The sequence below is a fragment of the Mitsuokella jalaludinii DSM 13811 genome, assembly GCF_000702905.1.
GTDB classification, from domain to species: Bacteria; Bacillota; Negativicutes; order Selenomonadales; family Selenomonadaceae; genus Mitsuokella; species Mitsuokella jalaludinii.
Map to the genome: position 1 here is coordinate 1 of NZ_JNKR01000009.1, position 56,705 is coordinate 56,705.

Below are 56,705 nucleotides of genomic sequence, written 5' to 3' on the forward strand. Positions count from 1 at the left end.
AGTAAAGAAATTGCCGATTGCTTATGTTCATAATCAATCGATGTTTTAAAAACATCTGGCTTGAATCACAAATGATTCATGTTGCATTGTTTAGTTTTCAAAGAACAACTTTGTCTTTTCAGAATGGTTTGTTTTTCCGTTCCTTATGACATCTATTATTTTATCGCAGCCCGTTCAGTTTGTTAAGAGATTTTTAAAATTTCTTTTTTGTCTGAACTCGAAACTCTTCGCTTTCAGATGCTTGCCAGTCAAGGCTTCTCATCTGTCCGCTCCCGTGTCTCTCGCAGCGACTTGTATTATATTACACGCTTCACCCCTGCTTGTCAACACCTTTTTTGAAAAAATGATAAAAGAAGACGAGCAGCTGTGGGATGAACAGCTGCTCGTCTTCTTTGGGAAAGAATCATTTATCTTAGAGAGAAATGGAGGAAGTGGGATTCACTTCACGTCTTGTAGAGAAGCCCTTGGGGATATCGGCTTTCCCTATCGACAATTGCATTGTAACAGGGCAATCTGAAAAACATCTCAACTTATCTGAAAAATACCTGATTCCTGCAATTTTTTTCGACAGTCATTGCCTGAGCTGGATGCTGCTGATGATCTTGTCGGCAAGTTTTCCCTGATTGTCCTCGTGTTCTTTCGGATAGGCGAAGGCAACGAACCAGTACTCCTCAGGCAATGGCAGGAAGACGACCTTGATGACTTCGTTCTCGCCGCGCATCTTGCACTGAACGGTCGTGACACTCGCATCCTTGCCTGATATCGTGATGCTCTTGGTGTCGCGCGAACTCTCACGGGCCTTAGCATTCTGCTCAAAGGCAGTCAGATAGCCGTCGAGCGCTTTCTGCTCAAACGTTGCCTTGCTTGCCGCATCGTTCTTCAGCTTATCGGCATTCATGACGTACGTCGTGAACTGCATCAGGTGGAAGTCCATGCCCTTGGCCTGCGTGATGCGGCTGTCTGTGATGGACTTGACATAGTCGTTCGACTTCGCTGTCTCTTCCTTCGGCTGCTGCTCGAGCGTGAACGGCAGGTCCATCTGCAAGCTCGTCACGCCGCCCTTGACTTCCTGCGATGTCAGCTTTGCCTGACCGCAGCCGAGCAGCAGTGCTGCCATGGCAACGACTAACAGGCTCACGGCAATGATTTTCTTCATGCTATTCCTCTTTTCTTCAATCGACTGATACAGATTGATGCTTTTGATACCAAGGATATTATAGCATGATTACGGCAGTCTGAGACAGCTCCACCGACAAAAGTGCTGCTGCGTGCTAAAAAGTGCGAAATGCGCGTTACCTCATCAGGTAGTCCTCGAAGTTCTGTGCCTTGCGATAATCGTAGACGACACCGTATTGGAGCCAACTGTCGATCGAGGCGATGACGATGTTCATGATGGTATGGGCACTCAGGGCGAAGTTGCTGATCTCGCAGATCTTGATGGCCTCGCCCGTCCGGACGTGCTCGAACATGATGGTGATCTCATAGGCACTGCAGGTCAAAAGGTAGAGGTTGCCCGTGCTCTTCTCCTTCAAGGACATGTAGTGCGCGTCCTCTCCATCGCGCGGCACAAAACCGAACTGCTGGAAGCGCTCGATGAGCTGCGGCTCCGTCTCGCGGTGGAACTTTGCATTGACGGCATCACGTTTGGCTTCAAGCTCGGTGAATAATGGAAAACTGATCATAAGGCATCCTCCTCGCATATACACGGCGTGAAATGGATTGAGCTACTGCATCATGTGGAGATAATGAAAAAGACACGCAGGGAGCGTAGCCGCTTCGTTGCGTGTCTTTATATTTTGCATTATATCACAGGCGAGCGATATCATCAAGACAGTATACAGCATATTGCCTGGATTCTTCGTCATTGGTCCGCTTTATCGGATACGGCATCCATCCGTTCATCGGGAACGAGGATCACATAGAAGATGCGCCCGTAGAAATCGCTCTGGACGAGGCGGCCGCGATCGATGACCCAGCGCACTCTGCCATGCTTCGTGACGATGCGGTAGTTTACGGCATCGTTGGCCTTCTCCCGCTTGTTCAGGTTGCAGGCGTAGACCTGCTGCCAGATGCTCGTGTCCACCTGCTCATAGTCATCAGGATGGACGATGCCGCGGAATCTGCGCTTCGTGTAAGCGAGGAAGTCATCGAGATCGTCACACTCGAACAGGGAGATGAGTTCCTGATTGGCAAAGAGGATTTCCTCGCTCTCTGCATCGTAGATCAGGATGGAAGCTGGCAGATTGAAGACGACATCGCGCAGCGAGAAGCCCATCTGCACGCGGCGCGTCGCCGCCATGCCCTGTGCATAACGGCAGCAGCCGTTCTTGCCGCGCAGCTTGACCATATAGAGGGCCGTATCGGCATCGCGCAGCACGTCGAGCGGGGACTTACCATCTGCCTGATTGGCGGCATAGACAGCATATCCCATCGAGATGGTGTACTGATAGACCATCTGCTTGTAGTTGAACTCCTTCTTGAGGCTGACAAAGTCGCGCACCATGCGCTCAGCCGCTGGTATGGTGCGCGTCGGCAGCACGATGATGAATTCATCACCACCGTTGCGGGCTAAGACGGCTTCGCGCGGAAAGAATACGCGCATGATAACAGCGAGGTGACGCAGCGCTTTATCGCCGATCCTGTGGCCGAAGATATCGTTGATGAGCTTGAAGTCATCGATGTCAAGCTGCACAAAGATTGCCTGATCCATCTTATCCTGATTGAGTCTCTCCTGGATCACAGACTCGAGGCCGTGGCGGTTGAGCAGCCCCGTGAGCTGATCTGTCATGGCCAGACGGCGCAGACGTTTCTCCCTATCGCGCATGTAGAGCAGAACGTATGTCAGCACCGTCAGCATGATCAAGGTCAGGAAGCCGAGAGTGACAGCCGTGCTCAGGGGGCCCATGACTTGCCAGCCGTCTTTCGGGGCGACCTGCATGTGCCACTGGCAGCCGCCGTAAGAAAAGGTGTAGCTGACGGGGTCAGTCGGCGGTACATCAGACTCCAATATGGTCACATAACCATCATGGCTGACCCCCGTCTTCTCGAGTCGATAGGCCAAGCCAGATTGATCCAGATTAGCAACTGTCTTGGCGAAGATGTCCGGCACCTTGACGAGGACATTTGCAAATCCCCACAATGATTCCTTGTCACCCGCCGTATGCAGGAATACTGGATTTACGATAGCCATGACCGTCCCGCCGCCTGTCGTCTCTATCGGCCCTATCACGGCAAAAGCATGCGCCTGCAGGCTGTACTGCATTGCCATCTTGCGCTTGGGTTCAGCAAAGATATCGTACCCAAGTGCACTGCTCCGCGAATCAGGATAGACAGCCGCAACTACGCCATTCGGCGCGAGCAGTATACTGTCAAGGGGGATATCTGTGCGGCTAGCGACAATCTCCATCACATGTCCGAGGCCCTCTGCCGATTGATTCTGGCTGTTGCCGATGGTCAGTGCCAGCGCCTTGACGATAGACTCTCCCTCCGAGAAGTCCTGCTGGAGTTCATCGGCAAAAACGACGGCGTCGAGGCGGCAATGCTCGCGCAGGGACAAGATGCGCTTTGTGTAGAGATCCTGTAGCATGACCCCCCAGCACAGGAGTCCAATCAGGAATACGCAGGCCGTGATGATGATGTTCTTGGACTGCTGCCTGCTCTCACTTAGCTTCATGCATCGTTCCTCCCTTTGTCCCGGATGATGATTCTTCTGCTGGCATCTGGCGCTGCCCGTCCTCCTGCACAGAAACGATCCGCGTCTCCAGCGCAAATCCCTATCCAGCCTCTCTGACGTCATTTGCACTGTCGGACCAGCCAGATAATACGATCTGTTCTTGCATTCATTATAAGTGTATATATACGACAAGAGCGGGGCTCTATCCTTCTAGAGGCCCGCTCTTTTTCGCAAATCCGGCTCAATGCTCTCCCATGCTGCGTACATCACCAGGGCTGCGGTGTCATCGGTGTGATGACGCCGAAGGTATAACCCTTCGCCTTGAGGATGCGGATGATCTCTGGCAGTGCCTTGACGGTCTCCTCATGGCCCTCGGAGCAGTGCATGAGGATGATGGCCGCATGCGCTGCCACCGGCTTGTCGGTCTGACTGTCGATGTTGTCGATGAAGTCCTGCGCGACCGGATGGTTCGGCGCTGCATCGGCCGAGCTGACGTTCCAGTCATGCTCGACGTAACCGCTCGCCTTGAGTGCCGGATCGTATGCCTTCGTGAAGTGACCGATAACGCCGCCCGGCGCGCGCAGGATCAGAGGGCGAACACCGAGGATGCCGTGGATGATTTCGTCGGTGCGTTCCATCTCAGAGAGGAATGTCTCCGGCGAGACGTAGAGTTTCTTGTAATCGTGATCGTAGCTGTGATTGCCGATGGCATGGTGCTCTGCATAGATGCGCTGCAGGACATCGGGATGGAGCTCTGCATGCTGGCCCGTCACATAGAAGGTCGCCTGGACGCCGTTCTCCTTGAGGATGTCGAGGATGGCAGGCGTGTTCTTCTCGTCGGGGCCGTCGTCAAACGTCAGGTAGACGACCTTGCCCTCTTTATACGGCGTGAGATCTGGCATGGTCGTCGTCAAGCCTTTCGCACGGCGCTCCGAGAGCGTGTACTTGTCGTAGACAGGTATCGTCGGGTCCGTCATCTGCAGGTTCGAGAAAGCATCGTCAACAATGACGCAGGAGGATCCTGCACGGGATGATGACTCAGCAACATCTGCAGAAGAAGATGATTCCGGGCTCTCCGCCTGCTGCCGGCCGCAGCCCGCGAGCAGCGATATGCTCGCCAGCAAGACGATGCTCCCCAGCATCAGCCGCCTGACAAGACCGGTTGCCCCGCCAATCCTGTCCATGGTTTTTTCCTTTCTCATCTGCGCTCTGCTCTCCATGATCCTCATGCTCTTTCACCCTCCTTTCCTGCTGGATTTCCGGATGCCTCTTTCACGGCTGCATCTTCCGCTTCTTCCTTTTCCCTTTGCACAGGCTGAACCTTTCCACTGCCTGCTCCAGATACGCCATAAGAAGCCTCCATCTTGGCCATATACTTGGCCATGTACTTCTCCTGCAGGGACTCGATGCGCGCGGCATATTCGGCCTTGACCGCGAGCACGGCCGACTGGCGCTCATTCTCTGCCTTGAGGAGCAGCATGTGCTTCTCCTGTGTGTACTGTGCTTCAAGCGCGTCGGTGCGCGCCTTCATCTGCTGCTCTCTGTCATCGAGAGCTGCGCGGAGCTCTGCCACCTGCTTCTCGGCCTGCTCCTTCGCATGCTCTGCTGCCATGAGGCTGCGCTGCAGTCCATCCGCCTTTTCCTGGATTTCCTTTGCAGCCGCTGCCGCATCGCGGCAGGCCTCAACTTCCTGTTTCAGGGCCGCGAGCTGCTGGGCCTGCAAGGCATTGAGCCGCTCCTTATCGGCCAGTGAGTCTGCCTGCGCCTTGGCCGCGAGACGCGCCTCCTCCTTGACATGGCCAAGTTCCCGCGTGAGCTTCTCCAGCTCTTCGCGCAGCGTCTTTGCCTGTCCCTGTTGCTCCTGGGCGCGCAACTCTGCCTCTTTTGCCCTCTTGGCGGCCATCTCGGCACGCGTCTTCTCGGCCGCGAGGTCCTGCTGCTGCGCCGCGAATTTCTTGGTGAATTCCTGGCGGATGCGCTCTTCCGCATCCGCATTGACCGTCAGCGCATATGTGAACGCCTCTGAGACGCGGTTGAGCAGGCTCTGGAACTCCTTGACTTCCATGCCGCGCTCCGGCAGCGCTCCGATGGCTTTCTGCTGCATGTAGAGATTGGCGAGCGTCTGGAAGGTCCCATCCCAGGTCAGGTTGAGCTCCTCACAGATTTTCTGGAGCTTCTCGCTCGTCTCCGGCTCCATCTTATATGTCTTGACATTTGCCATACAATCACCCCGCAAGATTTATCTGCCCCTCTAGTATATCGCTTTCGCGCAGAATCTGCAAAGAGACCTGCCGCAGTGCAGCAGGTCTCTTCCGTCTCGATATAAAAGCAAGGCTCAGTCCCAGCCGAGCTTCTGGCGCTGTGCCTCGATGTCTGCGACGATCTCCTTGCCGAGAGCGATCGGGTCGACATTGACGTGCATGACAGAGCCGAGCAGCTCTCTCGTATCACGCTTGAGGAAATTCTCCACATTCGTCGAGCCCTGGACAGGCGGCTCGACACAGTGGTAGGAGTCGACGCCGAACAGGCGGAACGCCAGCGAAGCATCCAGTCCCTTTTCATTCGACCACTCCGGGCTCGAGAAGGCGTATGGCATATCCTTGATTGCCTTGCCCGCAACGGCTGCAATACCGCCGAAGATGGCAGACGAACGCGTGTTGTCGACGCATTCGCCAACATGCCAGACAGGAGGCAGATCGTATTCCTTGAGGAAGGCCTTCAGCGAGGCGCCGGCCTCCTCTGCCCCGTCCTTGCTGCAGAGTCCCATCTTGAGCAGCGGGAACGAGGCGCAGCCATTCGTCAGGATCAGGATATTGTTCTGGATCAGCGTGCGCGCGACATCGAGCGTAGCGCGCTCGTAGACGACGCGCGGATTCGAGCAGCCGACGATGTTGCAGATGCCGCGGATGCGGCCGTCCTTGAGCGCTTCGTAGAGGCCCTTGAAGCCATCGAACTGCTCGGCGACGTTCTCCGCCGTGAAGCCAACCTCAGCCGTGACCTCGTACTTCGGGATGTGCACGGGGATGTCGCGGCGCTCCGCGAAGCTCTCGATGGCGCGTGTGACAATCTTGCGCGCAATCTTCTCGGTATCCTCGACGTTCGAATGATGATGGTCGTAGGCATAGTGCTCCGCGCCCGGCAGGCGGGCATTCTCCGACGTCGTGACGACAGTCGTCTTGAAGCAGCGGGCCACATCCATGATGGCCGGGTAGACATCCTGGACGTCGGCGCACCAGAGGTCAAGTGCACCCGTGCCGAGCACGAGCTCAGCGCCGACAGCATTCGAGAGTGGGATGACGCCCTCGTAGCGGTACATGGCCGCAAGGCAGGAGCAGCAGACGCCGTAGAACTGGATGCCCTCTGCGCCATGCGCCTTGGCAAGCTCGATCATCTCCGGCGTGCGGCCGACGCGGACAATCTCGCTGACGAGTGTAGGCAGATGGCCGTGCACGGCGATGTTGACCCAGCCCTCCTTGAGCGCGCCGATGTTGACCTTCGAGGTCGCGCGGTGGCCATTGCCGAAGAGCACATCCGTGCCGATGTTCGCCGCGACGACACCCGTGAAGCAGAAGGCGAGGCCGCAGCGCAGGAATTCCTGCATGAGGCTCTCCCAGTCACCGTCCGTGCCGACAGCCGTGCGGTGATAGGCGTCAAAGACCTCGTTGTAGGCGCTGATGGGGATGATGTCGAGCTTGTCCCAGACATCCTGGCGCTCTTTCGGCGCCATCGCGCGGATGGTCTTGTAGTCATCAGGAACAGCGCGGCTCAGGTCCTCGAGCAGGATGTCGGCGAGCTCGCCCGTGAGCTCGCGGGCCGACTTCCCTTCCGTCTCGAGGCCGAATGCCTTCGATACCGTGCGGAGCTTCTTCTCGCCGAGGATTGGCAGCTTGAGGCGCCCCTCTGCGACGAACTTCATCGAGAGCAGGAGCTCGCGGGCATGTGCGCCGTGCTGGGCGACGCCTGCGGCCGCACTGCGCAGCAGGTTGCGGGCCACGATGACATCGGCATCCGCACCGCAGACGCCGCGCGGACTCTTCTTCGTGATTTTGCAAGGCCCCATATTGCAGTTCTTGCAGCAGACGCCGGCGAGGCCGAACGTACACTGCGGCTTCTGCTGGTCGAAGCGATCGAAGATTGTCTCGTGGCCGAGCTGCCCGAGGTACTTGATCATCTCGCGCACAGCCGGGTCCGGTGTCTGCTCGAGGACATCCTCTTTCGAGGCAAACGTCTTGCGATAGGCGGCGACAGCCGTCATGTAGTCGTTGACGCCGATCTCGTGATGCTCGCCCGGCGCATGGACGTGCGTGCGCCAGTCCGGATGCTCACCCGGTTTCAGCGGGCTTTCCTCGTGGTGATGGTGATGATGGTGATGACCGTGCTCATGGTCATGCTCGTGATGATGCGTGTGTTTCTCTTCCGCCATAATACCCTCCTGTATCCTGCTCTCCAGATTAATATCAGTAAAACATATATAAATGGTATATTTTCTTATTTCCTATCATACTGGCTCCTCGCGCTTTTGTCAAGCCGCGGCATGGAAACGCGCGGCCGCACTGGTGATGCCGAAACGCTGCAATACGAGCGCGATGATGAAGTTCAGCACGAAACAGCCTGCGAAGAAGAGCAGCGGGACGGTGTAGCCGCCCGTCTGGGCGCGCAGCCACGAGACGAGCATCGGGCCGACGATGCCCGCTGCTGCCCAGGCCGTCAGCATGCGGCCGTGCACAGCGCCCAGGAGGCGCGTGCCGAAAAGGTCCGTCAGGTAGGCCGGCATGACGGAGAAACCGCCGCCCGAGCAGCTCGTAATCAGGAAGATCATCGCCTGGAACAGGAAGGCGTCGCGCGTATTGCCGAGCTGCCAGAAGGCGATGATCTCCATGAGGAAGAACAGCGCGTACATGCGGCCACGGCCAATGTAATCCGAGACAGTCGACCAGATGAAGCGGCCACCGCCATTGAAGAGGCCGATGAGCCCGACCATCGCCGCCGCTGCGCCCGGCTCCATGCCGATGACATCCTGCGCCATCGGCGCTGCGAGCGCAAAGAGGGCGATGCCGCAGGCGATGTTGACGAAGAAGACCCACCAGAGCGAGGCAAACTGCCATGTCTTGAACGCATCAGCAGCCGTCGGCCCCGTCTCGACCAGTGTCTTCGCATGCGTGCAGGCCATGCTGTCCGCAGGCGGCTTGAGGTACAGCGAGGCCGCCAGCATGATGGCCACGTAGAGCGTGCCCATGATCAGGAAGTTCTCGGCGATGCCGAAGGTCGCCGTGACCTGCTGCATCGTCGGCCCGGCGAACAGCGTCGCAAAGCCAAAGCCCATGATGGCCAGTCCCGTCGCGAGGCCGCGGTTGTGTGGGAAGTAGCGGATGAGCGTCGACACAGGCGCCATATAGCCGATGCCGATGCCCACGCCGCCGAGCACGCCGTAGAAGAGATAGACGAGCGGCAGGGTGTGCCAGGAAATCGCCAGATACGTGCCGAACATCGCCAGAGCGAAGAACGCCGTTGAAAGAAGGCCGCTCTTCTTCGGCCCGATCTTCTCGACAAAATTGCCGAGGAAGCACGTCGTGATGCCGAGGAAGAGGATGGCCGTCGAGAAGACGCCCGTCGTCTCCGAGAGCGTGATGCCCATCTCCGCCATGATGGGACGCGTCAAGACGCTCCAGGCATAGACGCTGCCGATTGAGATGTGGATGCCGATAGCCGCCAACGCGATGAGCCAGCGATTTCGCATAAAAACTCCTCCTGTTCCTTCTCTTTGCTTTCTCTTTGCTTTTCTGCATACTTCATTCTCTGTTTAGTTGAAAAAACATATTAATTATATATGTTTTAACTCACGCTTCTATCATAGCAAATGTAAACATATCACGTCAATAGGTTTACAGGTAAAAAAATACCGCTCCTCATCGGAGCGGTATGAATGTCCATTCCATATGGATGGCCCATGAATACACTTGATTGTCAATGGAGCGAGATATGGTGCAATCAGGCCTGCGACTCAGCGGCAGCCGATTCTTTCTCCTCTGCCGCCTCAATCTTGGCTTCACCGCGGAAGTAGAGGCCGATGGCGAGGAAGCAGAAGAGATTGACAATGAAGGAGAACTGCATCGAGCCCGTGACATCCGAGACAAAGCCCTGGATGGCCGGCACGAAGGCGCCGCCGACGATTGACATGACAACGATGGCGCCAGCCGTTTCCGTGTACTTCTTCTCGACGGCTTCGAGCGTCTTGGCATAGATCGTTGCCCAGCACGGTCCGAAGAGCAGGCTGACCGAGACAGCAGCCCAGAGCGCTGTCATATCCGGTACAAACGAGGTGTAGAGCAGGACGAGGCAGCCGATGATGGAGTAGACCACGAGGACCTTGTTGGCCGAGAAGCGCGTCATGAGGAAGTTCGCGATGAACTTGCCGACAAAGAAGCAGATGAAGCTGTAGACCATGAAGTCAGCGGCCATGCGCTCATTGAAGCTCGGATTGAGATGGAGTGCAAGGCGAATCGTGAAGGACCAGACGGCAACCTGCATGCCGACGTAGAGGAACTGTGCGACGATGCCCTTCTTGAAGCGGCTATTCTTCGCGAGGTACGAGAGCGTCTCGCCCATGCCCGGCACCTTCTCGGCAGCCGACTTGACCTTGCATTTCGGGAATTTCGTGATGGCGAACAGCGCGAAGACGGCGAGCAGGATGTAAATCATGACGTGGTACGGCTCCAGCGTGTGCTGCAGCATCTCCATCTTGAAGGCAGCGGCCTGGACGGCATCCATCGAGGCGAGCTGCGAATGCATGCTCTCACCTTCCTGGAAGATCAGGTACTTGCCGAGCAGAATGCCGCTGACAGCGCCGATTGGCTGGAACGTCTGGCTGATGTTGAGGCGCAGCGTCGCGTTCTTCTCCGGTCCGAGCATCGTGCTGTAGGTGTTGGCCGACGTCTCGAGGAAGCCGAGGCCGATGGCGATGGCGAAGATCGCAACAAGGAACATCGTGTACGTCGCCATGTGCGAAGCCGGGAAGAACAGGCAGCAGCCGGCGATATAGAAGCCGAGGCCCGTGAGGATGGCCGTCTTATAGGTCGTCTTGCGGATGACGATGGAAGCCGGGATGGAGATCAGGAAGTACCCGCTGTAGAAGGCGCTCTGCACAAGGGCACTCGCGAAGTCGCTGAGCGCGAAGACGCTCTTGAACTGCGTGATCAGGACATCGTTGAGGCTCGCGGCCGCCGCCCAAAGCGGGAAGAGACACGAGAGCAGGATAAACTGGAAAATCGGTGTCTTGCTGATATAACCGTTGTCATACTGGATGATTTCTTGTTTTTCCATGAAAAATTTCCTCCTGAACCGATTGGGATGCAGACGTCAAGCGTCAAGGAATGCGGCAAACTCTTTGGCATCGGCGTACGAATCCTGCGTGCCCTTGCGCGTGACGCTGAGCGCCGCGTAGCGGGAAGCGCGCTGCATCGAGCCGAGCACATCCTCGGTCCGCGCATACGTATCGACGAAGCAGCCGATGAAGGCATCGCCCGCGCCCGTACTGTCGACCGCATCGACCTTGAGCGACGGCACGAGCTGCGTTTCCTCTGACGTGACGAGCAGCGAGCCGCGGCTGCCCATCGTGACGATGACATTCGTCAGGCCGCGCTCGACGAGGCTCTCTGCCGCCTCGCGGACCTGCTCAACCGTATCGACCGGCTTGTCGACGAGGATGGAGAGCTCCGTCTCATTCGGCACGAAGAAATCGCACTGGCAGGCCATGTCGAGCGAGAGATCGCGGCTGGCCGGTGCCGGATTCAGCAGGACCTTGATGCCGTGTGCCTTGGCAAAGCGGATGGCCGCATAGACCGTCTCGAGCGGGACCTCGAGCTGCAGGACGAAGAGGCCGCACGTCGAGAGTTCATCGCCAGCCGCCTCGATGTCTGCGGGACTGAGTTTCTCGTTGGCTCCCGGATTGATGAGGATGCGATTCTGGCCCGTGGCATCGACGACAATCGTCGCGATACCGTTCGACGTTCCCTCTGCCGTCTTGACGAGGCTCATGTCGATATGATGATCCTGGAAATTCCTGCGTGACTGCTCGCCGAACATGTCATCGCCGACCGCGGTCATCATCACGACATCTGCGCCGAGCTTGGCCGCGGCGATGGCCTGGTTGGCCCCCTTGCCGCCGCTGGCAATGTGGAAGCCGCTGACGCGGCGCGTCTCGCCGGCCTGCGGCATCTCATCTGTGTACGAGACGATGTCCATCATCGTCGACCCAATCACTGCAATCTTCATGGAAAAATCCTCCTATACTCTATATCGCATCACTCGGCGCGCGGCCGGGCGACACTCCCTCTTTCGATCAGCTTGTTGTAAACCTGGATGCGCATCTTCGCCTGTCCCGGTTCGCGGATGAGTTCGAGCAGGCGGCGCACAGCCGCCTGTCCGAGCTCTTTCTTGTAGACATGAATGGTCGTGAGCCCCGGCGCGCAGACCTCACTGAACGCGATGTCATCAAACCCGATGATGGAGATATCCTCCGGCACGCGGTACTTGTGGTTCTGCAGGGCCTGCATGGCGCCGAGCGCGATCATGTCGTTGTCGGCAAACAGAGCCGTCGGCATCTCCCGCCCCTCGTCGAGAAGATGGCCAAACGCCTCGTAGGCGCCCGTGATCGAGACCGGCATCTCGAACTGGAACGAATCGGCAATCGGCAGATCCTGCTCAAGCAGCGCCCGGCGGTAACCGTTGGCACGGCAGGTGAAATTTCGCGTGCGGACACTGCCGTAGAGATAGCCGATCTTCGTGTGGCCCTGCGCGATGAGGTAGCGCACCGCTTCTGCCACGGCGTTCTCGTTCTCCATGAGCACGCACTGGAACGGCAGGTTCTCGAAGGCACAGTCGAGCAGCACAAGCGGCACCTGTGCCGTCAGGAACACCTTGGCGTCCTTCTCACTGAGCTCCGTACCGACCAGCAGGATGGCCGAGGATGTATCCCCCAACAGGTCCTCGACCTGCTGCTCGTAATCCGCCTCGCGGCGGTAAAGGTTCACGAGCTTTGTCTCATAGCCGTTGCGGCGGCTCTCGTTCTCGATACTCTCGATGAGATCCGAGAAGAACGGCGCGTCCGAAAAGACCTCGCCACTGTCGCGGTACGTCACGAGTCGGATGCTCTGGATGCGGCTCGCGGGCACATAGCCGTACTCTCTGGCCAACGCCAGGATCTGCTGTGCCGTCTCATGATTGACGCCGCGCTTGCCATTCAGGGCATTCGATACGGTCGCTGCCGAGAACCCCGACAGCTCACTCAGTTTCTTGATATTGATTTTCACGGTTCCAGCCTCCTTCTTTCTCCTATTCATTCTAAACGAAGCAGGCGGAACGCGCAACGACAGCGGGTAGCTTTGCTCAGAAGACGACACCGGCCCGCAGGATCACATTGGGATACGGCGAGAACTCCCCGGTCCGTATCGCGAATTTGGCCTTGGCCGACAATGCCTTGAGTTCGTCATGCGGCATGTACTCGGCCGGCACATCTTTTAGCTTCTGCTGCAGATAGGCATGAAGCTCTTCATTATTGGTCCGGATTTCGTCAGCCAGGTAATAGCCCTCGACCTCGGCCTCCGTGAGCACCGCATCGAGTACCTGACGGAATGTCGGCACACCAGCCGTCACAGCCAGGTCAATGATTTCGACACCTGGAGGAATCGGCATGCCTGCGTCACCGATCATGAACAGATCTTTGTGACCCAGCGCCGCAATGCAGCGCGAAAGCTCTGCATGAAGCACACCGCGTTTCTTCATCACAATCTCTCCTTTTCTCTATCGTTTGCGTTTCTTTTCGTTGACAAGGTCATTATACACCATGGAATAAAATAAATCAATAAAAATTTAGATATTATTTTACATGATTTTAGAGAAAACTATCTTATTTCGTTGTGAAATCGAGACTTTTCGCGGATTATAGCCTTTTTGCAGCGTGATATTGCCATTATTTTCTCGCCTTATTGCAGCTTACAGCATATTTGGCTATAGTTTTATGTAAATATTTATATGAAATTTTACATAAACAGCCTAGAAAAAAGCGGCCAGCATCTGGCCGCTCAATCTCGACGAAGAAAACCTTCTTGATTTATTTCATTTTATTTCGACTGGGCGAAGCGGCGGATGGCCTGCTTGCTGATGCGCCGCACACCCTCGAAGGGCTCGCCCCCCACTTCGGCCATGCACTGCGCGACGATCTCCGTCGAGATGGGAGCCATGCTCTTGAAGAGGCCGATGGCATTGAGCGCCTGGAGGGCCTTGACAGAAATCGTCTCGAGCGGCCGCTTCGCGTGCTTGCGGATGAGAAAGGGAGGCTGCACGATGGTCAGGCCCGCAAAGCCGAGCGCCTCCACGTCCCTCTCGATGACGCCCTTGAGCTTCATGTAGAAGAACGAAGAGCCTGTATCGGCACCAGCTGACGAGACGAGCACCATGTGGCGGACGCCGTTCTGCTTCGCGAAGGTCGCGAACATCAGCTGGTAGTCGTGGTCGATGTGATACTGCGCCTCCTTCGAGCCCGCCTGCTTCTTCGAGGTGCCGAGCGCCGAGAAGATGACATCCCCCTGCACGAGATCATGCCAGCCTTCCGTGCGCTCAAAATCAACGACGTACGGCCGCAGCTTCGGGTCATCGACACCGAGTTCGCGGCGCGTGAAGGTGCGCACCTCTGTATAGCGCGGGTCGGCGCAGAGCGCCTCCACGAGGTCGCGCCCGACGGCACCTGTCGCACCGACAACAATCGCTCTCATATCGTCATCCTTCCTCTACCATACCAACAGTCAATAATCAAAATAACGCTTTGCCATCCCCTGCAAGATGCCCCTCGCACGGAAATCGGCTAGGACGAGATTGACCACCCTGACCATATCGGCACGCTTCCGGCTCATCACGATGCAGAATGCCTCACGCGTGAAGGGATGCGCCAGGAGCGGTGCGGCCAGAGCTGGCACCTGCCGCGTGTAGAAGGCTGCCTCCACCGTCTCCGTGATCATGACATCCGCCTTGCCCGCTGCGATGCAGTCCGGGATAGCGGCATTCCTGGCAAAGACACGGCAGTCGGCATGATGAAGATGCGTTTTGACGAAATCCTCATTCGTGCCGCCAGGATTATACAAAACGCGGACCCCCGGGCGATCAACATCGGCCAGACTGCCGAAGCGCGCCGCGTCGGCCTCGCGGCAGAGGATTGTCTTGCCCGTCTCAAGGTAGCTGTCTGACAGGATCAGCTCTTCTTTGCGCTGCGGCGTGCGGGATATGCCGCCGATTGCCATGTCAAAAGCATCCGTCTTGGCCTCGTGGGCTAGCATATCCCAGGAAATCTCCTTGAACACCACCTCGTAGCCGAGCTCCGCAGCGATGCGCCAGGCTAGTTCGATATCAAACCCGCGGTACGAGTCCGTGAACGGCTCATGATAGGCCATCGGCCGGTAATCGCCTGGCGTGCCTAACAGCAGACTTTTCTCAGTGGATTCCATAGCTTGCATTGAACCGGCGATTGATATCGCGGATTTCTTCCTTTCCTTCGATATACGGCTGATACATCTTGAACGGGTCTCCGACCCCCAGGGCACAGCCGGAGCAGTTCTCGCAACCCGATTCACAGGAGAGCGACCGCCGCACGATCTCCTCGCGCTCCTCTCGCGTCGTATCCTTTATGAGTACACTCTTGTATCCTTTCATGACACATCATTTCCCCTATCTGTCCAGTCTCATCGTAATATAGCGTTTCCTCTATTATAAGACTATTGTTCCTGATTTGCCACAGGCAAATTACTGCTGCAAGAACCTTCCCTTTTTCTTTTATCTCATCTGTGCTATCATCAAGAAAGTATCTCTTGTGATTCACTTTGGCGCGCATGACGTGCCAAGAAAGGAGCGACAACATGACAGAGAATCATGCAACTATACCAATCAAAGAAGAGATGGCGATGCGCGGACGCATCATCGTGCGCACGAGTGTTATCGGCATCATCGTCAACATCCTGCTCGCGGCCTTCAAGGCGGCCGTCGGCATCACGGCGAATTCCATTGCTGTGCTGCTCGACGCGGTCAACAATCTGTCAGATGCCCTGTCGTCCGTCATCACGGTCGTCGGTGCCAAGCTCGCGGGGCGCAAACCAGACAAGGAGCATCCATTCGGCCATGGCCGCATCGAGTACCTGAGCGCCATGATCATCGCGGCCATCGTCTTCTACGCGGGCCTGACCTCGCTCTGGGAATCGGGCAAGAAGATCATCGAGCCAGAAGCGGCCGACTACAGTGCCCTGTCGCTCGTGATCATCGCCGTGGCCGTCATCGTCAAGATCGTGCTCGGCCGCTATTTCAAACGCCAGGGCCAGGCCGCTGAATCAGGCGCACTCGAGGCCTCCGGGGCCGATGCCCTGTTTGACGCCATCCTGTCCTTCTCGGTCCTCATCTCGGCACTCATCTATCTCGGCACGGGCATCTCACTCGAGGCATACGTCGGCGTCGTCATCGCGGCTTTCATCATCAAGTCCGGCATCGACATGATGCGCGAGACGCTCAAATCCGCGGTGCTTACGACCTCATGATGAACAACTACGGCCCCGGACGCAACTACGCCTCCGTTCACATCGAGCTGCCCGACACCATGAGCGTTGAAGAAGCCGACCGCCTGACCCGTCGCATCCACGACAAGATTTTCGAGGCCACCGGCGTGCGCCTCATGGGCGTCAGCGTCTACTCCTACAACGCAAAAGACCAGGGCGCCACCCCCATCCGCAAGGCCATCTACAAGATCGTCATGGCACATCCCTACGCCCTGCAGGTCCACGGCTTCTACGTCGACCGGGCCAAGAAAGAGATGCGCTTCGACGTCGTCGTGCGCTTCGGCAACGACCTGCAGACCATCCTCAAAGAACTGCACGAAGAAGTCCAGGCCGCCTACCCCGACTACCACATCCTCATCGACCCCGACATGGATATCTCCGCCATCGGCCAAGGCCGACATGCATGATGCGACGCGTACGCCACAGGATCAAAGCTGCCCCTGCTCCGTCAGGAACTTCCTCGCCCACGCCTCATCCACCACAGGCTCCGCCTTCCGGATATCGCCGAGCTTCTTTGCGTACTCCGCGTGGATCTGGTTGTAGATCTTGCGCGGGAAATCCGCGAGCCCTAGCGTCTCTTTGCCGCGCACGAGCTGGATGCGGTGATGGCCTTTCGAGTCTGTGTAGAAGTAGGCGTGCTCCCCGCCCTGCGCCTTGCCAGCCGCCGCGTACTGGTAGCAGACCATGAACTTGTAGATCTCGACGAGGCGGTCGTCGAGTCCTGCATCAAAGATGAAGAGCTTCTCGCGGAAGGCCAGGCGGTCGTCAACGGCGCGCAGCACGTAGGGGCGCGTCGTCTTTTCCATCTCCGTCGCCCAGTCCTTGAGCGCGACGCCCTTGCCGCGCAGCATCTCGAGCGCCTTGGCACCATCCTCAAGCTTGCCGTAGTTGATCATGTAGTGATCCTCCGGCTGATGGTAGAGGAAGGGATAGTCAACCGTCGTCTTCATCCCGCACTGCGGGCAGACGAACTGGAAGAGCGAACCATCGCGCACCTTCGCCTTGAGCGCCGGGCTCTCCTTCGTGTTGATGCTCTTGTAGACCGTAAAATCACCCTGTGCATGGCAGCTGGGGCAGGTAACACGGACATGTCTCGTACTGGTCATCGTATACAATCCTTTCTGCATTGCTTATAGCCAACTATTGCCTATGATAACACACTTTCCGCCGCTCTGCCGCCTCCTCTCCTGCAAAATCTTCACATTTTCTTCACAATCTCGCCATATCTTCTGCACAGTCTTTGCATATACTGGTTGCATCAGATGGTTATGAACAATCGTGCTAGAAACGAAAGGAAGGTTTTCTCTATGATGATGACGAATTACATGGAAGTGCTCATGAGCAACCAGCCCTGGAACCTCATCGCCTTCATGGTGCTGCCCGTCGCAATGGCGGAGCTCCTGACAGCGGCAGAGCTCTTCATTCTCGCAAGGCCGGAGCAGAGCGCGGGCTGGAAACGGCTCAGTCACGGCCTCGGCATCGCCCTCGGGCTCTACTTTCTCGGCGTGTTCCTCTACTTCGTCCTGCACATCCTCCCGGGCATCTCGCTGCGCGGCTGGATTGACGAGCTCGCCATTGCCGCGTATCTCGCCGGTGTTCTGCCGCTCGGCGCGATTGCCCTGCAGGAGCTCGGCCTCTTCGGTGGACCGTCGGCCAAGCGCCAGTGGCACCACATCCTGCTGCTCATCAGCTTCCTCGTCGTCAGCCACATTGCGATGATCTTCGGCATGGTCGACCCGACACTCTCGGGCTGGCAGCCGCCAATGCCGCAGACGGAGATGCAGCACATGGGACACATGCATCACATGGACCAGACAGGCATGGGCAGCAGCATGCACCACGATTCCATGCATATGGACCACAATTGATTGCCAAGGGAGAGCTTTGCTCTCCCTATCGTCACGCAAAGGCAGGAACAGACGGAGTTTCAAACCGCTTCCAGATACCCTATTGCAGAAAGGATGGAACACATGCAACGAAGTGTCTTGATTGTCGATGATGACGCACAGCTTAGGCGCGTGCTCGTCGACTTCCTCCAGAAGGAGAACTGGCAGACGCATGAAGCAGCAGACGGCATCGAGGCACTGAAGGCCGTCACGAGATGCCACCCCTCCATCATCATCCTCGACCTCACGATGCCGCACCTCGACGGCATGGAGGTCTGCCGCCGCGTGCGCCAGACCTCGCAGATCCCGATCCTCATGCTGACGGCCCGTGACGACGAAGTCGATAAACTTCTCGGGCTCGAGCTCGGCGCTGACGATTACCTCGTCAAACCCTTCAGCATGCGCGAGCTCGCCGCCCGCATGAAGGCCATCTTGAGGCGCACCCAGCAAGATCCTGGCAGCACGCAGGAAGATTCTCTGCTCCACTGCCAGAACCTCGTTCTCGATATCCGCCGCCATACGGCATCCATCGGCGGAAGCAAGCTTTCCCTGACACCGATCGAGTTCTCAATGCTCGAGCTCTTCCTGCGCCATCCCGAGCAGGTCTTCAACCGCCTGCAGCTGCTCGAGGCCACGCACGGCTTTGCCTTCGAGGGCTACGAGCGGACCGTCGATGCTCACATCCGCAACCTGCGCCGCAAGATGGAAGCTGCAGCTCCCGGGACAAAGTACATCCAGACGGTGTACGGCATCGGCTACAAACTGGGAGGAAACATCGATGTTTGACCGCCACAGCATCCAGCTCAAGCTCGCCGGCAGCACTTTTCTGCTCCTGGCCTTCACCGTCTGCAGCCTGATTGTCCTGACAAACGCGCAGATGGAGACGGCCTTCGGCGATTACATCGCCCTGCATCTCGCCGTCATGGACCACGGGCCGGCCGAGACGATGTTCATCCACTCCGTCCACCAGTCGCTCTGGTGGGTTGGCCTCTTCTTCATCCTGATGGGGCTCATCATCACCTCTGTCCTTGCCGCAGGCATCACGAGGCCGCTGCGCCGCCTCACGAAAGCCGCTGCGGCTGTGGAGCGCGGCCACTTCAACCAGCGCGTCCCTGTCGGCTCGCGCGATGAGGTTGGCCAATTGGCCACCGTCTTTAACCGAATGGCCGCGAAGCTCTCGCAGAACGAACAGGCACAGCGCGACTTCTTCGCGAGCATCACGCACGAACTGCGCACGCCGCTCGCCGTCCTGCAGGGCACCCTCGAGAACATGACGACCGGTGTCACCGAGCCGACGCCAGAACGCCTCTTTGCCATGCAGGAAGAAGTCATGCGGCTCAACCGCCTCGTGACCGACCTGCGCGACCTCTCGCTAGCCGCTGTCCATGAACTCCGCCTGCACCTGCGATTGACCGACCTCGGCCAACTCGCGCGCCAGAGCGCCATGCTCATCCAGCCGCTCTTAGACGAGAGAGCACAGCAGCTCCAATGCCAGATTCCTGCACATCTGACCATGCTGCCACTCGATGCGGACCGCATGCGGCAGGTCATCGGCAATCTGCTCGTCAACGCCAGCCGCCACTCAGGTGACGGCAGTCACATCTGCCTGACGGTCAACGAGCAGCCCGACTGCATCGAGCTCTGCGTCGCCAATGACGGCCCGTGCATTCCCGCCGAAGAGCTGCCACACATCTTCGAGAAGTTCTACCAAAGCCAATCTGCCCAAGGTGCAGCCGATTCCCAGCGCGGCTCCGGCCTCGGCCTTGCACTCGCCCAGCAGTATGTAGCGATCCACCACGGCACGATCTCTGCCACATCTACACCAGAAGATGGCACAGCCTTCACGGTTCGCCTGCCCAAATCATAAAAAAGCGGCACCCATGCGGTGCCGCTTTTCTCTTGCTTCATTCTGTTCACTTCTGCAGGCTGGCGCGGAAGGCGGCAATGCCGCGGATATCGTCCGGCGTCGTGCGGCAGCAGCCGCCAATGAGGCGTGCGCCCGCTTCGTACCACTGACGCACAAAGTCGCGATACGGCGTAGGGCTGCCGTGCCACGTCTTTGTCACCGCATCATACGTCTCGCCTGTATTCGGGTAGACGACGACGGGCTTCGTGGTGTGCACGCGGATATTGCGGATGAGGTCGGCCACGTACTGCGGTGCCGTGCAGTTGACGCCGATGGCTGTGACCTGGCGCTCCTTGTCGAGCAGCCGCGCGCAGTCTGCGATGGCATCGCCACCGCAGGTGTGCGCCTCATCCTTGCACGAGAACGAGATCCAGGCCCCCATGTCTGGGTAGTGGTGCAAGTCCGCGAGGATGGCCAGCGCTTCATCGAGCAGAGGCATCGTCTCGCAGGCCAGGATGTCCGGCTCAGCCGCGACGAGGATGTCGAGGCGCTCCGCATGGAAATCTGCAAGCTCTGCGCGGCTCGCCCTGTAGTCGCCGCGGTACTCCGAGCCGTCAGCGAGATAGGCGCCATACGGGCCGACCGAGGCGGCTGCTAGCGGCTGCGGGCGGCCTGCACGCTTCGCCTTTTGCTGCCAGAACGCATCGCGCGCCTGCTGCACGAGGCGGACTGAGCGCACGATGAGCTCTTTTGCCTGCTCGCGCGTGAAGCCCTTCTTCTCGAAGCCCTCAACCGTCGCCTGATAGCTCGCACTCGTCGAGACATCTGCACCGGCCTCGTAGTAGTCACGGTGAACAGCCTCGACGAGCTCCGGCTTCTCGAAGAGTGCCTTGGCCGACCAGAGTTCATCATTCGTGTCAAAACCGCGCCGCGCGAGCTCCGTGCCAAAGGCACCGTCGAGCACGAGCAGCGGGTATCTCTCTAGATTGCGTGCAACCGTATCCATAAATCTCCGTCCCCTTCTGTCTTTTCCATTGTCTTTTCCATTACTGCAGCAATTCCTGCGGCGGCTGCTTGCCGAACCACTTCTCGTAGATCTCCGCGAACTTGCCGTTCGCCTTGATCTTCGCGAGACCGTCATCGATCTTCGTCAGGAGCTCGGTATTCCCCTTGAGCACGGCGATGCCGAGGTCTTCCTTCGTCAAGGCCACCTCTGCCGAGCGGACTTTCTTATTGCCTGCATGGCTCACATAGTACTCATTCGTCGGGATGTCGTTGACAACAGCATCGACGCCGCCGTTCTGTACCTCGAGAAACGCCTCATTGATGGCATTGAATACGCGCACATTGGCGCCGGGGATCTTGCGCGCGGCCTCCTCGCCTGTCGAGCCGATCGAGACGCCGAGCGTCTTGCCCTGCAGATCCTCTGCTGTGTGAATCGTGTCATTGTCCGCCCGCGTGACGACACCGAGGCCTGCGATGTAGTACGGCTTCGAGAAATCCACCGACTGCTTGCGGTCATCCGTGATTGTGATGTCGTTGATCGCGACATCAATTTCCTTAGCCTGCAAAGCCGGGATCAGGCCGTCAAAGGAGCGGTTGCTGATCTCTACGTCAAAGCCTTCTGCCTCACCGATGGCTCGGATGATATCGACATCGAAGCCCTCATAGTCCTTCGTCTCCTGATTCTGTGAGCCGAACGGCGGATAGCTCGCATCCATGCCGACGCGCAGCACACGCTGCCCGGAACTCTTCGTATCCGAAGAGCCAGTCTGGCCGCAGCCAGCCATAAGAGTTGCCGCTCCGAGCAGGCAAACAGCCAATAGCAATGAGAACACTTTCTTCATATCATGAACACCCCACAGAACTATACAGAATTATATTGTAACGTTGTTATAATCATACATTAGTATACATAGCATGTCAATATGTTTTTTTGATCATCTCACACTATGACGACAATCTGATTTTTCTATGAAGATATGGCTAGCTATTTCCCATAAATTGATTGACTTTTCTCACCGTTTTGTTTTACACTGGCAGGGAAAGGAGTGGTTCATCATGAACAAAAAGCAACGCAATGCCTTGATCACCATCGCGATTGGTGCTGCGATCTGGTTTGCACCAGTACCAGCAGGCGTCACGGTCGTGGCCTGGCACCTGGCGGCGGTCTTCATCGCCACGGTCGTCGGATTTATCCTGCAGCCGCTGCCCATTGGCGCCGTCGCCTTCATCGCCATCACCTTCTCGACCCTCAGCGGCCTGCTCAAGGTCAGCGATGCATTGAGCGGCTACGGCAATTCCACCATTTGGCTGATTGTCTGCGCCTTCCTCTACTCGCGCGGCTTCATCAAGAGCGGCCTCGGCAAGCGCATCGCCTTTGGCATCATCAAGGCTATCGGCAAGAGCGCCCTGTCCCTCGGCTACGCAATTGCCTTCAGTGAACTCATCATCTCCCCCGCCACGCCATCGGCAACAGCTCGCGGCGGCGGCATCATGTACCCGATTGTCCGCTCTCTCGCCGGTGCACTCGGATCTGAACCGAACGAAACGGCTAAGAAGATTGGCACGTATCTCATGCAGGTCGGCTATCACTGCGACGCCGTCACCTGCACGATGTTCGTGACATCCATGGCAGGCAACCCGCTCTGCGTAGCACTCGCGGCCAAGACGCTCGGCGTCGAGATCACTTGGATGGGCTGGGCCAGCGCGGCCATCGTGCCGGGCCTCTTGAGTCTATTGCTCGTGCCGCTCGTCATGCTCAAATTGACGAAACCGGAGCTCGTCAGCATCCCAGATGCCAAGCACCTCGCACAGAAAGAGCTCGACGCCATGGGACCGATGTCGCGCAGTGAGAAATACCTGACGGTCGTCTTTCTCGGCTCGCTCTTCTTCTGGGCAACATCCGGCCTCACGCATATCGGCGCGACGCCAGTCGCCATGGCAGCCGTCTGCGTCATGATCATCGTCGACGTCATCAACTGGAAAGATGTCCTCAGCGAGAAGGGCGCCTGGGATGCCATGTTCTGGATGGGCTCCCTGATGACGCTCGCCTCGGCTCTCGCAAAGTCCGGCATCATCAAATGGATGGCGAACTCCGCCGGTGCCGCCATCTCCTCGCTCGGACTCGGCTGGGTCGCTTCAGCGCTCATCCTGCTGCTCTTCTACACCTACATCCACTACTGCTTCGCCAGCGTTACGGCGCGCATCAGTGCTCTTTACGCGGCCTTCATCGCCGTCAGCGTCGCCGTCGGCGCGCCGCCGCTCATGACGGCCATCATCTTCGGCATCTTCGCCGACGTGCCGATTTCCCTGACGCATTACGGCAATGGCTGCGCCCCGATCTACTACGGCGCAGGCTACGTCTCACAGAGCGAATGGTGGAAGAACGGCTTTGTCATGACGACCATCACCACCGTCATCTACCTGACCATCGGTGCCGCCTGGTGGAAAGTCATCGGACTCTGGTAATCCTGAAACTTCATGCAGGTATTATAAAAACGAATTACAAAAAAGCGCTGTCTCGCAAACGATATGCGAGACAGCGCTTTTTTCATTCATTAATCTATACCATGGAAATCCCGCACGGCTGCCGGGGGCTCCTCATGCTTGCCGAGCATCTTCTCCATCCAGGCGACGTCGTACCAGCGTCCGAACTTGTAGCCACTCTGATGGAAGATGCCGGCCATCTGGTAGCCGAGGCGTTTGTGAAAAGCGAGGCTACCGACGGTCAGGTACGGGTCATCGGCTGCGCGCGGCACGGCAATGCAGGCATTGATATTGAGCACCCCCATCCCGCGCAGCGCGTCCTCCAAAGCTGCATAAAGCTTGCGGCCAAGCCCCTGTCCCCTAGCGTCACTCGCGACGTAGATGCTCGCTTCGACCGACCAAGCGTAGGCCGCCCGCCCGTAAAACTCATGCGCATAGACGTAGCCGAGCACACGGCCTTCCTGCTCTGCGACGAGATACGGGTAATGCTCGAATATCTTTTTGCGCCTCGTCTCCATCTCCGCCGCATCCGGCACCTCGTACTCAAAAGTGATAGCTGTCTTCTCTACATAATAAGCGTAGATGCGTGCCAGAGCCTCCGCATCCTGAGCCCGCGCCACGCGGATCTTGATGTTTTTCTCCACTGGATCAGCCCTTGAGCTTCAGGCCATCGTGGAATGCCTTGCCGACGACGGGACCGATGACGCGGTACGTCATGGTCGCGATGTCAAAGATGATGGGCTGGAGTTTGTCGTAGTCGACTTTGCCATCCGTCAGAACGGCTTCATCGGCCTGCTCGGCGACGATCTTGCCGATGAGGATGCCCGTCTCATCGTCGTAGCTCTTCATCTCGCACTCGAGCGTCACGGGGAATTCTTCGATGATTGGTGCATTGACGTGCGCGCTCTTGTGCGTGTGGCAGCCAGCCTTCTCGATCTTGTTGACCTTACGGCCTGTCTCGACACCGAAGTAGTCGGCAATCTCGACGGTGTCCTTCGTCGCAAACGCCACGGTGAATGCCTTCGTCTTCTTGACATTGTCCGTTGTCTTATGCGGTGCGAGGAAGAGCGTGATCTCGCCGTAGTCCGACTGCGCGCCCCAGGCTGCATTCATCGCATTCGGCACACCGTTCTCGTCGTACGTGCCGATGATGAAGACGCCCTCCGGCGCAATGCATGCCTTCTGCCCCGAAAATTCCTTGCTCATATTCATGACTTCCTTTCATTTCATGATGCTTTACTGATGTATATTTCGCTTTCATTGAGCAAAATCCTGCTTCGTCACACGATATCGTCGCATGCGCGCAAACAAAAAACCTGCCGCAAAAAGCGACAGGCTCTATTGCTAAAGGCAATCTCATTCACTGCAGGACGGCTGGCAGCCAGGTGGCGAGATCTGGTGCGAGGCACAAGAGGACAATCTCGAGTGCCATGATGATGGCGAACGGCACGGAGCCCTGGATGATCTGGCCGATCGTGCTGTCGGGGCTGATGCCCTTGATGACGAAGAGGTTCATGCCGACTGGCGGCGTGATGAGGGCCAGCTCCATGTTGATGAGCATGACGACATTGAACCAGATGAGATCGAAGCCGAGCGACTTGACGATCGGATAGAGCATCGGCAGCGTGATGAGGATGATGGAGACCGTCTCGAGCACACAGCCAAGTGCCAGGAGGACGATGTTGATGCCGATGAAGATGAGCCAGCGGCTGACCTGAGCATTCGTCACGAGCGACATGAGGGCCTGCGGTGCCTGCAGCGCCGTCAGGATAAAGCCAAAGAGCATCGCGCCGATCATGATGGCGAAAATCATCGCAGTCGTCTTGACCGTATCCTCTAAGATGCCGCTCATATCGCGCAGCGTCACCGTGCGGTAGACGAAGAATGCGATGATAATGCTGTAGAACGTGCCGACGGCTGCGGCCTCAGTCGGCGTGAAAAGGCCTGTGTAGATGCCGCCGACGACGAGGATCGGCAAGAAGAGGCCCCAGATGTTTTCTTTGAGGATGCTCCAGCGCTCCTGCCAGCTTGCAGGAGCCTGGCGCTCCATATGGCGGCAGCGGAAGACGAGATAGCAGATGAAGAAGGCTGTCATGAGGACACCCGGCACGATGCCGGAGAGGAAGAGTTTGCCGACCGACTCGCCCGTGATGGAGCCGTAGAGGATCATCGGGATGCTCGGCGGGATCAGGATGCCGAGTGTGCCGCCCGCGGCAACAGCACCGAGGACTGTCGTGCGCTCATAGCCGCGCTTGAGCATCTCCGGGATGGCCATGGCGCCGATCGTCACAGCTGTCGCCACACTCGACCCCGATATCGCGGCAAAGATCGCACAGGCGAAGATTGTCGCAACGCCGATGCCGCCTGGCAGATGGCCGAGCCACTTGCTGCCGAGCTCGAAGAGGCCGTTGCCGACCCTGCCCTTGAGCAGGATCTCGCTCATCAGGATGTAGAGCGGCACGGCAACGAGCACGAAATCGTCGAGTGTCTTATAGGCAATGACCGGGATCTGCGTGAACGCCGCAGGGCCGCCGAGGAAGAAGAGCATGCCGAGCACGCCGCCGAGCAGTAGAACAAACGCCACAGGCATGCCGAGAGCGAACAAAGCTAAGATGATGATGGTATAGACAGCAGGCATTCAACGCACCTTCCCTTCCGGATGTTCATTGCGATCCTGATCCAGCGGCAAGCGCAGCAGCTCGAAGAGGAAACGGCGGGCAATCTCGCCGAGCAGCAAAAGAGAGCCAAAGACGAGCGCGAACTGCGGGATAAAAAGTGGGAAGCGCAGGATGGACGGCGATAATTTATGGTAGACATACGACGAGGTCACGAGGTCCATGCTCTCCGTCATGAAGATCAGGAAGAGCAGGAACGAGATCACATTGATGACCATGTCGAGCTTGCGCTTTGTCTCAGGGGCAAGGCGTCCCGCGAAGATGTCGACGCGCACATGGGCGTTGTCGCGGAAGGCGACGGCCAGCCCGAGGAAGCCCGCGATGAGGATGGCATACGTCGAAACCTCAAGCACCCACTCTGTCGGCGAATGGAAGAAATCGCGCACAACGATCTCGTAACAGATAATCAAGGCCGTAATGAGCAGCAGGCAGCCGGCCAGGACAGCGGCAGCGCGCGTGACCTTGCCGAGTATGCGGTCATAGAGCAGTACGATATCTTTGAATGTCATGAAAGTCCGCTTCCTTTCTTTCTCAATTTCTCAATCTCTCAATTCACGGTCACTGGTTGGCTGCGAGGCACTGGTCGACGAGCTGGCGGCCGAGATCGCCCATCTTGCGGATGAAGTTCTCGCGGACCGGCATTGTCGCTTCCTGCCACTTCGGGATATCCTCCGGCGGGATCTCGTAGACTTCCATGCCGGCATCGCGGAGTTTCTCCATGCAAGCGCGGTCTTCCTGGCGCGTCTGCTCACGCAGTTCATCGCGCGTCTCCTTGGCGCACTGCTCGACGAGCTGCTTCTGATCGTCCGTCAGGCGATCCCAGGAACTGCCGTTGACGGCCAGCACGAACTCGCAGTACGCGTGGTTCGTCATCGTCAGGTACTTAGCAACCTCGTAAATCTTTCTCTGGTACATGGCCGTCGTTCCGGAAGTCTGGCCATCGATCGTGCCGCGCTGCATGGCCATGTAGACCTCACTCGAACTCATCGTGACGGGCGAGGCGCCGAGCGCCTTGATCGTCTCAGCCGGGATCTGGCCGTAGCCGCGCAGCTGCAATCCCTTGAAATCCTCCGGTTCCTTGAGCGGACGCTGGTTGTTGCAGAACTGCACGTAGCCGTAATCTACCCAGATCAGCGGATGAACGCCCTTGCGCTCCATCTCGCTCGTCAGCGTGCGTCCGAGACTTCCGTCCATCGCGCGTCCGACGGCTTCGTAGCTGTTCAGCAGGAACGGCACATCGAGCACATTGAGTGCGGGCACGACGGTCGTCCACATCGCCGTGGAGTTCAGGCCCATGTCGAGGCCGCCCGTCATGATGGCATCGTTCATGCTCTTGTCGGTGTAGAGCTGACCGGCCGGGTACGTCGTGATCTTAATGCTACCATTCGAACGTTCATTGACGCGCTGTGCAAAGCGCTCCATGCCCTGCGATAGGTAATGATCCTGTGGCAAGTGGTAGGCGAGCTTCAGCTCGACAGGTCCACCCTGTGCGGCCTGATGTTCGCGAGCCATCTTGCCGAGTCCACAGCCCGATAGCAGCAGGGAACAGCCCACCATAATAGACAACAAGCAAATGATTCCTTTCTTTCCCCAATTCCTCATCGTTACTGTACACCTCCATAATTCAAACGTCTTTTATGAATGCATTATCTTTTAAGTATATGCGACGCTCTGTAATGTTGATGGACCCTAGTGTACATCACTTGAATACAAAATGCAAGCTATTGCGCGATAAAAAAATCTTTCTAAAAATCACAATAAAACAACAGGCATATTGCCGCGATATCGGTCATACAGGCATAAAAAAACTGCTGAGCGCTTTTCCAGCAAACTCAGCAGTCTTATCCGATTGGCGTCAGGCTCAGCCCGCGTAGGCCAGGACGACCTTGAGGACATCCTGCGCGATGCTTTTCTCCTCGACGATGGACCAGTAGTGCGTATCATCCTCGTAGATGTCGCCCGACTCGGCGGCATTCTTCTGCTCGAGGATGTACCAGGCCCCGCGCCCCGTGTTGTACCAGAACTTGTAGACGTACGGATACGTCTTGTTCTTGATGTTGTCCGTGTAGTAGACGCCGACATTGATGTGCTCTGCGTCCGGGCGGTAGACCGTCGAGGTGTCGACGACGTACTTCTCGTCGACGTGCTGCTCATACGCCGTTACATAGGCCGCCGAGCAGGCCGTCGGCACATAGACAGCCGCGACTGCTGCGACGAGCATCGCCAAAAAGCTCAACTTCATGATCTTCATGAATGTTCCTTCTTTCTTGTGGGAGGTTCCCGTATTCCAACGCTTCTAGTATACAAGTCCGGCCTTCAAAATACAAGTAGCTCAGTCAAAAAGCCTCTTCCGCAGCAGATGCGCGAAGAGGCTTTGACACGCCTGCGAAGGAATAGTCACTCTCCTGACAATCAGAGCTTGAGCATGAACACCTTGTCGCCGCTCCCCGCCTCCTTGGCTTTGCTGGAGCTTTCCTTCACGATGGCCAACACCTGATTCCCTCCATAAGGCATCATCTGGACGTCGTTCTGGCCGTCAAACAGCTTGTCCGCACTGATCCTGTCGACAAAGGAACCGTCTTTCTTATTGAAGATATTGATTTTGCGGATGTTGCCGTCGAATACGAAAAGGTAGTCATCCGTGACGGCGACGTCAAACGCGCTGGCCAGGAAGCCCGGCTTGCGGTCAGGGTCATCCTTGCGGCCGAGGATATACGCTTGTGTGCCGTCCAGGCTGTAGGCGGCGACAGCGCCGACGCTCATCTTGCCGTCCAGGGTGCTGCCGAACAGATAGACATTCTGGCCATCGCAGGCAAGACCGTCCGGCGTCGTGAGCAGTTTATCGCGCTCTTTCGGGATGACGGTGCCAATCTCCTGCGAGACTTTTCCATCCGCAACGGCATAGCGCACAATGGCCTGCGCATTGTAGAACGACACAGCTTCATCCTTGCCCGGTACGCCAACCATGCCGCGAACATTCTTCTCGTAGAACGGCTTGCTGGTTCCATCCGAAGCGACAGCATTGACCTTGCGCTTGGCATCGGTGTAGATCAGTTCCTTGCCGTCATTGGAGAGGAAACTCTCTTCCGGCACATCTTTGACGAATTCCGCATTCGTGATCTTGAGGTTATCATCCTCGAGCTTCGCCTCGAGGATGGTCCCCGTGTTGGCATTGCGGATGTAGATGGTATCCCCAATCTTCGTCATAGCGCCGGTGCGGTGGAACGTCTTCGTGATGACGATCTTGTCGGTGTTGTTGATCTTAGCCAGCGAGAGTTCCTTGCCCTGCTCCAGCTTCACCGGCTCGTAGTTCAGGGTGATCTTTGGCTTCTGCGGCTCTGGATCCTTCGGCTTGTCTGTACTCGAGTTGTCGCAGCCGAGCACGAGCACAGCGATCAGCAGTCCGATTATCAGGGCGGCAGCGCGTTGCAACTTCCTCATGGTCATCCTCCCCTTCTTTTTCTTCTTTTCCATCACATCTCACGATTCTTTCTTTGCCTTCGGCTGGCGCTTGATCTGGGTGTAAAGGAAGGTATCGTTGCTGTCGACGAGAGAGAAACTTTCTTCCTCAAGGTAGGAGTCAGCCTTGACGGCCTTGTGCACATTGCTCATGCCGGCAATCAGGATATAGCGCACGAGGAAAGCGGCGCCGAGTGCCAGCACGAAGGAAATCCCTAGGATCTTTGCAGTCATAAAGAGCCCCCCTTACGTCGTCATGAAATACTGCACGATGAAGTAAAGCACCGGCCAGAATACAGCGAGTGCAATGGCGGGATAGAGCCACGACTTGCGCTTGTCGATCGGCAGGCTGCCGACGAACTTGCCCGTCTGTCCATTCATCATGAAGGTGTAGGGCTTGCCCTCGTAGCGCGTCGTCAAGATCCAGACCGGCATCATCGCGTAGGATATCGCGGCGCTCTCGCGCAGGAAGGACGGGTCGCCTGTAAGCGAGCAGCGGTCGTATCCCTTGACAGTCTTCTGCAGCGTGTCGATGGCCGTCGAGCGCATGCGGTCGTCGGCGCGCGGGATGCTCGCCTCCGCATCGACATCGTACTTGTCGGCCAGATGGCCTGTGAGGTAGGCCGAGGAAAACGGCACGAGTTCTGCGTAATCGAACGGCTCGATGCTGTCCATGTACGCATCGTCCATGCGCTCGCTGCCATCGACAGGGATGCGCGCGAAGTGCATGGAACCGGCGCGCTCGCACTGGTAGACGCTCGTCTCCGTGATGATCTCATCCGCCGTCTCGCGGCGCACATCGTTCTCGGCGCGGAAATTGGCCCTGGCAAAGACATCGGCGTCAAAGAGCCAGAACGGCACGTACATCGCCTGGATGTCCTTCGTGCGATTGGCCCCGGCAAAGCCGTCGGGCAACAGATACTTGCCCTTGTAGAAGGATTGCAGCGCCTCCTGCGCCTCTTTCTTCGTCTTCTTGAACGGGAGGATGAAGTCCGGCTTCACCATTCCCTCGAATTTTGCTGGCATCATGTTGGGGCTGCCGCAGTAGGCACATTCTGTCGCCATCGTATTGCCATCGGAAACGAGCTCGGCGCCGCACGAGGAGCAGGTCTGCATGGCCATGGCGCTGCTCTCCTCTGGCGACCACTCGCCGCCCGCTGCGGCAGTGTCAAATTCGGCTTCCTTTGTTTCGGCAGCGCGCCTGGCGGCTTCCTGATCCCGGGCGAACATCGCCTCGATGGCCGCGATCTCAAATTCGGTGCCGCAGTACTCGCAGCTGACCGTATCGCGTCCCGGCTGGAAGGAAAGCGGCGCACCGCACTTCGGGCATTTATAGCTGACTGACGATTCGGCCACGATACTCACCTTCTTCTCTCTTCATCTGCTCTCGCTATCGATTCTTTATCGATGCATTGCAGACGCTATGCATCACTGCTTGTCACTCTCATCAAACGGGTCGCCGCACTCCGGGCAGAACTTCGGCGGGTGCTTCGGGTCCTTCGGTTCCCAGCCGCACTTGTCGCAGCGGTAGAGCGGCTCGCCCGCTGGCTTCTTCGCGCCGCACTCCATGCAGAACTTGCCCTTGTTGACCGTACCGCAGCTGCAGGTCCAGCCATCAGAAGCGGGTTTTGGCTGCGGCTTGCCACACTCCTCACAGAACTTTCCCGCATTGCCCGCATGGCCGCACGAGCAGGTCCAGACTGCCTGTGCCTGCGGCGGCGCTGCCTGCTGCGATGCCGGTGCCTGCTGCATGGGCGGTGTCAGCGGATTGCCCTGCGAGGGCGCCCCCTGGCTGAATGCGCCCATCGCACCGGCACCCACCTGCCCGGCCATGCCCATGCCCATGAAGCCGAAGGCACCGCCCATGCCAGCCTCATTGCCGGCTGCCGTGCGCATCGCATCGGCCGTCGCCGTCGCCAGGCGCCCGGCCCGCATGTCAGGATTGCTCATGATGGCGCTATCCTGGATCTCCTTGATGCGGCGCTCATCTTCTTCCTCGGCCTTGACCGACGAGACGCCGAACGAGACGATCTCGATGCCGCGCTTCTTGCCCCAGTCCTCCGAGAGCTCCTCGCTGAGCTCATTGCGGATATCCTTCGTGTAGTTGATGAGCTGGGTGTAGCGGATGCCCTTGGCCGCGATGCGCCCGAAGGCCGGCTGCAGGGCCGTCAGGAGCTCACTTTTTAGCTGCGAGTCGATCTCCGAGCGCTCGTAGACGGTGTCGAAGTTGCTGCAGACGTTCGTGTAGAACAGAATGGGATTCGCGATGCGATAGCTGTATTCACCGAAACAGCGGATGTTGACGTTCAGCATGTACGGTCCGATCATCGTCTCGAACTGGATAGACTGTGGCGTGCCGTACTTGTTGCCCATGATCTCTTTCGTGTTGAAGTAGTAGACGCGCTGATCCTTCGGCGCATCGCCGCCGAACGTGAAGCGCTTGCCCATATTGCGGAAGACAGCCTTGAGGTCACTCGCCAGGTCGCCGCCAAAGACAGTCGGCTCTGTCGAGCTGTCGTAGATGTACTCGCCCGGCTCGGCACAGATCTCGACGACCTTGCCCTGCTCGACGATCATCATGCACTGGCCCTCATTGACGACGATGACCGAGCCCTTCGTGATGATATTGTCCTCGCCCGAGGTATTGGAGCTCCTGCCCCGCGAACTCGTGCGCTTCTGTCCTTTTGCGGCCAGCGTGTCCTTGTCGAGGCTGTCACAGTAGAGGAATTCTTTCCACTGATCGGCCATGACGCCGTCTGCTGCGCCCATTGCTGCCTTGATGAGACCCATGATAATCCTCCTTTTCTAACTAGTCAGAACAACGGCTCAGAATGCGACCTGCGGGACTTCCTTCGCCTTCTCCTCCGCCCGGAACTGCGGAAGCGGCCGCATGCCCATCATGTCGGCGAAGAACGTCCCCGGAAATGTCTGTATCTTGATGTTGTAGAAGCGGATGGCCTCATTGTAGTCCATGCGCGCGACGGCGATGCGGTTCTCCGTGCCGCTGATCTCGCGCATGAGCTCTGTGAACTGCGTGTTCGCCTTGAGGTCCGGGTAGTTCTCTGCGATGGCTATGAGCTTGCCGAGCGCACCTGTAAGCTCCGCATCGGCTGCGCCGAGCTCTTCCGGAGAGCCAGCGTTCATGAGCCTTGCACGCGCATCCGTGACGGCCTTGATCTGGGCTTCTTCATGCTTCATGTAGCCCTTGACCGTGTTGACGAGATTCGGGATGAGATCAGCCCGCCGCTGCATCTGATTCTCCACCTGACCGTAAGCCGCATCGACATTGAGCCGCGCGCTCTTCACCGAGTTGTACTGGTACCCGAAGAACAGGCAGAAGACGAGGAACAGCCCTATAAGAATTGTCCCACCTTTCATATATATCCTCCTTCCCGACGCCCATCCGGACGCTCCCTTTGCTGTCGCTATCTTGCATTCTAATCGGACTCTTATGCTTTACCATCCCCCCGAAGCACCGCCGCCGCCACTGCGGCCCCCGCCAAAGGAGCCGCCGGACCCGCCCGAGCCACCGGAGCTGTGCCACTTGCTACCGTCATTGCCCGACCGCCCCGCTCCCGTGCCGCCAACCGAATCCGAAAAGAGGTGGCCAGACGACAGGAGATGCAGGATGCCCTTCAGGGTGTCCCAGACCGCGTAGACGAGCAGCGCCATGAGGCCGAAGAAGATGGCTGCGCCGAGCAGGATACTCCAGAACGAGGCGTCCGCCTCTTCTTTGACATTCTCGGGGACCTCGGCACCGTACTCCTCATACGCCTTCTGTGTGAGTTTTGCATAGGCCACGACAATGGCCTCGGAGTAGTTCTCACTCTTGAAGTCTGCCTTCATGCCATCGAGCACGGAACCCGCATAGCCATCGGTGATGGCACCTTCGAGGCCGTAGCCGACCTCAATGCGGAACTTGCGGTCCTCCTTGGCGATGAGCAATAGCACGCCGTTGTTCTTCTCGGCATCGCCGATGCCCCAGTTGCGGAAAAGCGTTGTCGCGTATTCCTCAATGGAAGCGCCATCAAGAGAGGAGATGGTCACGACGACAACCTGAGCCCCCGTCGCCGCATCAAGCCCCCTGCCCATCTCCGCAATCTTTGCCGCATCCTCATTTGAGATCATCGCAGCCGTATCGGCCACGTACGTCATCTGAGCGGGCTTCGGCAGGACTGCCGGCGCGGCCGCAACCACGGCGGCAAGCGCGATGAGCAGCATCAAGATTATGCCAACCACATAAGAGCGGCTTTGAAGTAAGCTCTTTCTATCCATCGCTCTCATCCCCTTTCGTTATCAGTATACTGCCAAGGGAGGTGCGACCGTACTGTCATAAATGACAGGTAGGCAAAAAAAAGAAGCTGGGCTATCAGCTTCTCACTATGATGATCCCTCAATCTCTCGGGGCAGGGCAGACCCCTTCTATTGTCAGCGTGAATGAAGGCTGCGGCGATATGGTCATGTGTGCGCCCAGCAACTTGACACGCCGGATGATGGCCGAGAGGCCGCTGCCGGGGTGGAAGTCCGGCGGCGCACCGCAGCCGTTGTCGGCGATGCGCAGACCTGTCTCGCTCAGCGTCACCTCGACGGTATCCGCATGGCCGTGGCAGATACCATTCGTCGCTGCCTCGCGCAGGATCTCCACGAAGGCGAGCGCCGTCGTGCGCTGCGCAGGCAGCTGTCCCGTGAGCTGGACTTTCACGCCAAATGCCTCATAGGCCCGAATGAGATCCTCCAGGAGCTCCTGCGGCGATTCTTCCTCGAGCCAGATCTCTTCGAGCACCATGTCGACCGTGGGCACAAGCTTGGCCGCCTCCAAGGGCTCCGGCGCGGTCAGCAGTCTCTGCAGCATGCTGATGCGGCTGCCCATGATGTCGTGCACGCGGACGCGCACCTTCTCGAGCGTCTTGAGGCGCTCCTGCTCGACAGCCGATTGCAGCAGGCGCTTTGTCTCAGCAGCCTGCTCGGCCAGCACGGCGTTCTTCGCCTCGAGCTCGCGCGTGACGGCGTCGAGCTCTGTCACATTGGAGGCCGTGATCTCGATGCAGCCGCCCTTCATGGCCTTGCGCCGCAGGAGCCAGGCGCTGTGACGGAAGCGGAAGATCAGCGTCCCCGAGGCCTTGGCCGAAACACGCTTCCCGGCGATGGCCTCGAGGCACTGCCAGAAGGCCTCGGCATTGCGGAATTGCACACCGGCAATCCCTTCCATGAAGTCAAGCATCGAGAGATTTGCCAGGACGATGCGCCCATCGCCGTGTGCGAAGAGAATGCCCTCCGGCAACGTGTCGAGTCCTTCGCGTATCCGTTCGCGCTCTGCTCGCGTGCGTTGCCAGAGAAATCGCCAGCGCACGATGAGCAGCAGCGCCGCCATCGGTGTGCTCCACGGGAAATGATTGGACAGCGCGCCAAGAGCTAGCACAACTGCCGCAAAGAGCAGTGCAGCCTGCGCGATGCAGCGGCCCTTGATGATCGTGCGCATCTCTCGCCTGCACAGATGCCAGAGGCCTGCGAAAGAGAGTCCTAGAGCCGGGATGAGCAAGAGCGGATGGAGTCCCCGGACCGCGATATGGACCGCAGCGGCGCGCATATCGAGGCAGTCGAGCAGTAAATCACAGGCGAGCAGCACCGCCGTTCCCTCAAACCAGACCGAGGCATCGCCGGGCACGCGGCACACATAGGCTGCCCGCAGCCCAGATGCGGTGCAGATGACAGCCAGGAAGGCAAGCGGCAGCATGGCAAAGGCAAAACCGTAATCGCTCATGGCGCCACCTCCCCGCGGGAGATATCACAGGTAACAGACACGGCATAGCCGAGATCTCGGCAAGAAATACAGCCTTCCCCATGCTTTTCCTGCCAGAGGGACTGCCACCTGTCCACCCACGTGTCGTGCTCATCCACGAGGAACGTCACGCTCTTCTCTCCCATCGTCACATACACCTCCTGCTCGGGCCGGCTGCGCGCCGCCTCGGCGAGGAACGTCACCAGTGCATCGAAGGCCAGAAGCGCCCCCTGTGCCGGCAGTACCTTCAGCATACTCCAGGTGATGGCCGCATGCACATGGAAGGCGCGCAGTGCCGAACAGATTTCCGAGGCAGCCATCTCGAGTTCTTCGATCGCGATTGTCCCGCTCTCCTCGCTCTTCAGGAAGAGCACACAGCGCTTCTTCGTATATGTCGCGAGCAGGTTGAGCTTGTGGACCGCATGCTCTCTCTCCTGCCCTTCGGTGCGCAGGATCTCCTCGCGGAACTCCCGGAAGTACGGCCGCAGTTCTTCAAGAAGTGCCTCGACCTCCCGGCGCAGGCGCTGGTGCATCGCCGCTGCTGTCTGCTGGCGGCGGAGATGCACCGTGCGCCGCAGATAGCGGCTCCTGCGCTCTAGTGCGCGGTTTGCCTGCGCGAGACTGCGCTGGCGTTCATGCAGCAGGCTCATGTCCTCATACCAGACGAAGGTGCCGCCACCCGGCACCTCCATCTTGGAGATGCGGCAGTCACGCCGTGCCCCCTGCTCCGGTGCTGCCTTCGAGACGAGGCGCACAGCCCCCCTTGCATCGAACAGCATGAGACCAAGCGATGCCTCGCGGAAGAATACCTCGTGATCGTGATTCGACGGCATGAGCCCCGTCCGCAGGCAGAGTTCGAGCAACAACAGAAAGAAGCCCGTCGTCGTGAGCGTCACGTCGATGCGCACGGCAGGCAGAAAATTGTAAAAGATAGAATAGAGAAGGAACAGGATGCAGCACACGACAGGCAGCACCATCTGGAAGCGCCAGATTTTCTGCAGCTTCGCCTTGATCCAGAGGATTGCCAATGCCGTAAAGACTTCCAGGAACCAGAGGGTCCAGTAGGCATAGGCACCCCATTCAACCTCCTCTTCCCAGTCGCTGCCCTCCCTTTCCTGCGGGAACGAGAAGAACTGCTCATGCCAGTCATTCGTCAGGATGGCGATGGCCAGTGCGAGATTCAGGACGAGCAGTGCGAAAAGATGCACCGGAAGCCTCTGCGCGACAGCATCACGGTCGGCCACATGCGCAATCCATAGCAGTGCGACAGGCAGGGCCGCGCGGAAGATGTAATAGAGATACCAGAGCAGCCTCAGCAATGTCTCATCCGCATCCAGCACAGCCGGCTCGGCCATGTACTTCAAGAGGCGCACGGATTGCCAGGCGAGCAGCGCGGCAAGGAGCAGCCGGATGGCCCGGCGCGCGCCGCGGTGGAGGAAGCGCGCCCGGAGCGATTCACCCCAGAGCACGGTCAGAGCCGGCATGAGCACATATGCAAGATGGCGCAACCAGACGACATCCATACCATCACCTCCATTCCACATTCCTACTCTCGAACATTCCCTCGCTGCATCTCTTATGATACAATGAGAATAACCCAATTTGAACGAGAATCCACCCTCGCGCACCAAGAAAGGGGATACGTATGATGACCCACCAGAAGGCACGCCTGACCACACGAAATCTCTGCCAATGCCTCGGCGCCTTCGCCCTGCTGTTGAGCGCCTCCTCCACAGCCGCCGGAGCAGATGCCAGCTTCCAAGAACTCGAGCAGCAGGGCACGCTTGACAAACGAGAGCCTGCCCGTGCGGATGACGGAAAAAACTATCCGCGCCTTGTGCTGCACGGCGACTACCGCTTCCTCTACGGCAAGGGACGCTTCCACGCAGATGTACCCCAGGACCTCGGCGGGCCATACCGACGCGTCGACCAGGATCACTTCCGCGCCGAACAGCGCCTGCGCATCTTCCCGTTCCTCGAAACGAGCGGGAGCACGAGCATCCGCACGATGCTTGAGGACAAGCGCGACCGCAAGGACGAATCGCGCCGGCAGCGCCTGAAGCTCTCACGCCTCTACGTACAGCATGAGAACGCCCACACGAAGCTCGAAACAGGCCGCTTCAACTACTACCTCATGGACGGCAATGTCATCGACAAGCGCATCGACGGCCTGCGCTTCCGCACAGGAGACGTCGACTGGCCGCAGGGCAGCCTGGCCGTCTTTGTCGGCCGCACGACAGGTGAGCCGGACAAACAGAAAGACGGTGTCTCGCTGCTCTGGAAGAAGCGCCTCGGCAAGATGGACGCCAGTGCCGCCTATCTCGATTTCCGCCAGCGCGAGGACCTGCCGACCAGCCTGCCAAAACTCCATAAGTCTGGGATAAAGGCAGGCCGCGATGGCGATGGCTTCGACCGCCAGCACATTGCCTCGCTCGCCGCCCACTACCATCCCACCGAAAAATGGGAGCTCGGGCTCGAGGTCCTGCATTCAGACGGCCGCCACAACGCCGACGATTACCGCGAATCAGAGCGCGGCTTCGTCGCACTCGTACAGTACGGGGTGCTCGATGAAGCGCGCACCGGCAGCTTCTCGACCTGGCTCCGCTATTACGACCAACCATCGTCGTCCGTCCTCTACCCGACGATGGATGCCGACAGCACCTTTTTCCGGCGCCAGGGCTTCCGCGGCTGGGGCGTGCGCACCGACTACGTCATCGCGCCGGGCCTTGCCTGCGCCGTCGAGGGATTCCGACTCGAGAACCGCAGCGAGGGAGCCCAGCTTCGCGCGATGCACGAGTACATCCTCGGCACGAGCGTCACAGCCTACTTCTGACCTCGCGCAAACGTGCGTTTTAGGTACAATTTCAGGTACAATCAGGAGAATACCGTATCATCGCGCTCGCATTCATTCTGCGTCTCTGCGCTCGTCAGCCCCTTCTCGGCCGCTTCTACGGCAAGGCCGACCACGCTCTTGTGGCCGGTCTTTTCGAGCATATTGGTGATGTGGAAGCCGACCGTCCGCTTCGAGATGCCGAGCAGCTCGGCAATCTCCTCGCGCGACTTGCTGCGGCAGATGAGCTGCAGGATCTCGAGCTCGCGCTCCGTCAGGTTGGCTTCCGCCGCACCGAACGTATCCCGGCCGCGGATGACGGGAAAGACGTGCTCGCCCGCCATAGTCCGCCGGATGCAGTCGAGGAACGCCTCCCCCGCGGCTTCCTTATAGATGAAGCTGTCTGCACCGGCATCCCTCGCCCAGCCGACGAAGGCCAGCTCCGACATGCCCGTCATCATGACGACGCGGATCTTTGGGAAGCGCTCTTTGAGCCTGCGGCAGATCCGGATGCCGCTCGTGCGACTCTCCATGCAGATATCCATGAGCACCAGGTCCGGCCGATAGCGCAGGCATGCCTCCTCCGCCAGCTCGGCCAGCGCGCACGTCGCGCAGACGGCAATGTCCGGCACCGGCTCAAAGACCTTCTTGAGCCCCTCCAGCAAGATCCTCTGGTCGTCCACGAGCAGGATGTCAATCATCGCACTCCCTCCCATTCCATCGTATTTCTTCTATTGTATCATAGAGAAGAGTCAGAAGGAACCGCACGTTGTACCTAAAACGCACTTTTCAACGCCACCTGAAATGTACCTTTCAGTCAAGCAGGAGTGACTCGCCAACATCTGGCATGATGTGTGGTATAATAAAAAAATACTCTCATGAAAGGACTTGATTCTCTGAACAAGAAATACCTCTATCTGCTCGCTGCGGCGCATCTGAGCAATGACATCAACACGGGTTCGCTGCCCGCCCTGCTGCCGTTCTTCGTCAGCTTCTACGGCATGGACTACACGGCCATCTCGGGCCTGATGTTCGCCTCCTCGTTCCTGAGCTCCATCATCCAGCCCTTGTTCGGCTATCTGGCCGACAAGGGCTCGCGCCAGTGGTTCATGGCCGTCGGCGTCTTCTTTGCCGGCACCTCGTTGGCTCTGACGGGCTTCGTCTCCGACTACTGGCTAATCTTCGCTGCCGTCACGGTCATGGGCATCGCGACGTCCATCTTCCATCCGGAGGCCGCCCGCTGCGTCAACGGCGTCTCGCAGGGCGCGCGCGGCAAGGGCATGAGCATCTTCAGCGTCGGCGGCAACGGCGGCTTCGGCTTCGGGCCACTCCTCGCCGTCTTCCTCGTCACGACCTTCGGCATGCACGGCCTCGCTTTCTACGGCATCACGGCCATCTGCATGAGCGTCCTGCTGCTCATCGCGGCCCCGCACCTGCGCCGCGCCATTGAGCGCAACAAGAAAGAGACGGCTGTTAAGACCGGCGCGGGGCAGAGCGACGACCGCCCTGCTGCCACGAACGACTGGCACGCCTTCGGCCGCCTCTTCCTCGTCATCCTCTTCCGCTCGACCGTCTTCACGGGCCTCTCGAGCTTCCTGCCGCTCTTCTGCATCCAGGCGCTCGGCACGAGCGAGGCCATCGGCTCGATGACGCTCTCCATCATCAGCATCGCCGGCGTCGCCGCCACGCTCTTCGGCGGCTGGTTCGCCGACCGCCACGGCTACCGCAAGACGCTGCGCCTCGGCAGTGTCCTGCTCGTACCGTTCCTCGCCATCGCCGTCTTCTCCCACAGCATCTACGCCGTCTACGCCATGCTGCTGCCGATGAGCTTTGCCATGCTCGCGCCGTACTCCTCCTTCGTCGTCATCGGCCAGGAGTACCTCGCCAAGAACATCGGCTTCGCCTCCGGCGTCACGCTCGGCATCTCGATGAGCATCGGCGGCATCATCGCCCCCGCCCTCGGCCACTACGCCGACACCTACGGCATCACCGCCGTCATGGCCCTGCTCGTCCTAATTGCCGCCATCTGCGCCGCAGCCACCTTCCTGCTGCCCTCCAAGAAGCATCAATGAGAATATAGCCCCCCCCATGCATATGACAAAAAGGCCTGCACAGACCACGTGCAGGCCTTTTCATATATGTATGGAAATCAGATGAACAGGATTGTATCGCCGACCATGAGCCGCGGGGCGTGCCCGCCCTTGAGCGCCATCTGGCCTGGCATCTCCGTCTTTTCCTGATTGAAGATCAAGGTGACATGGCCGTGCTCGCGCAAGGTCTGGTTCGCAATCTGGCCGACATCCGTGACCGTGTACTCCCGGTCTGCAATGATCAAGCGGTCACCCGGCACGATGTCTTCCGTCAGATTTCCCTTCGTATGGGAGATGACCATGTTCTCATAGGCGGGTGGAACATCTTTATCGAACAAGATCAGACTGTCGCGGATCTTCATGAACGACAGTACAGAATCTCCGATAGCCGTTACAGTCGCTTCGTATTTCATAGGTTATACCTCCAAGGATTACAAGATCTGAGCAATCAGCAAGGTCAGGCTAATTGCCGTCAGCGAGGCCACGCATGTCGCTGCCGTATACGACTTCAGGGCACCCTGCACCGTCAGGCCGAAATACTCCTTGACAATCCAGAAGCCGGAATCCGTGACGTGCGAGAAGCAGATGGCACCGGAACCGACTGCCAGGCAGACGATAGCCGGGTCGAGATTCGGATACTGCGGAAGCATCGGCAGGACAATGCCAGCAGAGGTCATCATCGAGACTGTCGCCGAGCCGACAGAGAAGCGCATGATTGCTGCTACGAACCACGCCAGCAGCAGTGAATTCATGTCAAGGGAAGTCAGGATCTCACCGAGCTTGACACCGAGGCCGCTGTCCAGCAGCACCTTGTTGAAGGCACCGCCTGCACCGATGACAAGCAGGATGCCTGCGACCGGACCAAAGCACTGTTCCGTGTACTTCAATAGGTCCTGCATCGTCTTGCCACGGCAGATGCCGAGCGACCAATAAGCGAAGAATGCCGAGATCAGGAGAGCCGTAATCGGGTTGCCGATGAAGTCGACCTATACGCCAACTGGCGAATCCTTCCAGGGAGACAGCGCGAAGATGGTCTTTGACACCATGATGAGCATCGGCAAGAGAATCGTGAACAGCGTGATGCCGAAATTCGGCAGCTCACTATCCGGCACTGGCTTCTCGCCCTCGCGCAGCGTGTCAAGGTCCGAATGGATGCCCTTGGAAACAAAGCGCGTCCAGATTGGGCCGCCCACAGCTGCACAGATGGTGCAGACAACGAGGCCGAGCAGGATGACTTCACCGACATCGGCACCGAGTGTCGCCGTGATGGCCATGGCAGCCGGATGTGGCGGCAGCATGCAGTGGACGACCTGCAGCGAGATGCCAATCGGCACGCCGATGCGCACGATGGAAAGGCCCGTAGCGCGCGCCACGCTGATGACAAGTGGAATCAGGAGGACAAAGCCAACCTGGAAGAACACAGGGATGCCCGTGATTAGGCCGACGACCATCATGGCCCAGTTCGCGCGCTTCTGGCCAAAGCGAGCGATCAAAGTACGTGCCAGGCGCTCAGCGCCGCCGGAAGTCTCGAGCATCTTGCCGAGGATACTGCCAAATCCGAGTACCGTCGCCAAGAAGCCCAGTGTGCTTCCCATACCAGCCTCAATGGACTTGCAGATGCCATTGAGCGGCATCCCTGTCACGAAGCCCACATAGAAACAGACGATGACCAGGCTGACAAATGCCTGTATATGCGCCCGCATGATCAAGAATACGACGAGCATGATGGCTGAAAGCAATGTGCCTACTAAGAAAGCCGTTTCCAAAATCGTTCCCCCATTTCTTTCTGCAATATCTGGTACGCCCTCTATAAAGGCCGGCTACGCGGCACTCACTTCAGGTCAAACCAGTCGAGATACTCCCGCACGACGTTTTCCATCGCCGACTCTGCCTGCTTGGCAACCTGCTCAAAGCGGAGATTCGGGTCATCCTGTGCAGTGAGATACTCCCGAGCCGCGCGGACACCGCTTGTCGACACCTCCGTATTGATGTTGATCTTCCGAATGCCGCGGCGGATGGCCTCCTGCAAAGTGTCGCGCGAGATACCCGAACTGCCGTGCAGGACGAGGGGCGTCTCCACAGACTGCGCGATGGCAGACAGGCGCGCAAGGTCCAGATGCGGCGTTCCCTTATAGAGGCCATGTGCATTGCCAATCGAGATGGCCAGCGCATCGACACCCGTCCCTTCTGAGAATGCCTGTGCTTCCTGCGGAGTCGTATAGCTTCTCGGATCACCCGGGTCACCAGAGCCGTCTTCATCATTGAGGTAGCCGAGCTCACCTTCCACACTGACGGAGACGAGATGCGCTATGTCCACGATTCTTGCAGTCGAGCAGATATTTTCCGCAAGCGGCTTCGACGAGCCGTCAAACATGATGGAAGTAAAACCGGCGCGTATCGCCCGCAGGACGGTCTGCTCCTGCTTCGTGTGGTCAAGATGGAGCACAACTGGCTGCGGAGTCGCCGCTACATACGACTTCACCAGAGCGGCTATTGCCTCGAGCGGCATGTGCCTGTCATATTTTTCCCCAAAGGCCAGGATGACAGGGTGACTGCCATCCGTAGCCTTCAGGACAGCCTGGACGGATTCGACATTGTAGACATTGAATGAACCAATGGCACAATGGCGTTCTTCCGCCAGGCGCAAGATTTCCTGAAGATTGACCAGCATATCATTTCTCCTCGAGCTTCGCTACAATGTCGCGCAGGGTAGTGACAGCGCCGACATTGCCAGGGAAGATGATGTAGCTCATGCCCGGGAACTTGCTTTCAGCACCAGTCTTCCAGACAGGGATGCCCGGTGCAACCTGACCAAGGACAAGAGCGCGCTTGACCGAGAGTCCTTTCGTGCCGACATCGCTCGACGTGATGCCACCCTTCGCGATAAGGAAGGCAGGCTGGATGGAGAGACGGCTGACAATGCTCGTGATGGCCTCCGATATCTTGACAGAGACACGCAGCGACTCTTCTTCCGAGCCAGCGTCAAAGCGCTTGCGTCCCGTGTAGACCGCTACGGTCTGACCGTTCTCGATGGCCTGCTCCACATCGCCTACGACTCGCCTCAGCTCTGCTTCGAGCTTCTCCGGCTCTAAGACGAGCATGTGATTGAACTCGATAAACTTGACATCCTTGAGCTCCTTGAGCTTGGCCAGCTGATCCGTCGTCTTCTTGACGTGCGAGCCGATGATGATGAGGCCGCCATTCGTATTGCCCGGCACGACGAGTTCTTCCTTCGTCAGGAGTGCCTTGTCCGGCACGCCGCCGATGACCTTCGTCCAAGCTGCCGCCGTGCGGAACATGAACGTCTTGCCTGCCTTCATCGCACGGATCATGGCAATCGCAAAGACTTTGACATCGACATAATCCACAGCATTGACAATCACCTTATTGAAGTCCTTGACCGCCATGAGCTGCTCGACAATCTTATCGACAGCCACAGCACGGAGATCATCCAGCGAGATGCACGTGACCGCAGCAGCCTTGAAAGCCCCCTTCGTCTTTTCCTCTACATACTCCGCAAGATTCGACTTCGTGTAGCTGAACGTCTTATCCTTCGCAAATTCCGTCTCTCCAGCCGGTACAAGGTAATCACCCTCCTGCACGTAGTGGACATCGCCAATCGTGAAGCGGCCGCCTTCCTTGAAGAACGGCATCAGGACTTCGCCATCAATCGTCTTGCCCGATTCCTGCTCCAGCGTCTTGCAGAGCGTCTCTGTCTCAAGCGGATAATGGCCGCGCAGCGTCGAATCGCTGCGGCTGATGATCATAAACTCCCGCCCGGTCTTCTTGGACTCTGCCATGACGCGTTCTGCAATCGTCTGATGGACTTCTTTCGTATACTGGGCAGAGAATGCACGGGAATTCGTCAGAATGAAGAACATGTCCTGTTCCTCAGCAAAACCGGCCGCAATACTCTCTTCCGACCAGTCCGTGTAGACATGGATGCCGTTGACTGTCTGCACCCCCGTCGGATCATCGTCCAGCACGATGATCTTCTTGTGGAAATCCTCGCGCTCTTTTGCCAGCATCGTATCGACTCGTTCCTCGTCGCCAGCGGGGATATCCTTGAACAATTCTTCTTTGAGTACCTTCATGACTTTATCCTCACTCTTCATGCGTCTTGACTACGACACCGGAAATATTCTCATAGAACTGGACAATGCCACTGTGATCATCCATCAGATGGCCCGTCGCCTTCAAGCTGTGCATGATCTGCTCCAGCACCCCCGTCATGACGAGTGGCAGGTCGAGTTTCTTGGCCGTATCCATGACATTCGTGATGTCCTTGAGGTTAATCTTGATCGGTCCGCCCGGTTTGAAATTGCGGCGGAACATCATCGGTGCCTTAGCATCCAGCACCGTGCTGCCAGCCAGACCGCCGCGGATTGCCTCGTAGACTTTCTTCGGATCCGCGCCGGCCTTGGTCGAAAGGATGAGCGCTTCGGCTACCGCTGCGATATTGAGGTTGACGATGACCTGATTGGCCAGTTTCGTCACCGAGCCGCTGCCCGTCGGTCCGACCAGTGTGATGGAAGATCCCATCGCTTCAAAGACATCGCGAACCTGATTGAGGACAGCTTCTTCACCGCCGACCATAATGGCCAGCGAACCTGCAACTGCACCCGGCTCACCGCCGCTGACCGGTGCATCGAGGAACGCGCATCCCTTCTCTGCTGCCAGTTCAGCAAATTCCTTCGATTCCACCGGCGTGACGGAGCTCATATCCACGATGACCGTGCCTTCCTTGACACCAGCCAGGATGCCGTCATCGCCCTTGAGCAACGAGCGGACAATCGGACCACTCGGTACCATCGTGATGACGACGTCTTGATCCGCTGCAACTTCCTTTGCTGAAGAAGCACCCTTTGCCCCCTCTTCTACCAGTGCCTTGACTGCATCCTCCACGATATCGTAGACAGTCACAGCAAAGCCTGCTTTCAAGAGATTGCGAACCATCGGTTTGCCCATGATGCCCAGTCCTACAAAACCAATCTTCTTCATGATGTACTCCTCCTAAATAGCATGTTGCATGTAGTATACTACTTTGTAGTGTGTAGTATACTACTAAAATCTATAAGAAAATTCATGACTAGCATGAATCTTTCTTTTGTATGTTTCTGTATGTACGGATACTTACTCCAGCAATGTCGTCCCCAAAGCCATGGCGGTTTCCTGCATATGCTGCATAAAAGCACGCATCGCGGAATTTTCGTCTCCATGCAGGATTTCCTGCAGGATCTGATGATGTTCCAAGCACGCTTTTGCATTGCGGCGGCTCATGTGAAGAGAATTATATGTGGCCTGCTCAATCTTTGTGCGCATCTGATCGTTGATGCGCTTCAGATAAGCATTGTCCGTACACGATACCATCAGGCAGTGGAAGTCCGTATCGGCCTTCATGTACTCGAAATGATGTGACTCATCCTGTGCGAAGCTCTCGCTGTCGGACTGACAGGCCTGCATTTCCCGAATGACCTTCTGGAACGCTGCTTCATCGCGATGACGGACGAGATAACGGAGACTGTAGCCCTCTATCGCGATGCGCGCCTGCAGGATCTTCTGCAGATCTTCAGGCAGGACAGGCTTGACGCCCCAGCCGCGATTGGAGAATACTTCCAACATCCCCTCATTCGTCAGGCGAATGACAGCCTCACGGACTGGCGTACGCGATACCTCGAGCTTGTCAGCAAATTGCTGCTCTGAGTAAATGACACCCGTCTGCAGCTCTCCTTTGATGATAGCGTGTTTCAAGTATTGATATACCTGATCTTTATACGAGACTTTCTTGATCACACTTCTTTCTCCTCTCGCTGTATGTAGTATACTACTAAATGTCATGCAATGTCAATACAAAAAATAAAAAAGAATAGGAAGCCGCCCCAAAAAGGCGACTTCCCCTTCTATGACTTTATATCTGTTATTACAGTTATTACAGTCCAGCTTCCTCGCGCAGGATGGCAGCCTTGTCGGTGTGCTCCCACGGCAGGTCGACGTCAGTGCGGCCGAAGTGACCGTAAGCAGCGGTCTGCTTGTAGATGGGGCGGCGGAGGTCGAGCATCTTGATGATGCCGGCCGGGCGCAGGTCGAAGTGCTTCTTGACAAGCGCCTCGATCGTATCCTCATCGACCTTGTTGGTGCCGAAGGTATCGACCATGATGGAGACAGGATGTGCGACACCGATAGCGTAGGCCAGCTGGATCTCGCAGCGGTCAGCGAGACCGGCGGCGACAATGTTCTTGGCGACGTAGCGGGCCGCATAGGCAGCACTGCGGTCCACCTTCGTCGGGTCTTTGCCCGAGAAAGCGCCGCCGCCATGGCGTGCCCAGCCGCCGTACGTGTCGACGATGATCTTGCGGCCCGTCAGGCCCGAGTCGCCCTGCGGTCCGCCGATGACGAACTTGCCCGTCGGATTGATGAAGATCTTCGTCGCATCCGTCAGGAGTTCGGCCGGCACGATGGCCTTGATGACATGCTCGATGAGGTCCTTGCGGATCTGTTTGAGCTCGATATTCTCGTCGTGCTGCGTCGAGATGACGATCGTGTCGACGGCGACCGGCTTGCCATCTTCATAGAGCACCGTGACCTGCGTCTTGCCGTCCGGACGAAGATAGGAGAGCGTGCCGTCCTTGCGGACCTCGGCGAGGCGGCGTGCGAGGCGGTGTGCCAGCGCAATGGTCAGCGGCATGTACTCCTTCGTCTCATTCGTCGCATAGCCGAACATCATGCCCTGATCGCCGGCGCCGATGGCATCTTCGATGTCCATATCGCCCTCACGCGCCTCGAGTGCCTTGTCGACGCCCTGTGCGATATCCGGCGACTGCTCGTCAAGCGAGACGAGAATGCCGCAGGTGTCGGCATCGAAGCCGTACTTGGCGCGCGTGTAGCCGATTTCGCGCACCGTCTCGCGGATGATCTTCGGGATGTCGACGTAGCAGTGCGTCGACACCTCACCGACGACGTGTACCTGCCCCGTCGTCACGAGCGTCTCGCAGGCCACGCGGCCATTCGGGTCCTTAGCGAGGATAGCATCGAGGATGCTGTCCGAGATCTGGTCGGCCATCTTGTCCGGATGACCCTCCGTGACCGATTCCGAGGTAAATAACATGCGTTTCTTGCTCAAGAGAGAAACCTCCTTCTGTTGAATCCATACTACTGAAATACGGACGAATCCACTCAGCTCCAGAACGGCCTGCACGGACCAGCAAGCTCACCGCTCTTCCCGTACATCAGAAAAAGCTCTCTATAAAAGAGAGCTTTCTATCGCACTCTCATCTTATAGGCTGAACCTAAAGGAATTGGCACCGTTTTGACAAAGCGTCAATGGTTGCCGCGGTTTCATTGGGCCAGTCCCTCCGCCGCTCTGGATGTGAGTTCACTATTCTGCTTGTTGTATTCATCATAACGCATCCGCAGGGCCGCTGTCAAGCAAAAAATGAAGCAGGTTCATTTTTATTTCTCGTCGCGGAATTCGCGGATGACGACCTTCTCGGCCTGGTCGATCGTGCTGAGCTGGACGCTGACGACCTCGTGCGAGGAGGTCGGCACATTCTTGCCGACGAAGTCTGCACGGATCGGCAGTTCGCGGTGGCCGCGGTCGACGAGGACTGCGAGCTGGATGGCCTTCGGGCGACCCATGTCGATGATGGCATCGAGCGCTGCGCGGATCGTGCGGCCCGTGTAGAGCACGTCATCGACGAGCACGATTGTCTTGCCCGTGATGTCGACAGGCAGTTCCGTCTGATGAACAATCGGCTGATACGAGAGTGACGAGAGGTCATCGCGATAGAGCGTGATGTCGAGGACACCGACTGGCGGCTTCTTGCCCTCGATATGCTCGATATTGGCAGCGATGCGCTCCGCAATCGGCACGCCGCGCGTGCGGATGCCCACGATGACGATGTTGTCGACGCCCTTGTTGCGCTCGACGATCTCATGCGAGATGCGCGTCAGGGCGCGGCGAATCCCCTCGGAATCCATGATGACGGTCTTGTCGGTCAATACTGGCATAAAAATCCCTCCCAAACACAATCCGTTGATCGTTACGACTGCAAAGCACGATACACTCTTGCAGCTGCTAAACGTGCGATCAGCGCTGGAACTTGGCACGCAGTGCCCTGAGGATCTTCTCCATGTCCTCAGGCAGAGGTGCCGTGAAGGTCATACTCTCGCGCGTGCGCGGATGGGTCAGCGTGAGTTGCATGGAATGCAGCGCCTGCCCCTTGATGGCAAACGGGCAGGCCTTGCGCGGCCCGTACTTGGGATCGCCGAGCACGGGATGCCCGATGCTCGCCATGTGCACGCGGATCTGGTGCGTGCGGCCCGTCTCCAAGCGGCACTCGACGAGCGTGTAGTCGCCGAAGCGCTCGAGCACGCGGAAGTGCGTGACAGCCGGCTTGCCGTGCTCATGCACGATGGCCATCTTCTTGCGGTCCGTCGGATGACGGCCGATGTCGCCCTTGATGACGCCTGCCTCCTCGCGGATGTTGCCGCAGACGATGGCCCAGTAGATGCGGTGCGCCGCCTTTGTGCGGATCTGCTCCGCGAGGTCGAGATGCGCCGCGTCGTTCTTGGCCGCGACCATGACGCCCGACGTGTCCTTGTCGAGGCGGTGGACGATGCCCGGACGGATCTCGCCGTTGATGCCGGAGAGATCCTTGCAGTGATAGAGCAGTGCATTGACGAGCGTCCCGGTGTAGATGCCCGTTGCCGGATGCACGACCATGCCGCGCGCCTTGTTGACGACGATGATGTCGCTGTCCTCGTAGAGGATGGCGAGCGGGATATCCTCCGGCAGGATTTCGACGGGCTTTGCCTCCGGCAGATGGAAGATGACTTCCTCCCCTGCCTGCAGCTTGTAGTTGGACTTGCGCACACGACCGCCGACGAGTGCCTGCCCCTCTGCGATGACCTTCTGGACATGGGCGCGCGAGAGCGCGGGCTCCATGCGCGTGAGGAAGCGGTCGAGACGCTCATCGTCCTGGTCTGCTGTAAACACCTTCGTAGAATCTGACATATTCACTCATCCATCCCTTTCTTCTCCTCCAGCTCCACGCCTGCTCCTATCTCATGCCTACCATCCATCGCGCACTCTGTGCGCTCACGCATCTTTCATGCGGAACAGTATGGCAAAGACCATGCCTGCAACGCCGAGCACAATCGCAACATCGGCCACATTGAATACGGGCCAGATGCGGAAATCGAAGAAATCGATGACGAGGCCCTGGCGGATGCGGTCGATGAGATTGCCGACGGCCCCGGCAAGCATGGCAACACAGCCGTAGTAGAACGCTGCGGGCTGCCTTTTAAGCTGCCTGTGGTAGGCCATGAAGGCGATAAAGAGCGCCACCGCCGCGAGGACGAAGAACCAGCGCGCCTGCGGCAGCATGCCGAAGGCGGCACCAGGATTCAGCACGTAGGTGATGTGGAAGATATGTGGCACGACGGGCAGACTCTCACCGGGCAGGAAGTTCGCGCTGATGGCGTACTTCGTCAGCTGGTCGGCGACGAGGATCAGGACAAATAATACAAACGCCATGGCGCTGTCTCAGCCCTTCTGTACAGCATCAGCTGCAGGGGCATTCTCCTGTGGCGCAGCTGGATTTGCCTCAGACTTCTCTTCCTGCTGCGGCGCAGTGGTCTGCTGGCGCGGCAGACGGTCGATGGCATCATGGAGCACAGCGAGCTCCGACTCAAGCGCTGCCTTGATCTGATAGAGGAACTGCGACTTGGCCTCGACGAGGCGGCAGTACTCGACAGTGGCGGACTTGACCTGGTGGTCAGCTGCCTCCACCATCTGGCGCGCCGAGATCTCAGCATCACGGCGCATGTTCTGGCACTCCTTCGCCGTGCTCTCGCGCAGGTTCTCTGCGTGCTGCTTGGCCGTGTCCGTGACCTCATTGGCCGTCTTCTGCGCAATCAGCAGCGTCTCCTTGAGATTGTTCTCGAGCTTCTGGTACTGCGCATTGTCCTTCTTCATGCGGGCGAGTTCTTCCTTGAGGTTGTCGTTCTCGCGGAAGAGTTTCTCGTAGTCGTTGACGACCTGGTCGAGGAAGTCATCGATCTCATCTTCGTTGTAGCCGCGGAAGCTGCGCTTAAATTCTTTGTTGTGGATATCGAGTGGTGTAAGCAAAATCAAGATCTCCCATCTATATGAATGAGTCTGTGAATCCATGCATCTGTGGCCCGTCTGTACTCGTCAGATGTAGCGCTTGAGCACGACGACGGTGCGGCCCTTCTTCGTCTGGCCGCGGACTTCCGCGACCTCGAGGCGGCCGCGGCCGCGCATCGAGATGATGTCGCCCTCTTTGACCGTCTGCGACGCGCTCTTGACCGGTTGCCAGTTGAGCTTCATCTTGTCAGCGGCGATGTCAGCGGCCGCGCGACTGCGCGACGAACCGAAGCCCGAGGCCGCGATTGAGTCGATGCGCAGCGAGGCGACCGTCGCGCGGATCTCCTTGCAGCGCTCCTCGCGCGGCGCAATGTCCGCAAGGTCTGCCATCTCGCAGCTGACGCCAACGGCGCCGATCTTCGTGAGGTTCTGGAGCAAGTACTCTGCCATCTTGCTGTCGCAGAGTATGCGCACAGAATCCGCTGTCACCAAGAGGTCACCGAGGCGGTCCCGTTCAATGCCAAGCCCCATCAGGGCGCCGAGCACATCGCGGTGGCTCAGGCGTGCAAACTGACCGTTCCACGATGCCTTGAGGCAGGCGATGTCAAAGCCAGCGGGCGTGCCGGCGAAGTCCTCGTGGATGTACATCGCACGCGCACGTTCCGCACCCTGATAGCCGCCGCCGAAATCGACGCACAGCCCCGGATAGTTGGCTGCCACCGTCTCTGCGATTTCCTGGCCGTACGGGTCTAGGAAGCCGCTCAGGCGGAATTTCTGGCTGCGCTGCACGGCTTCTGCGAGGTCGACGAGCTTGACGACCGTCTCCTCGCCTTCCGTGCCCTTGTAAAACCGTATGAGTTTTTCTTTCTGTTCACTTGCCATATATGCTTCTCTTACTTCTTTTCTTACTTCTTACTTTTCCCTAAGTCCTTCGACTTCTCCGTTGCAGCGATCACGGCGTCCATCAGCGCGCCGCGCAGGCCGCGGTTCTCGAGCACGCGCACACCGGCAATCGTCGTGCCGGCCGGACTCGTGACCTGGTCGCGCAGGGCGTCCGGATGCTTCCCCGTCTCGAGGACCATCTTTGCCGCTCCGTAGACGGTCTGCGCCGCCAAGAGCGTCGCATCGTCGCGCTTGAGGCCCGCGGCCACGCCGCCGTCCGACAATGCGTCGATGAGCAGGAATACGTAGGCCGGACCGCTGCCTGAGAGCCCCGTCACGGCGTCCATCGCGGACTCCGTGACTTCGATGGCGCGGCCGACCGAAGACAAGAGCTCCGCGACGATGGCGGACTCCGCCTCTCCCGCGCGCGTGCCGCAGGCAAAGGCCGACATGCCGGCGCCGACAGAGAGCGGCGTGTTCGGCATGATGCGCACGACAGGCTGCTCCGCAAACGACGCTTCCAACACATCGAGCGTCAGTCCTGCGACGATTGAGAGGATCAGCGTCGTGCCCTTCACCTTGTCCTTGACCTCTGCGATAGCCTTGGCCGCGGCCTGTGGCTTGACGGCGAGGAAGAGGACATCGACATGGCCGAGGAACGAGTCCGCTCCCACGCTCGCGTGGATGCCGTACTGCTCAGCGAGCTGCTGGCAGCGCGCTGCCTTGTGGTCCGATACGTAGATGTTCTCGCGGCTGACTGTCCCCTGCGTGATGCCGGCGACGATGGCCTCTGCCATCGCGCCGCCGCCGATGAAACCGACGCGCAAATCCATGCTCATAGAAAAGCCCCCTCAGACTTTACAGTATCCCTAGTATTCTTGCGGATGCGATGCACTCACTTCTTGAGCCAGGGCATCTCTGCCGACACCTTGCGCTCCTCTTCCGTATACGTCACATTGACATTGCTCGGCGCGCAGAGGAAGACATTGTGACCGACTTTCTTGATCTCGCCGTTCAGGGCATACGTCGTGCCGCTGATGAAGTCGATGATGCGCTTAGCTGCCTCAGCATCCGTGTGCTCGAAGTTGATGACGACTGGCTTGCGCTCGCGCAGATTGTTCGCGACCTGCTGTGCATCGTCAAATGTCTTCGGCTCGATGATGATGACCTTCATCTGCGCCGCCACGACATTCTCCCGGACCGAAGCACCAGAATGAAGATTGACTACATTGCTTGTCTCTTTCTCCTGATGATCTCGATTGCTCCCCAACGTTTCTTCCTCCTTCTGCTCTGCAGCGCGCTTCTGGCTGCGCTCCCGCTCTCTCTCTTCTTCTTCGGCCAAGGCCAGCTTTTCGTCCTCATCTGGATCCGAGAGGCCAAACTTGCCACAAATCTTATCGATCACATTCATCTGAAACACTCCTCGATTTCTCTTTGTATGGTCTAGTACTGACGCGGGCCGAAGATTGCGGTTCCCACGCGGACGATGTTGGCCCCTTCTTCTACGGCAATCTGGTAATCATGCGTCATACCCATCGATAAATAGGATATATTCGCTGTCTTGAAGGGAATCTCCTTTACCTGCTGGAAAATTTCATACATCTCATGGAACAGCGGGCGGCATTTCTCGACATCATCGTAATTCGGCGCGATGCACATGAGGCCGCGCAGGCGCAGGTTCGGCAATTCATCGACGAGGTCTAAGAGCGGGCGCAAATCCTCCTTGTAGATGCCCGACTTGCTGTCCTCCTTCGCGAGGTTGACCTGCACGAGGATATCCTGGCACTTGCCGATCTTGCGGGCTTCCTTGTCGAGGGCGCGCGCGAGGTGCTCTGTGTCGACCGAGTGGATCAGACTGAAGTACTTGACAGCCTGCTTGGCCTTGTTGGTCTGCAGGTGGCCGATGAGGTGCCAGGTGACATCACGGTCGAGGACATCGAATTTGCTCTTAGCCTCCTGGATGCGATTCTCACCGATATCGGTGGCACCGGCGTCAATGGCCGCGCGCATCGCTTCGACATCGTGGTTCTTCGTGACAGCGACGAGCTTCACAGGCGTGTCCTTCGGCACGCGCGTGCGGCGCGCCATGGCATCCTGGATATTCTGTTCAACTTGATGGAGATTTTCTGCAATCATGAGACTTCCCCCGTTTGTATTGGTAACTGGTATAAAAGAAAAATAAAATGATTCCATTGGCAGGAGCGCCGATCAGCTGCGCAGAGCGATGACGGCGCCGAGACGCCCCGTCTGGCCGCCATCTGCGCGATAGGAGAAGAAATCCTCGTGGTGGCAGGCCGTGCAGGTGCGCGCCTCGTCGATATGCTCCCGCAGGACGCCAATCTCCTCGAGCTGCAGGCGGTTGGCCGCCCAGAGGCTCAGGTGCGTGCCGCCCGCCGCATCTGGATGCGAGAAGAGCGCCGCCTCATGGCCTGAGAAGGCCTCTTGGAACTGGCGCTCGACCTCAGGACCGACCTCGTAGCAGCACGGGCCGATCGATGGGCCGATGGCCGCGAGGACATTCTCTGGCCGCGTGCCAAACTCCCGCTGCATGCGCAGGACGGTCTTCGCCGCGATGCGGCGCACCGTGCCCTTCCAACCGCCGTGCGCGATACCGACAGCCCGATGAGCGGGGTCGAGCAGCAGGATGGGCGTGCAGTCAGCAAAGCAGAGCAGGAGCGGCAGTCCCGGCTCGTCCGTGATCAGCGCATCCGTCTTGGCGATGGAGTCCGCATAAGAAAGAGCGCCGCGGCCGGCATCGCTGCGGCCGACGCGCTGTATCGCCTCGCCGTGCACCTGCTCCGGTGTCACGAGCTGCGAAGCGTCGAGGCCAAGTGCCGCGAGGTAGCGGCGGCGGTTTTCGGCGACATCGGCGGGATCATCCCCGACATGGAGGCCGAGGTCCAGCGAATCCCACGGGGATTTGCTGACGCCGCCCCTGCGGCAGGAAACGCCATGGACGGCAATATCCTCGGGGAACGAGGAGAAATGACCGCTGTATATGCGATGGACAGGGTCGATCTCAATCAGAGAAAAGCTCATCGAAACACCTCCAGAACGACAAGATGACAGAATGACAGGATGGCAGGATGGCAGGATGGTCTCACCGATCAGCAGACGCCGCAGCGGTGGCATCCCTCAAAACACGGGATGGTCGGCTTCAGCTCTGCCGCCCGCTTCAGTTCTTCATAAAGGTACGACTTCTTGAAGCCCATGTCAAGGCGCTCCCACGGGAAAATCTCCGACTCAGGCCGCTTGCGGTAGAGATAGAACGCCGGGTCTAGGCGCATCTCCTTCATCGCGCGCTTGAACGATTTGCTGCCACCGAGCTCATGCGCGAGCACAAGCGCCTCGCCGACGCGGCGGTCGCCGCGCGAGAGCACGCCCTGGATATAGGCTTCCTTCGGCGACTCGATATTGACGACGACGTGCTTGCGGCGGCGCAGCGTCTTCTCTAGGCGCTTCAGCCGCTTCTCGACAACCTTGCGGTCGGCCATCGGCTCCCACTGGAACGGCGTGAACGGCTTCGGGATGAAGGGATTGACGGAGAGCGTCAGCGTGCCCTTGCTGCCGCGCTCTTCCATGTAGTCCTTGAGGCGCTCAGCGAGGTCGATGATGGCATCGATATCCTCCTCCTGCTCGAACGGCAGTCCGACCATGATGTAGAGGCGGAAATTGCGGATGCCGGCCGAGAGGCCGAGATCCATCGAGTGGAACAGATGGTGCTCCTCGATGCCCTTGTTGATGACGGCGCGCATGCGGTCACTGCCGGCCTCTGGCGCCATCGTCAGCGTCTTGAGGCCGGACTCGGCCAGCGAGTCGACGAGCTCCTTCGTCACTGAGTCAGCGCGGAACGAGGCGACGGACATCGAGAGGCCTTCCCCTAAGATATCCTTGCAGAGCGCATCAATCTCGGGATAATCGGAAATGGCCGCGCCCATGAGGCCGATGCGCTTGCGATACTTGAGCGCTTCCTGCACTTCTTCGTTGATGACGGCGAGCGAGCGGTTGCGCGGCTTGCGGAAACAGTAGCCCGCCATGCAGAAGCGGCAGTGGCGGCCGCAACCGCGCGCCGTCTCGATGAGATAGAAGTTGAACTCCGTATTGTCGGTGACGACAACGGTGTGCGCGGGATACGCGTCGAGGTCGTGCACCCACTGGCGCGCGACAGCCTTCGGCGCCCCGGGGAGCGGCTCGATGGCCGTCAGATGCCCTTCGCCATCGTAATGATGCGCGTAGAGCGAGGGCACGTAAACGCCCGGCACGGCGGCGAGCTTCTGCAAAGTCTCCCGGCGCGAGAGCCCCTCTCGCTTTGCCTCGTGGTAGACGTCCATGAAGGCCGGCACGACAACCTCGCCTTCGCCGATGATAAAGGCATCAAAGATTGCCGCGAGCGGCTCCGGGTTGAACGTCGGACACGGACCGCCCGCGATGAGGATGGAATCGCGTTCGCCGCGCTCCACGGCCTTCGCCTTGACCTTGCCCAAAGCGAGCAGCTGCAGGATGTTGAAGTAATCCATCTCGAACGAGACGGCAAAGCCCAGCACCTCAAAGTCATAGAGCGGAGACTGTGTCTCCATGCTCATGATTGGCGTGCGCGTATTCTCATAGCGCGCGATCTTCGTGCGCTCCGGCAGGAAGACGCGCTCACAGGCCGTATCGCCGCGCTTGTTCAAGAGGTCATAGATGATGTGGAAGCCGAGATTCGACATGCCGACGAAATAGGAATTGGGATAGACGAGGGCAAAGCGCGTCCTCGTGCCCACGGGATAGACATAGTATCCCTGCTCCTCCTGCAGCTGTTCCTTCAGCTCTCGTTTCAATTCCCAATCCAAGTGATCATCCTCCGTACTGACCCGTACCCCGGCCAATCATTTCTCATTTCTTTTCATGCGTTTCATGCGCCTCGGTACCCTTGCCGTGCTCGCGCTGCTTGCGCTGCTGCATGTTCTGCAGCTCTTCGAGGAAGCTCGAGATGTCGGCAAACTTGCGGTAGACAGAGGCAAAGCGGATGTAAGCGACGTCATCGAAGTCCTTGAGGTGCTCCATGACAAGGCGGCCGATGTCCTGCGAGGAGATTTCGCGGTCCATCGTGTTGCGGATATCGCGCTCGATCTCATTGACGAGGTTCAGGATGCGCTCCATCGAGATATCGCGCTTGTCACACGACCGTATGATGCCGTTGAGGATCTTGTCACGCTTGAATACCTCGCGGCGGCCATCGTGCTTGATGACCATGAGCGGGAGCTTCTCGACGACTTCGTACGTCGTGAAGCGCTTGCCGCAGGCACTGCACTCGCGGCGGCGGCGTATCGTCATGCCGTCATCCGTCGCACGCGAGTCGATGACGCGGCTGTCTTCGTGTTTACAATAGGGACATCTCATACTTACACCTTCTTTA

The 56,705-nt window shown here is 58.3% G+C and carries 58 protein-coding genes, 1 pseudogene and 1 riboswitch (1 of these 60 running past the window's edge); of the genes and pseudogenes, 8 read left to right on the plus strand and 51 right to left on the minus strand.

Annotated features, from left to right (window positions below):
* Window positions 1-571 precede the first annotated feature (571 nt).
* From T518_RS06095 to T518_RS06160, 14 genes are all read right to left on the minus strand, one after another.
* Complete coding sequence (locus T518_RS06095; protein WP_036376893.1) at window positions 572-1,156, minus strand: hypothetical protein; 585 nt, start codon at window positions 1,154-1,156, stop codon at window positions 572-574.
* A 136-nt stretch (window positions 1,157-1,292) separates the two neighbouring features.
* The gene (locus T518_RS06100) at window positions 1,293-1,682 is read right to left on the minus strand and encodes a hypothetical protein (RefSeq protein WP_036376896.1); all 390 of its coding nucleotides are present in this window, start codon (window positions 1,680-1,682) and stop codon (window positions 1,293-1,295) included.
* 179 nt (window positions 1,683-1,861) lie between these two features.
* Window positions 1,862-3,673 carry a sensor domain-containing diguanylate cyclase gene (locus T518_RS06105; RefSeq protein WP_036376899.1) on the minus strand — a complete coding sequence of 604 codons (1,812 nt, stop codon included), beginning with the start codon at window positions 3,671-3,673 and terminating at the stop codon, window positions 1,862-1,864.
* 266 nt (window positions 3,674-3,939) lie between these two features.
* A complete protein-coding gene (locus tag T518_RS06110) occupies window positions 3,940-4,875 on the minus strand; it encodes a polysaccharide deacetylase family protein (protein ID WP_036377072.1) in 936 nt (311 codons plus the stop codon).
* Between the two features lie 23 nt (window positions 4,876-4,898).
* On the minus strand, window positions 4,899-5,894 hold the full coding sequence (locus tag T518_RS06115) for a hypothetical protein (RefSeq protein ID WP_036376902.1): 996 nt from the start codon (window positions 5,892-5,894) through the stop codon (window positions 4,899-4,901).
* A 114-nt stretch (window positions 5,895-6,008) separates the two neighbouring features.
* Entirely contained in the window at window positions 6,009-8,096 is a 2,088-nt protein-coding gene (gene cooS / locus T518_RS06120) for an anaerobic carbon-monoxide dehydrogenase catalytic subunit (RefSeq protein WP_248617161.1), read from the minus strand.
* 99 nt (window positions 8,097-8,195) lie between these two features.
* Window positions 8,196-9,410, minus strand: a complete 1,215-nt coding sequence (locus T518_RS06125; RefSeq protein WP_036376905.1) for an L-lactate MFS transporter — start codon at window positions 9,408-9,410, stop codon at window positions 8,196-8,198.
* A gap of 251 nt (window positions 9,411-9,661) precedes the next feature.
* Window positions 9,662-10,993 carry an L-fucose:H+ symporter permease gene (fucP, locus tag T518_RS06130; RefSeq protein WP_036376908.1) on the minus strand — a complete coding sequence of 444 codons (1,332 nt, stop codon included), beginning with the start codon at window positions 10,991-10,993 and terminating at the stop codon, window positions 9,662-9,664.
* Between the two features lie 36 nt (window positions 10,994-11,029).
* Window positions 11,030-11,944, minus strand: coding sequence for a ribokinase (rbsK, locus tag T518_RS06135; protein ID WP_036376911.1), 915 nt, complete (start codon window positions 11,942-11,944; stop codon window positions 11,030-11,032).
* A 29-nt stretch (window positions 11,945-11,973) separates the two neighbouring features.
* Entirely contained in the window at window positions 11,974-12,981 is a 1,008-nt protein-coding gene (locus T518_RS06140) for a LacI family DNA-binding transcriptional regulator (protein ID WP_036376914.1), read from the minus strand.
* A 76-nt stretch (window positions 12,982-13,057) separates the two neighbouring features.
* Complete coding sequence (rbsD, locus tag T518_RS06145; protein WP_036376917.1) at window positions 13,058-13,453, minus strand: D-ribose pyranase; 396 nt, start codon at window positions 13,451-13,453, stop codon at window positions 13,058-13,060.
* A gap of 338 nt (window positions 13,454-13,791) precedes the next feature.
* Window positions 13,792-14,442, minus strand: a complete 651-nt coding sequence (locus T518_RS06150) for an NAD(P)H-binding protein (protein ID WP_036376920.1) — start codon at window positions 14,440-14,442, stop codon at window positions 13,792-13,794.
* A gap of 30 nt (window positions 14,443-14,472) precedes the next feature.
* The gene (locus tag T518_RS06155; RefSeq protein ID WP_081828445.1) at window positions 14,473-15,177 is read right to left on the minus strand and encodes a transporter substrate-binding domain-containing protein; all 705 of its coding nucleotides are present in this window, start codon (window positions 15,175-15,177) and stop codon (window positions 14,473-14,475) included.
* Window positions 15,155-15,373, minus strand: coding sequence for a hypothetical protein (locus T518_RS06160; RefSeq protein ID WP_036376922.1), 219 nt, complete (start codon window positions 15,371-15,373; stop codon window positions 15,155-15,157). Before T518_RS06160 ends, T518_RS06155 begins: the two co-directional genes overlap by 23 nt.
* Before the next feature lie 203 nt (window positions 15,374-15,576).
* On the opposite strand from T518_RS06160, the gene T518_RS12320 reads away from it, so the two are divergent.
* Window positions 15,577-16,245: a cation diffusion facilitator family transporter gene (locus T518_RS12320; protein WP_248617162.1), complete on the plus strand. Its 669-nt coding sequence runs from the start codon at window positions 15,577-15,579 to the stop codon at window positions 16,243-16,245.
* Entirely contained in the window at window positions 16,242-16,670 is a 429-nt protein-coding gene (locus T518_RS12325; protein ID WP_248617163.1) for a cation transporter dimerization domain-containing protein, read from the plus strand. Before T518_RS12320 ends, T518_RS12325 begins: the two co-directional genes overlap by 4 nt.
* 21 nt (window positions 16,671-16,691) lie before the next feature.
* Here the strand turns inward: T518_RS12325 and T518_RS11390 are convergent, their stop codons facing one another.
* The gene (locus T518_RS11390; protein ID WP_051652219.1) at window positions 16,692-17,369 is read right to left on the minus strand and encodes a CpXC domain-containing protein; all 678 of its coding nucleotides are present in this window, start codon (window positions 17,367-17,369) and stop codon (window positions 16,692-16,694) included.
* A gap of 201 nt (window positions 17,370-17,570) precedes the next feature.
* Between T518_RS11390 and T518_RS06175 the strand changes: the two genes are divergently transcribed.
* The 3 genes from T518_RS06175 (at window position 17,571) to T518_RS06185 (ending at window position 20,016) form a co-directional block, all read left to right on the plus strand.
* Window positions 17,571-18,131, plus strand: coding sequence for a DUF6803 family protein (locus T518_RS06175; protein ID WP_036376925.1), 561 nt, complete (start codon window positions 17,571-17,573; stop codon window positions 18,129-18,131).
* 102 nt (window positions 18,132-18,233) lie between these two features.
* Window positions 18,234-18,935 carry a response regulator transcription factor gene (locus tag T518_RS06180; RefSeq protein ID WP_036376928.1) on the plus strand — a complete coding sequence of 234 codons (702 nt, stop codon included), beginning with the start codon at window positions 18,234-18,236 and terminating at the stop codon, window positions 18,933-18,935.
* Window positions 18,928-20,016: a HAMP domain-containing sensor histidine kinase gene (locus T518_RS06185; RefSeq protein WP_036376930.1), complete on the plus strand. Its 1,089-nt coding sequence runs from the start codon at window positions 18,928-18,930 to the stop codon at window positions 20,014-20,016. The genes T518_RS06180 and T518_RS06185 overlap by 8 nt, the downstream gene beginning before the upstream one ends.
* Before the next feature lie 46 nt (window positions 20,017-20,062).
* Here the strand turns inward: T518_RS06185 and mmuM are convergent, their stop codons facing one another.
* Both mmuM and T518_RS06195 read right to left on the minus strand, forming a co-directional pair.
* Entirely contained in the window at window positions 20,063-21,001 is a 939-nt protein-coding gene (mmuM, locus tag T518_RS06190) for a homocysteine S-methyltransferase (protein WP_036376932.1), read from the minus strand.
* 40 nt (window positions 21,002-21,041) lie between these two features.
* Complete coding sequence (locus T518_RS06195; protein ID WP_036376934.1) at window positions 21,042-21,842, minus strand: basic amino acid ABC transporter substrate-binding protein; 801 nt, start codon at window positions 21,840-21,842, stop codon at window positions 21,042-21,044.
* A gap of 214 nt (window positions 21,843-22,056) precedes the next feature.
* Between T518_RS06195 and T518_RS06200 the strand changes: the two genes are divergently transcribed.
* A complete protein-coding gene (locus tag T518_RS06200) occupies window positions 22,057-23,466 on the plus strand; it encodes a DASS family sodium-coupled anion symporter (protein WP_036376936.1) in 1,410 nt (469 codons plus the stop codon).
* Between the two features lie 89 nt (window positions 23,467-23,555).
* Here T518_RS06200 and T518_RS06205 read toward each other — a convergent pair whose 3' ends face one another.
* From T518_RS06205 to T518_RS06270, 14 genes are all read right to left on the minus strand, one after another.
* A complete protein-coding gene (locus T518_RS06205) occupies window positions 23,556-24,128 on the minus strand; it encodes a GNAT family N-acetyltransferase (protein WP_036376938.1) in 573 nt (190 codons plus the stop codon).
* 4 nt (window positions 24,129-24,132) lie between these two features.
* Window positions 24,133-24,690, minus strand: coding sequence for a flavin reductase family protein (locus T518_RS06210; RefSeq protein ID WP_036376940.1), 558 nt, complete (start codon window positions 24,688-24,690; stop codon window positions 24,133-24,135).
* A 154-nt stretch (window positions 24,691-24,844) separates the two neighbouring features.
* Complete coding sequence (locus T518_RS06215; protein WP_036376942.1) at window positions 24,845-26,122, minus strand: TRAP transporter large permease; 1,278 nt, start codon at window positions 26,120-26,122, stop codon at window positions 24,845-24,847.
* The gene (locus tag T518_RS06220; RefSeq protein WP_036376944.1) at window positions 26,123-26,668 is read right to left on the minus strand and encodes a TRAP transporter small permease subunit; all 546 of its coding nucleotides are present in this window, start codon (window positions 26,666-26,668) and stop codon (window positions 26,123-26,125) included. It abuts the gene before it with no gap.
* 49 nt (window positions 26,669-26,717) lie between these two features.
* Entirely contained in the window at window positions 26,718-27,716 is a 999-nt protein-coding gene (locus T518_RS06225) for a TRAP transporter substrate-binding protein (RefSeq protein ID WP_036376947.1), read from the minus strand.
* A 304-nt stretch (window positions 27,717-28,020) separates the two neighbouring features.
* A complete protein-coding gene (locus T518_RS06230) occupies window positions 28,021-28,410 on the minus strand; it encodes a hypothetical protein (protein ID WP_036376952.1) in 390 nt (129 codons plus the stop codon).
* A 161-nt stretch (window positions 28,411-28,571) separates the two neighbouring features.
* Window positions 28,572-29,600: an NHL repeat-containing protein gene (locus T518_RS06235; RefSeq protein ID WP_148485472.1), complete on the minus strand. Its 1,029-nt coding sequence runs from the start codon at window positions 29,598-29,600 to the stop codon at window positions 28,572-28,574.
* 39 nt (window positions 29,601-29,639) lie between these two features.
* Complete coding sequence (locus T518_RS06240; RefSeq protein ID WP_036376958.1) at window positions 29,640-29,852, minus strand: hypothetical protein; 213 nt, start codon at window positions 29,850-29,852, stop codon at window positions 29,640-29,642.
* Between the two features lie 12 nt (window positions 29,853-29,864).
* A complete protein-coding gene (locus T518_RS06245; protein ID WP_036376960.1) occupies window positions 29,865-30,974 on the minus strand; it encodes a zinc finger domain, LSD1 subclass subfamily in 1,110 nt (369 codons plus the stop codon).
* 72 nt (window positions 30,975-31,046) lie between these two features.
* Entirely contained in the window at window positions 31,047-32,408 is a 1,362-nt protein-coding gene (locus T518_RS06250) for an SPFH domain-containing protein (protein ID WP_036376963.1), read from the minus strand.
* A 36-nt stretch (window positions 32,409-32,444) separates the two neighbouring features.
* Complete coding sequence (locus tag T518_RS06255; RefSeq protein WP_036376965.1) at window positions 32,445-32,996, minus strand: LemA family protein; 552 nt, start codon at window positions 32,994-32,996, stop codon at window positions 32,445-32,447.
* A gap of 78 nt (window positions 32,997-33,074) precedes the next feature.
* A complete protein-coding gene (locus T518_RS06260) occupies window positions 33,075-33,857 on the minus strand; it encodes a TPM domain-containing protein (RefSeq protein WP_051652220.1) in 783 nt (260 codons plus the stop codon).
* A gap of 154 nt (window positions 33,858-34,011) precedes the next feature.
* Entirely contained in the window at window positions 34,012-35,379 is a 1,368-nt protein-coding gene (locus T518_RS06265) for a sensor histidine kinase (protein WP_051652221.1), read from the minus strand.
* On the minus strand, window positions 35,376-36,920 hold the full coding sequence (locus T518_RS06270; RefSeq protein WP_051652222.1) for a hypothetical protein: 1,545 nt from the start codon (window positions 36,918-36,920) through the stop codon (window positions 35,376-35,378). Before T518_RS06270 ends, T518_RS06265 begins: the two co-directional genes overlap by 4 nt.
* A 122-nt stretch (window positions 36,921-37,042) precedes the next feature.
* Between T518_RS06270 and T518_RS06275 the strand changes: the two genes are divergently transcribed.
* Complete coding sequence (locus T518_RS06275; protein ID WP_187360810.1) at window positions 37,043-38,230, plus strand: hypothetical protein; 1,188 nt, start codon at window positions 37,043-37,045, stop codon at window positions 38,228-38,230.
* Window positions 38,231-38,271: 41 nt separating this feature from the next.
* On the opposite strand, the gene T518_RS06280 is transcribed toward T518_RS06275, so the two are convergent.
* Complete coding sequence (locus T518_RS06280; protein ID WP_051652223.1) at window positions 38,272-38,928, minus strand: response regulator transcription factor; 657 nt, start codon at window positions 38,926-38,928, stop codon at window positions 38,272-38,274.
* Between the two features lie 177 nt (window positions 38,929-39,105).
* Here T518_RS06280 and T518_RS06285 point away from each other — a divergent pair, with 177 nt between their 5' ends.
* Complete coding sequence (locus tag T518_RS06285) at window positions 39,106-40,299, plus strand: MFS transporter (RefSeq protein ID WP_051652224.1); 1,194 nt, start codon at window positions 39,106-39,108, stop codon at window positions 40,297-40,299.
* 77 nt (window positions 40,300-40,376) lie between these two features.
* Here T518_RS06285 and T518_RS06290 read toward each other — a convergent pair whose 3' ends face one another.
* The 19 genes and pseudogenes from T518_RS06290 to T518_RS06380 form a co-directional block, all read right to left on the minus strand.
* Window positions 40,377-40,730, minus strand: coding sequence for a PTS glucitol/sorbitol transporter subunit IIA (locus T518_RS06290; protein ID WP_036376972.1), 354 nt, complete (start codon window positions 40,728-40,730; stop codon window positions 40,377-40,379).
* Between the two features lie 18 nt (window positions 40,731-40,748).
* Window positions 40,749-42,083: pseudogene (locus T518_RS06295) on the minus strand (GntT/GntP/DsdX family permease).
* 65 nt (window positions 42,084-42,148) lie between these two features.
* A complete protein-coding gene (locus tag T518_RS06300) occupies window positions 42,149-42,988 on the minus strand; it encodes a class II fructose-bisphosphate aldolase (protein ID WP_036376975.1) in 840 nt (279 codons plus the stop codon).
* 1 nt (window position 42,989) lies between these two features.
* Entirely contained in the window at window positions 42,990-44,411 is a 1,422-nt protein-coding gene (locus T518_RS06305; RefSeq protein ID WP_036377104.1) for a four-carbon acid sugar kinase family protein, read from the minus strand.
* 10 nt (window positions 44,412-44,421) lie between these two features.
* Window positions 44,422-45,318: a 2-hydroxy-3-oxopropionate reductase gene (gene garR, locus T518_RS06310; protein ID WP_081828448.1), complete on the minus strand. Its 897-nt coding sequence runs from the start codon at window positions 45,316-45,318 to the stop codon at window positions 44,422-44,424.
* A gap of 132 nt (window positions 45,319-45,450) precedes the next feature.
* A complete protein-coding gene (locus T518_RS06315; RefSeq protein WP_248617164.1) occupies window positions 45,451-46,110 on the minus strand; it encodes a GntR family transcriptional regulator in 660 nt (219 codons plus the stop codon).
* Window positions 46,111-46,246: 136 nt separating this feature from the next.
* The gene (gene metK, locus T518_RS06320; RefSeq protein ID WP_036377111.1) at window positions 46,247-47,422 is read right to left on the minus strand and encodes a methionine adenosyltransferase; all 1,176 of its coding nucleotides are present in this window, start codon (window positions 47,420-47,422) and stop codon (window positions 46,247-46,249) included.
* Between the two features lie 160 nt (window positions 47,423-47,582).
* Window positions 47,583-47,688, minus strand: a riboswitch (SAM riboswitch).
* Window positions 47,689-47,766: 78 nt separating this feature from the next.
* Window positions 47,767-48,324, minus strand: a complete 558-nt coding sequence (gene pyrR / locus T518_RS06325; RefSeq protein WP_036376981.1) for a bifunctional pyr operon transcriptional regulator/uracil phosphoribosyltransferase PyrR — start codon at window positions 48,322-48,324, stop codon at window positions 47,767-47,769.
* 79 nt (window positions 48,325-48,403) lie between these two features.
* A complete protein-coding gene (locus T518_RS06330; RefSeq protein ID WP_036376983.1) occupies window positions 48,404-49,330 on the minus strand; it encodes an RluA family pseudouridine synthase in 927 nt (308 codons plus the stop codon).
* A gap of 84 nt (window positions 49,331-49,414) precedes the next feature.
* Window positions 49,415-49,852, minus strand: a complete 438-nt coding sequence (lspA, locus tag T518_RS06335; RefSeq protein WP_036376986.1) for a signal peptidase II — start codon at window positions 49,850-49,852, stop codon at window positions 49,415-49,417.
* 9 nt (window positions 49,853-49,861) lie between these two features.
* Window positions 49,862-50,446, minus strand: coding sequence for a DivIVA domain-containing protein (locus T518_RS06340; RefSeq protein WP_036376988.1), 585 nt, complete (start codon window positions 50,444-50,446; stop codon window positions 49,862-49,864).
* Between the two features lie 66 nt (window positions 50,447-50,512).
* A complete protein-coding gene (locus T518_RS06345) occupies window positions 50,513-51,307 on the minus strand; it encodes a YlmH family RNA-binding protein (RefSeq protein WP_036376991.1) in 795 nt (264 codons plus the stop codon).
* A 23-nt stretch (window positions 51,308-51,330) separates the two neighbouring features.
* Entirely contained in the window at window positions 51,331-52,146 is an 816-nt protein-coding gene (gene proC / locus T518_RS06350; RefSeq protein WP_036376994.1) for a pyrroline-5-carboxylate reductase, read from the minus strand.
* A gap of 56 nt (window positions 52,147-52,202) precedes the next feature.
* Window positions 52,203-52,718, minus strand: a complete 516-nt coding sequence (locus tag T518_RS06355; RefSeq protein ID WP_036376997.1) for a cell division protein SepF — start codon at window positions 52,716-52,718, stop codon at window positions 52,203-52,205.
* 32 nt (window positions 52,719-52,750) lie between these two features.
* Window positions 52,751-53,443: a YggS family pyridoxal phosphate-dependent enzyme gene (locus T518_RS06360; protein WP_036377000.1), complete on the minus strand. Its 693-nt coding sequence runs from the start codon at window positions 53,441-53,443 to the stop codon at window positions 52,751-52,753.
* A 72-nt stretch (window positions 53,444-53,515) separates the two neighbouring features.
* Window positions 53,516-54,346 (minus strand): peptidoglycan editing factor PgeF, encoded by an 831-nt coding sequence (gene pgeF / locus T518_RS06365; RefSeq protein ID WP_036377003.1) that lies wholly within the window; start codon window positions 54,344-54,346, stop codon window positions 53,516-53,518.
* Window positions 54,347-54,414: 68 nt separating this feature from the next.
* Window positions 54,415-56,139 (minus strand): TIGR03960 family B12-binding radical SAM protein, encoded by a 1,725-nt coding sequence (locus T518_RS06370; protein ID WP_036377006.1) that lies wholly within the window; start codon window positions 56,137-56,139, stop codon window positions 54,415-54,417.
* Window positions 56,140-56,182: 43 nt separating this feature from the next.
* Window positions 56,183-56,689 carry a transcriptional regulator NrdR gene (gene nrdR, locus T518_RS06375; RefSeq protein WP_051652227.1) on the minus strand — a complete coding sequence of 169 codons (507 nt, stop codon included), beginning with the start codon at window positions 56,687-56,689 and terminating at the stop codon, window positions 56,183-56,185.
* Window positions 56,690-56,691: 2 nt separating this feature from the next.
* On the minus strand, window positions 56,692-56,705 hold the 3' end of the coding sequence (locus T518_RS06380) for a YgiQ family radical SAM protein (protein WP_036377009.1). It continues 1,801 nt past the right edge of the window; 14 of the gene's 1,815 nt are visible here — the last part of the coding sequence; the start codon falls outside the window, past its right edge; its stop codon occupies window positions 56,692-56,694.

What these genes read in the sequence shown, in the direction of transcription:
- T518_RS12325 (WP_248617163.1), top strand. Translation starts at nt 16,242, where the DNA reads ATGATGAACAACTACGGCCCCGGACGCAACTACGCCTCCGTTCACATC.
- T518_RS06100 (WP_036376896.1), bottom strand. Translation starts at nt 1,682, where the DNA reads ATGATCAGTTTTCCATTATTCACCGAGCTTGAAGCCAAACGTGATGCC.
- mmuM (WP_036376932.1), bottom strand. Translation starts at nt 21,001, where the DNA reads ATGGATACGGTTGCACGCAATCTAGAGAGATACCCGCTGCTCGTGCTC.
- T518_RS06150 (WP_036376920.1), bottom strand. Translation starts at nt 14,442, where the DNA reads ATGAGAGCGATTGTTGTCGGTGCGACAGGTGCCGTCGGGCGCGACCTC.
- T518_RS06240 (WP_036376958.1), bottom strand. Translation starts at nt 29,852, where the DNA reads ATGACTGCAAAGATCCTAGGGATTTCCTTCGTGCTGGCACTCGGCGCC.
- T518_RS06285 (WP_051652224.1), top strand. Translation starts at nt 39,106, where the DNA reads ATGAAAGGACTTGATTCTCTGAACAAGAAATACCTCTATCTGCTCGCT.
- pyrR (WP_036376981.1), bottom strand. Translation starts at nt 48,324, where the DNA reads ATGCCAGTATTGACCGACAAGACCGTCATCATGGATTCCGAGGGGATT.
- T518_RS06175 (WP_036376925.1), top strand. Translation starts at nt 17,571, where the DNA reads ATGATGATGACGAATTACATGGAAGTGCTCATGAGCAACCAGCCCTGG.
- rbsK (WP_036376911.1), bottom strand. Translation starts at nt 11,944, where the DNA reads ATGAAGATTGCAGTGATTGGGTCGACGATGATGGACATCGTCTCGTAC.
- T518_RS06300 (WP_036376975.1), bottom strand. Translation starts at nt 42,988, where the DNA reads ATGCTGGTCAATCTTCAGGAAATCTTGCGCCTGGCGGAAGAACGCCAT.
- T518_RS06250 (WP_036376963.1), bottom strand. Translation starts at nt 32,408, where the DNA reads ATGGGTCTCATCAAGGCAGCAATGGGCGCAGCAGACGGCGTCATGGCC.
- T518_RS06160 (WP_036376922.1), bottom strand. Translation starts at nt 15,373, where the DNA reads ATGAAAGGATACAAGAGTGTACTCATAAAGGATACGACGCGAGAGGAG.
- T518_RS06185 (WP_036376930.1), top strand. Translation starts at nt 18,928, where the DNA reads ATGTTTGACCGCCACAGCATCCAGCTCAAGCTCGCCGGCAGCACTTTT.
- T518_RS06125 (WP_036376905.1), bottom strand. Translation starts at nt 9,410, where the DNA reads ATGCGAAATCGCTGGCTCATCGCGTTGGCGGCTATCGGCATCCACATC.
- T518_RS06255 (WP_036376965.1), bottom strand. Translation starts at nt 32,996, where the DNA reads ATGAAAGGTGGGACAATTCTTATAGGGCTGTTCCTCGTCTTCTGCCTG.
- T518_RS06360 (WP_036377000.1), bottom strand. Translation starts at nt 53,443, where the DNA reads ATGATTGCAGAAAATCTCCATCAAGTTGAACAGAATATCCAGGATGCC.
- cooS (WP_248617161.1), bottom strand. Translation starts at nt 8,096, where the DNA reads ATGGCGGAAGAGAAACACACGCATCATCACGAGCATGACCATGAGCAC.
- T518_RS06200 (WP_036376936.1), top strand. Translation starts at nt 22,057, where the DNA reads ATGAACAAAAAGCAACGCAATGCCTTGATCACCATCGCGATTGGTGCT.
- proC (WP_036376994.1), bottom strand. Translation starts at nt 52,146, where the DNA reads ATGAGCATGGATTTGCGCGTCGGTTTCATCGGCGGCGGCGCGATGGCA.
- lspA (WP_036376986.1), bottom strand. Translation starts at nt 49,852, where the DNA reads ATGGCGTTTGTATTATTTGTCCTGATCCTCGTCGCCGACCAGCTGACG.
- T518_RS06330 (WP_036376983.1), bottom strand. Translation starts at nt 49,330, where the DNA reads ATGTCAGATTCTACGAAGGTGTTTACAGCAGACCAGGACGATGAGCGT.
- pgeF (WP_036377003.1), bottom strand. Translation starts at nt 54,346, where the DNA reads ATGAGCTTTTCTCTGATTGAGATCGACCCTGTCCATCGCATATACAGC.
- T518_RS06225 (WP_036376947.1), bottom strand. Translation starts at nt 27,716, where the DNA reads ATGGTGGGCTGTTCCCTGCTGCTATCGGGCTGTGGACTCGGCAAGATG.
- T518_RS06215 (WP_036376942.1), bottom strand. Translation starts at nt 26,122, where the DNA reads ATGCCTGCTGTCTATACCATCATCATCTTAGCTTTGTTCGCTCTCGGC.
- T518_RS06275 (WP_187360810.1), top strand. Translation starts at nt 37,043, where the DNA reads ATGATGACCCACCAGAAGGCACGCCTGACCACACGAAATCTCTGCCAA.
- T518_RS06105 (WP_036376899.1), bottom strand. Translation starts at nt 3,673, where the DNA reads ATGAAGCTAAGTGAGAGCAGGCAGCAGTCCAAGAACATCATCATCACG.
- T518_RS06290 (WP_036376972.1), bottom strand. Translation starts at nt 40,730, where the DNA reads ATGAAATACGAAGCGACTGTAACGGCTATCGGAGATTCTGTACTGTCG.
- garR (WP_081828448.1), bottom strand. Translation starts at nt 45,318, where the DNA reads ATGAAGAAGATTGGTTTTGTAGGACTGGGCATCATGGGCAAACCGATG.
- T518_RS06345 (WP_036376991.1), bottom strand. Translation starts at nt 51,307, where the DNA reads ATGGCAAGTGAACAGAAAGAAAAACTCATACGGTTTTACAAGGGCACG.
- T518_RS06265 (WP_051652221.1), bottom strand. Translation starts at nt 35,379, where the DNA reads ATGAGCGATTACGGTTTTGCCTTTGCCATGCTGCCGCTTGCCTTCCTG.
- T518_RS06280 (WP_051652223.1), bottom strand. Translation starts at nt 38,928, where the DNA reads ATGATTGACATCCTGCTCGTGGACGACCAGAGGATCTTGCTGGAGGGG.
- metK (WP_036377111.1), bottom strand. Translation starts at nt 47,422, where the DNA reads ATGTTATTTACCTCGGAATCGGTCACGGAGGGTCATCCGGACAAGATG.
- T518_RS11390 (WP_051652219.1), bottom strand. Translation starts at nt 17,369, where the DNA reads ATGACCAGTACGAGACATGTCCGTGTTACCTGCCCCAGCTGCCATGCA.
- T518_RS06235 (WP_148485472.1), bottom strand. Translation starts at nt 29,600, where the DNA reads ATGAGGAAGTTGCAACGCGCTGCCGCCCTGATAATCGGACTGCTGATC.
- T518_RS12320 (WP_248617162.1), top strand. Translation starts at nt 15,577, where the DNA reads ATGACAGAGAATCATGCAACTATACCAATCAAAGAAGAGATGGCGATG.
- T518_RS06110 (WP_036377072.1), bottom strand. Translation starts at nt 4,875, where the DNA reads ATGAGAAAGGAAAAAACCATGGACAGGATTGGCGGGGCAACCGGTCTT.
- T518_RS06230 (WP_036376952.1), bottom strand. Translation starts at nt 28,410, where the DNA reads ATGAAGATCATGAAGTTGAGCTTTTTGGCGATGCTCGTCGCAGCAGTC.
- rbsD (WP_036376917.1), bottom strand. Translation starts at nt 13,453, where the DNA reads ATGAAGAAACGCGGTGTGCTTCATGCAGAGCTTTCGCGCTGCATTGCG.
- T518_RS06355 (WP_036376997.1), bottom strand. Translation starts at nt 52,718, where the DNA reads ATGAATGTGATCGATAAGATTTGTGGCAAGTTTGGCCTCTCGGATCCA.
- T518_RS06270 (WP_051652222.1), bottom strand. Translation starts at nt 36,920, where the DNA reads ATGGATGTCGTCTGGTTGCGCCATCTTGCATATGTGCTCATGCCGGCT.
- T518_RS06210 (WP_036376940.1), bottom strand. Translation starts at nt 24,690, where the DNA reads ATGAGCAAGGAATTTTCGGGGCAGAAGGCATGCATTGCGCCGGAGGGC.
- T518_RS06155 (WP_081828445.1), bottom strand. Translation starts at nt 15,177, where the DNA reads ATGCAAGCTATGGAATCCACTGAGAAAAGTCTGCTGTTAGGCACGCCA.
- T518_RS06115 (WP_036376902.1), bottom strand. Translation starts at nt 5,894, where the DNA reads ATGGCAAATGTCAAGACATATAAGATGGAGCCGGAGACGAGCGAGAAG.
- fucP (WP_036376908.1), bottom strand. Translation starts at nt 10,993, where the DNA reads ATGGAAAAACAAGAAATCATCCAGTATGACAACGGTTATATCAGCAAG.
- T518_RS06180 (WP_036376928.1), top strand. Translation starts at nt 18,234, where the DNA reads ATGCAACGAAGTGTCTTGATTGTCGATGATGACGCACAGCTTAGGCGC.
- T518_RS06195 (WP_036376934.1), bottom strand. Translation starts at nt 21,842, where the DNA reads ATGAAGAAAGTGTTCTCATTGCTATTGGCTGTTTGCCTGCTCGGAGCG.
- nrdR (WP_051652227.1), bottom strand. Translation starts at nt 56,689, where the DNA reads ATGAGATGTCCCTATTGTAAACACGAAGACAGCCGCGTCATCGACTCG.
- T518_RS06305 (WP_036377104.1), bottom strand. Translation starts at nt 44,411, where the DNA reads ATGAAGGTACTCAAAGAAGAATTGTTCAAGGATATCCCCGCTGGCGAC.
- T518_RS06220 (WP_036376944.1), bottom strand. Translation starts at nt 26,668, where the DNA reads ATGACATTCAAAGATATCGTACTGCTCTATGACCGCATACTCGGCAAG.
- T518_RS06095 (WP_036376893.1), bottom strand. Translation starts at nt 1,156, where the DNA reads ATGAAGAAAATCATTGCCGTGAGCCTGTTAGTCGTTGCCATGGCAGCA.